Source organism: Streptomyces sp. LHD-70 (assembly GCF_031157275.1).
GTDB lineage: Bacteria > Actinomycetota > Actinomycetes > Streptomycetales > Streptomycetaceae > Streptomyces.
In genome coordinates this window covers 54,876-110,716 of sequence record NZ_JAVIFW010000023.1, presented here as the reverse complement: position 1 = coordinate 110,716, position 55,841 = coordinate 54,876, and the positions used below count along the sequence as shown (strand labels likewise).

Annotated in this window: 53 protein-coding genes (2 of these 53 cut by a window edge); 21 read left to right on the top strand and 32 right to left on the bottom strand. The window is 72.1% G+C overall.

All coding sequences use genetic code 11. The features are described from left to right. The 8 genes from cutA to ispH form a co-directional block, all read right to left on the bottom strand. Positions 1–64 carry the 5' portion of a divalent-cation tolerance protein CutA gene (gene cutA, locus RCO28_RS33185; RefSeq protein ID WP_308945049.1) on the bottom strand. It extends 263 nt beyond the left edge of the window, so only the first 64 of its 327 coding nucleotides appear in the window; the start codon lies at positions 62–64; its stop codon lies beyond the left edge, outside the window. A gap of 101 nt (positions 65–165) precedes the next feature. Next, positions 166–705, bottom strand: a complete 540-nt coding sequence (locus tag RCO28_RS33180) for a GNAT family N-acetyltransferase (RefSeq protein ID WP_308945048.1) — start codon at positions 703–705, stop codon at positions 166–168. Continuing rightward, complete coding sequence (locus RCO28_RS33175) at positions 702–1,085, bottom strand: hypothetical protein (protein WP_308945047.1); 384 nt, start codon at positions 1,083–1,085, stop codon at positions 702–704. The genes RCO28_RS33180 and RCO28_RS33175 overlap by 4 nt, the downstream gene beginning before the upstream one ends. 218 nt (positions 1,086–1,303) lie before the next feature. Beyond that, a complete protein-coding gene (locus tag RCO28_RS33170) occupies positions 1,304–3,646 on the bottom strand; it encodes a LuxR C-terminal-related transcriptional regulator (protein ID WP_308945046.1) in 2,343 nt (780 codons plus the stop codon). Positions 3,647–3,955: 309 nt separating this feature from the next. Beyond that, complete coding sequence (gene ispG / locus RCO28_RS33165; protein ID WP_308945045.1) at positions 3,956–5,125, bottom strand: flavodoxin-dependent (E)-4-hydroxy-3-methylbut-2-enyl-diphosphate synthase; 1,170 nt, start codon at positions 5,123–5,125, stop codon at positions 3,956–3,958. Continuing rightward, the gene (locus RCO28_RS33160; protein ID WP_308945044.1) at positions 5,122–6,978 is read right to left on the bottom strand and encodes a 1-deoxy-D-xylulose-5-phosphate synthase; all 1,857 of its coding nucleotides are present in this window, start codon (positions 6,976–6,978) and stop codon (positions 5,122–5,124) included. The genes ispG and RCO28_RS33160 overlap by 4 nt, the downstream gene beginning before the upstream one ends. Positions 6,979–6,982: 4 nt before the next feature. Continuing rightward, positions 6,983–8,026 carry a polyprenyl synthetase family protein gene (locus tag RCO28_RS33155; RefSeq protein WP_308945043.1) on the bottom strand — a complete coding sequence of 348 codons (1,044 nt, stop codon included), beginning with the start codon at positions 8,024–8,026 and terminating at the stop codon, positions 6,983–6,985. A 25-nt stretch (positions 8,027–8,051) separates the two neighbouring features. Beyond that, positions 8,052–9,002: a 4-hydroxy-3-methylbut-2-enyl diphosphate reductase gene (gene ispH, locus RCO28_RS33150; RefSeq protein WP_308945042.1), complete on the bottom strand. Its 951-nt coding sequence runs from the start codon at positions 9,000–9,002 to the stop codon at positions 8,052–8,054. Between the two features lie 244 nt (positions 9,003–9,246). Between ispH and RCO28_RS33145 the strand changes: the two genes are divergently transcribed. Continuing rightward, positions 9,247–10,383 carry a transposase gene (locus RCO28_RS33145; RefSeq protein ID WP_308945041.1) on the top strand — a complete coding sequence of 379 codons (1,137 nt, stop codon included), beginning with the start codon at positions 9,247–9,249 and terminating at the stop codon, positions 10,381–10,383. 115 nt (positions 10,384–10,498) lie between these two features. Here RCO28_RS33145 and RCO28_RS33140 read toward each other — a convergent pair whose 3' ends face one another. From RCO28_RS33140 to RCO28_RS33125, 4 genes are all read right to left on the bottom strand, one after another. Beyond that, positions 10,499–10,960, bottom strand: a complete 462-nt coding sequence (locus tag RCO28_RS33140; RefSeq protein WP_308945040.1) for a GNAT family N-acetyltransferase — start codon at positions 10,958–10,960, stop codon at positions 10,499–10,501. A gap of 136 nt (positions 10,961–11,096) precedes the next feature. After that, positions 11,097–11,669, bottom strand: a complete 573-nt coding sequence (locus RCO28_RS33135; protein ID WP_308945039.1) for a dihydrofolate reductase family protein — start codon at positions 11,667–11,669, stop codon at positions 11,097–11,099. 61 nt (positions 11,670–11,730) lie between these two features. Then, positions 11,731–12,300, bottom strand: coding sequence for a flavoprotein (locus tag RCO28_RS33130; protein ID WP_308945038.1), 570 nt, complete (start codon positions 12,298–12,300; stop codon positions 11,731–11,733). Further along, complete coding sequence (locus RCO28_RS33125; RefSeq protein WP_308945037.1) at positions 12,297–13,511, bottom strand: helix-turn-helix transcriptional regulator; 1,215 nt, start codon at positions 13,509–13,511, stop codon at positions 12,297–12,299. The genes RCO28_RS33130 and RCO28_RS33125 overlap by 4 nt, the downstream gene beginning before the upstream one ends. Before the next feature lie 141 nt (positions 13,512–13,652). Here RCO28_RS33125 and RCO28_RS33120 point away from each other — a divergent pair, with 141 nt between their 5' ends. Genes RCO28_RS33120 through tgmC form a run of 5 tightly spaced genes read left to right on the top strand, consistent with a single transcriptional unit; the run spans position 13,653 to position 16,762 of the window. Continuing rightward, on the top strand, positions 13,653–14,141 hold the full coding sequence (locus tag RCO28_RS33120) for an ATP-binding protein (RefSeq protein WP_308945036.1): 489 nt from the start codon (positions 13,653–13,655) through the stop codon (positions 14,139–14,141). Next, a complete protein-coding gene (locus tag RCO28_RS33115; RefSeq protein ID WP_308945035.1) occupies positions 14,141–14,335 on the top strand; it encodes a hypothetical protein in 195 nt (64 codons plus the stop codon). The genes RCO28_RS33120 and RCO28_RS33115 overlap by 1 nt, the downstream gene beginning before the upstream one ends. A 21-nt stretch (positions 14,336–14,356) precedes the next feature. Continuing rightward, positions 14,357–14,626 (top strand): putative ATP-grasp-modified RiPP, encoded by a 270-nt coding sequence (gene tgmA / locus RCO28_RS33110; protein ID WP_308945034.1) that lies wholly within the window; start codon positions 14,357–14,359, stop codon positions 14,624–14,626. Between the two features lie 2 nt (positions 14,627–14,628). Further along, positions 14,629–15,705, top strand: coding sequence for an ATP-grasp ribosomal peptide maturase (tgmB, locus tag RCO28_RS33105; RefSeq protein ID WP_308945033.1), 1,077 nt, complete (start codon positions 14,629–14,631; stop codon positions 15,703–15,705). Beyond that, complete coding sequence (gene tgmC, locus RCO28_RS33100) at positions 15,590–16,762, top strand: ATP-grasp peptide maturase system methyltransferase (protein ID WP_308945032.1); 1,173 nt, start codon at positions 15,590–15,592, stop codon at positions 16,760–16,762. Before tgmB ends, tgmC begins: the two co-directional genes overlap by 116 nt. Positions 16,763–16,781: 19 nt before the next feature. Here tgmC and RCO28_RS33095 read toward each other — a convergent pair whose 3' ends face one another. The 10 genes from RCO28_RS33095 to wrbA form a co-directional block, all read right to left on the bottom strand. Then, positions 16,782–17,099, bottom strand: coding sequence for a type II toxin-antitoxin system PemK/MazF family toxin (locus RCO28_RS33095; RefSeq protein ID WP_308945031.1), 318 nt, complete (start codon positions 17,097–17,099; stop codon positions 16,782–16,784). Further along, the gene (locus RCO28_RS33090; RefSeq protein ID WP_308945030.1) at positions 17,096–17,488 is read right to left on the bottom strand and encodes a hypothetical protein; all 393 of its coding nucleotides are present in this window, start codon (positions 17,486–17,488) and stop codon (positions 17,096–17,098) included. The genes RCO28_RS33095 and RCO28_RS33090 overlap by 4 nt, the downstream gene beginning before the upstream one ends. 58 nt (positions 17,489–17,546) lie before the next feature. Then, positions 17,547–18,014: a HEPN domain-containing protein gene (locus tag RCO28_RS33085; protein WP_308945029.1), complete on the bottom strand. Its 468-nt coding sequence runs from the start codon at positions 18,012–18,014 to the stop codon at positions 17,547–17,549. Next, positions 18,011–18,598, bottom strand: coding sequence for a MarR family transcriptional regulator (locus RCO28_RS33080; RefSeq protein ID WP_308945028.1), 588 nt, complete (start codon positions 18,596–18,598; stop codon positions 18,011–18,013). Before RCO28_RS33080 ends, RCO28_RS33085 begins: the two co-directional genes overlap by 4 nt. A gap of 48 nt (positions 18,599–18,646) precedes the next feature. Next, positions 18,647–19,627 (bottom strand): glutathione S-transferase C-terminal domain-containing protein, encoded by a 981-nt coding sequence (locus tag RCO28_RS33075; protein ID WP_308945027.1) that lies wholly within the window; start codon positions 19,625–19,627, stop codon positions 18,647–18,649. After that, positions 19,624–20,214: a flavodoxin family protein gene (locus RCO28_RS33070; protein ID WP_308945026.1), complete on the bottom strand. Its 591-nt coding sequence runs from the start codon at positions 20,212–20,214 to the stop codon at positions 19,624–19,626. The genes RCO28_RS33075 and RCO28_RS33070 overlap by 4 nt, the downstream gene beginning before the upstream one ends. A gap of 46 nt (positions 20,215–20,260) precedes the next feature. After that, positions 20,261–21,964, bottom strand: a complete 1,704-nt coding sequence (locus RCO28_RS33065) for an FAD-dependent monooxygenase (RefSeq protein WP_308945025.1) — start codon at positions 21,962–21,964, stop codon at positions 20,261–20,263. Then, positions 21,961–22,200 (bottom strand): hypothetical protein, encoded by a 240-nt coding sequence (locus RCO28_RS33060; RefSeq protein ID WP_308945024.1) that lies wholly within the window; start codon positions 22,198–22,200, stop codon positions 21,961–21,963. The genes RCO28_RS33065 and RCO28_RS33060 overlap by 4 nt, the downstream gene beginning before the upstream one ends. Then, positions 22,197–23,963 (bottom strand): MFS transporter, encoded by a 1,767-nt coding sequence (locus tag RCO28_RS33055; protein ID WP_308945023.1) that lies wholly within the window; start codon positions 23,961–23,963, stop codon positions 22,197–22,199. Before RCO28_RS33055 ends, RCO28_RS33060 begins: the two co-directional genes overlap by 4 nt. 145 nt (positions 23,964–24,108) lie before the next feature. Next, a complete protein-coding gene (gene wrbA, locus RCO28_RS33050; protein ID WP_308945022.1) occupies positions 24,109–24,726 on the bottom strand; it encodes an NAD(P)H:quinone oxidoreductase in 618 nt (205 codons plus the stop codon). Between the two features lie 403 nt (positions 24,727–25,129). On the opposite strand from wrbA, the gene RCO28_RS33045 reads away from it, so the two are divergent. The 10 genes from RCO28_RS33045 (at position 25,130) to RCO28_RS33000 (ending at position 37,796) form a co-directional block, all read left to right on the top strand. After that, positions 25,130–27,109, top strand: coding sequence for an FAD/NAD(P)-binding protein (locus RCO28_RS33045; RefSeq protein WP_308945021.1), 1,980 nt, complete (start codon positions 25,130–25,132; stop codon positions 27,107–27,109). Beyond that, complete coding sequence (locus RCO28_RS33040; protein WP_308945020.1) at positions 27,106–28,515, top strand: lyase family protein; 1,410 nt, start codon at positions 27,106–27,108, stop codon at positions 28,513–28,515. The genes RCO28_RS33045 and RCO28_RS33040 overlap by 4 nt, the downstream gene beginning before the upstream one ends. Beyond that, a complete protein-coding gene (locus RCO28_RS33035) occupies positions 28,515–29,885 on the top strand; it encodes a nitrate/nitrite transporter (protein ID WP_308945019.1) in 1,371 nt (456 codons plus the stop codon). The genes RCO28_RS33040 and RCO28_RS33035 overlap by 1 nt, the downstream gene beginning before the upstream one ends. Before the next feature lie 2 nt (positions 29,886–29,887). Continuing rightward, positions 29,888–31,993, top strand: coding sequence for a molybdopterin oxidoreductase family protein (locus RCO28_RS33030; protein ID WP_374991293.1), 2,106 nt, complete (start codon positions 29,888–29,890; stop codon positions 31,991–31,993). A gap of 2 nt (positions 31,994–31,995) precedes the next feature. Next, entirely contained in the window at positions 31,996–33,426 is a 1,431-nt protein-coding gene (locus RCO28_RS33025; protein ID WP_308945018.1) for an FAD-dependent oxidoreductase, read from the top strand. Beyond that, complete coding sequence (locus RCO28_RS33020; protein ID WP_308945016.1) at positions 33,423–34,631, top strand: FAD-dependent oxidoreductase; 1,209 nt, start codon at positions 33,423–33,425, stop codon at positions 34,629–34,631. The genes RCO28_RS33025 and RCO28_RS33020 overlap by 4 nt, the downstream gene beginning before the upstream one ends. A 58-nt stretch (positions 34,632–34,689) precedes the next feature. Next, on the top strand, positions 34,690–34,947 hold the full coding sequence (locus RCO28_RS33015; RefSeq protein ID WP_308945015.1) for a hypothetical protein: 258 nt from the start codon (positions 34,690–34,692) through the stop codon (positions 34,945–34,947). Between the two features lie 2 nt (positions 34,948–34,949). Beyond that, complete coding sequence (locus tag RCO28_RS33010; RefSeq protein WP_308945014.1) at positions 34,950–35,327, top strand: hypothetical protein; 378 nt, start codon at positions 34,950–34,952, stop codon at positions 35,325–35,327. Between the two features lie 447 nt (positions 35,328–35,774). Continuing rightward, positions 35,775–36,029, top strand: a complete 255-nt coding sequence (locus RCO28_RS33005) for a hypothetical protein (protein ID WP_308945013.1) — start codon at positions 35,775–35,777, stop codon at positions 36,027–36,029. Positions 36,030–37,319: 1,290 nt separating this feature from the next. After that, positions 37,320–37,796: an NUDIX domain-containing protein gene (locus RCO28_RS33000; RefSeq protein ID WP_308945064.1), complete on the top strand. Its 477-nt coding sequence runs from the start codon at positions 37,320–37,322 to the stop codon at positions 37,794–37,796. 127 nt (positions 37,797–37,923) lie between these two features. Here the strand turns inward: RCO28_RS33000 and RCO28_RS32995 are convergent, their stop codons facing one another. Beyond that, on the bottom strand, positions 37,924–38,703 hold the full coding sequence (locus RCO28_RS32995) for a hypothetical protein (protein WP_308945012.1): 780 nt from the start codon (positions 38,701–38,703) through the stop codon (positions 37,924–37,926). A gap of 110 nt (positions 38,704–38,813) precedes the next feature. Between RCO28_RS32995 and RCO28_RS32990 the strand changes: the two genes are divergently transcribed. Then, positions 38,814–39,671: a hypothetical protein gene (locus RCO28_RS32990; protein WP_308945010.1), complete on the top strand. Its 858-nt coding sequence runs from the start codon at positions 38,814–38,816 to the stop codon at positions 39,669–39,671. A 110-nt stretch (positions 39,672–39,781) separates the two neighbouring features. Here the strand turns inward: RCO28_RS32990 and RCO28_RS32985 are convergent, their stop codons facing one another. Continuing rightward, positions 39,782–40,708: a dihydrodipicolinate synthase family protein gene (locus tag RCO28_RS32985; RefSeq protein ID WP_308945009.1), complete on the bottom strand. Its 927-nt coding sequence runs from the start codon at positions 40,706–40,708 to the stop codon at positions 39,782–39,784. Positions 40,709–40,779: 71 nt separating this feature from the next. Here RCO28_RS32985 and RCO28_RS32980 point away from each other — a divergent pair, with 71 nt between their 5' ends. Next, entirely contained in the window at positions 40,780–41,712 is a 933-nt protein-coding gene (locus RCO28_RS32980; RefSeq protein WP_308945008.1) for a LysR substrate-binding domain-containing protein, read from the top strand. Between the two features lie 167 nt (positions 41,713–41,879). On the opposite strand, the gene RCO28_RS32975 is transcribed toward RCO28_RS32980, so the two are convergent. The 5 genes from RCO28_RS32975 to RCO28_RS32955 all read right to left on the bottom strand — a co-directional run bounded on the left by RCO28_RS32975 (position 41,880) and on the right by RCO28_RS32955 (position 48,276). Next, a complete protein-coding gene (locus RCO28_RS32975) occupies positions 41,880–42,650 on the bottom strand; it encodes a 2,3-dihydro-2,3-dihydroxybenzoate dehydrogenase (RefSeq protein ID WP_308945007.1) in 771 nt (256 codons plus the stop codon). A 103-nt stretch (positions 42,651–42,753) separates the two neighbouring features. Continuing rightward, positions 42,754–43,923 (bottom strand): 3-deoxy-7-phosphoheptulonate synthase, encoded by a 1,170-nt coding sequence (locus RCO28_RS32970; RefSeq protein ID WP_308945006.1) that lies wholly within the window; start codon positions 43,921–43,923, stop codon positions 42,754–42,756. A 267-nt stretch (positions 43,924–44,190) separates the two neighbouring features. Beyond that, the gene (locus tag RCO28_RS32965; protein WP_308945005.1) at positions 44,191–45,375 is read right to left on the bottom strand and encodes an FAD-dependent monooxygenase; all 1,185 of its coding nucleotides are present in this window, start codon (positions 45,373–45,375) and stop codon (positions 44,191–44,193) included. 60 nt (positions 45,376–45,435) lie between these two features. Beyond that, positions 45,436–47,007, bottom strand: coding sequence for an AMP-binding protein (locus RCO28_RS32960; RefSeq protein ID WP_308945004.1), 1,572 nt, complete (start codon positions 47,005–47,007; stop codon positions 45,436–45,438). A 420-nt stretch (positions 47,008–47,427) separates the two neighbouring features. After that, entirely contained in the window at positions 47,428–48,276 is an 849-nt protein-coding gene (locus RCO28_RS32955; protein WP_308945003.1) for an isocitrate lyase/phosphoenolpyruvate mutase family protein, read from the bottom strand. 479 nt (positions 48,277–48,755) lie between these two features. Between RCO28_RS32955 and RCO28_RS32950 the strand changes: the two genes are divergently transcribed. After that, on the top strand, positions 48,756–49,622 hold the full coding sequence (locus RCO28_RS32950) for an arylamine N-acetyltransferase (protein ID WP_308945002.1): 867 nt from the start codon (positions 48,756–48,758) through the stop codon (positions 49,620–49,622). Between the two features lie 11 nt (positions 49,623–49,633). Further along, positions 49,634–50,578: an NAD(P)-dependent oxidoreductase gene (locus RCO28_RS32945; RefSeq protein ID WP_308945001.1), complete on the top strand. Its 945-nt coding sequence runs from the start codon at positions 49,634–49,636 to the stop codon at positions 50,576–50,578. A 106-nt stretch (positions 50,579–50,684) separates the two neighbouring features. Here RCO28_RS32945 and RCO28_RS32940 read toward each other — a convergent pair whose 3' ends face one another. Continuing rightward, on the bottom strand, positions 50,685–51,476 hold the full coding sequence (locus tag RCO28_RS32940; protein WP_308945000.1) for an aminotransferase class IV: 792 nt from the start codon (positions 51,474–51,476) through the stop codon (positions 50,685–50,687). Between the two features lie 13 nt (positions 51,477–51,489). Beyond that, positions 51,490–52,293, bottom strand: a complete 804-nt coding sequence (locus RCO28_RS32935; RefSeq protein WP_308944999.1) for an SGNH/GDSL hydrolase family protein — start codon at positions 52,291–52,293, stop codon at positions 51,490–51,492. 391 nt (positions 52,294–52,684) lie between these two features. Here RCO28_RS32935 and RCO28_RS32930 point away from each other — a divergent pair, with 391 nt between their 5' ends. Continuing rightward, the gene (locus tag RCO28_RS32930) at positions 52,685–53,929 is read left to right on the top strand and encodes a transposase (RefSeq protein WP_308944998.1); all 1,245 of its coding nucleotides are present in this window, start codon (positions 52,685–52,687) and stop codon (positions 53,927–53,929) included. A gap of 129 nt (positions 53,930–54,058) precedes the next feature. Here the strand turns inward: RCO28_RS32930 and RCO28_RS32925 are convergent, their stop codons facing one another. Continuing rightward, positions 54,059–55,841: the 3' portion of a helix-turn-helix domain-containing protein gene (locus RCO28_RS32925; RefSeq protein WP_308944997.1), read on the bottom strand. 197 nt of this gene lie beyond the right edge of the window; only the last 1,783 of its 1,980 coding nucleotides appear in the window; its start codon lies off the right edge, out of view — the gene reads right to left on this strand; its stop codon occupies positions 54,059–54,061.

Here is a 55,841-nt window from a genome sequence, read left to right as displayed (position 1 = left end):
ATGCATCGGCCTGGTCACGCGTCTCAGTGGCGGTGGCGACCTCGATGTACTGGTTCCTGTCCATGACGTACTCCCTCGCTCAAGTGACCTGGGAGCACCGTAGTGGGGCAACCTTCGGGACATCAGGCAAGTTGTGCCGTCCGTGGGTGCGCAGTTCGATGTTCGTCACTTGTCGTTGCCGGAGTCGAGTGGACGGAGCATGACGGTGAGCGGCGGCGAGTCCGGCGAGGGCTGGGAGCGGCCGAGGACCTGGTACCCCCACCGTGCGTAGAGGGCTTGTACGCGGCCGTTCTGGTTCGCGGGCGACACCATGAGTGTCACGGCTGTCTCGTCGCGGTCGGTGAGGAGACGGTCGTGGATGAGCTTGGCGATGCCCCGGCGGCGGAACCGGTCGACGACCATCATTTCCTTGACCGCGACCGTCGGTGTACCCGTCACGTCGGGGGCGGGAGCGGGGGTGATGCGCTTCCACCATCTGTCGTCGGGCGTGAGGCTGTTGACGTACCCATAGCCGACCGGCTCACCGTCTTCGTAGGCGATCACGGTCTCCCAGCCGGCCTCTTTCGCATGCCGGGCGAGGCGTTCTGCGTAGCGCTCCACCGAGTAGTGCGGATCGTGCAACTGATCCTTGCGGACCTCGGCGTAGACGTCGATCAGTACGCTCCACACGGCGTCGATGTCGCGGGCACGGCGCAGCTCGGTCAAGGTGTCCTCCGGAGTTGATCGTCGGCGTACGTCGCCCAGGTGCGAGCGGGAGCGCTGTGCGGGGCGACTTCGTTCAGAGCGCGGTTGAACGCGGTCAGCATCCCGGCCACACGCGGGTGGCCGGTGGACTCGACCGGGATGGCCATGGCGGTCTGCACTGCTGGGGAGACGTCGCCCTGCCCTAGTTGGGCACTCGCCAGCCGTGCGGTGGTGATCGCCCGCGAACGCGTCAGGCTGGGACGCAGAGCGGCGAGGCTGCGATGGGCGTGGGCTTCGGCTGTCGCGAAGTCCCGTGCCGACAGGTGCGCGGCGGTGGCGAGGCTGTGGAGTTCGGCCCGGTCGAAGAAGGCCCGCATCCATAGCGGGCGCGGCTCGTCCACGCCGTGGTCGTGGGCCCGGTCGAAGGCGTCCTCGGCGAGGGCGAGGCAGCGGCGGATCGCGGCCGTGGCTCGACGTTCCCGGAAGACGCGTTCTCACCTTCTGACCGCTGGGCCGCGCGCTGCGGGTACGGATGCCCAACTCGTGGGTGGGGGCGGGTGGGTGGGAAAGGGGGTGCAGCGGAACGTGCCGGGTGAGCGGCTTCGACGTAGGGAGACCCTCACGCCGCCCGCGTAGGCCCGTCGGCTCTGCGGGCGGCCGTCCAGCTGGCCACCTGGACGCGGGAGGTGCAGGCCAGCTTGCGCATGATCTTGCGTACGTGGTTCACGGCCGTCCACTCGGCGATGCCCAGCCTGCGGGCGATCTCGCGGTTGGTGAGCCCGCTCGCCACCAGTTCGGCCACCTCACGTTCCCGCGGGGTGAGGGGGTGGGCGGTGCCCGGGTCGCGGTCCGTTCCGGCGCACTGGGGGGTCAGGACGGCGAGGACGGCCGCCTCCGGTGCCGCGTTGCTGCCCTCGGCGGCCAGGGTCTCGGCGTCCTCGTCGCCCAGGCGGACCCGGGTGAGGGCGGCGACGGCCTCCATCTCCATCCGCAGGCGGGCGGGTGCGACGCAGCCGGTGGCGGACCGGACGGCGGCGGCGGCGCCGACGGCCCGTGCCACCCGGCGCCAGGTCTCCGTGGAGCGGCCGCGGGCGCGGGCCAGCAGGATCGTGAACTTCTCCAGGCCGAGCGGGCAGAGCGTCAGGTGCTTCAGCGCGGCGATGTCCGGCAGGGCCGACCGGTACAGGTCGACGGCACCGTCCTGGTCCCCGAGGGCGAAGGCCGCGTCGGCCAGGACGAGGCGGGTGAGCGCGACATTGCGTATGTCCTGCTGCTGCTCGAAGATCGCCAGCGCCTCCAGGGCGATCCGGCGGGCCCCGTGTGCGTCGCCCTCGGCGCGGCGGGCGTCCGCGAGGTTGCGCAGCACCTCGGCGTGTTCGCCCTCGCGGTCCACCCAGGCCACGGCCGCGCACTCCTCCAGGCGGCGGTCGGCCTCGACGAGGTCGCCGCGGTGCAGGGCGATGAGTCCTGAGCGGCGCATGCAGGACGCCACGCCGACGTGGTCGCCGAGCTCCTCGAAGGCGCCCCTGGCCATCGCGAGGCAGTCCTCGGCGGTGGTCAACTCGCCGGTGCACAGCAGGAGTTCACCGAGTGCGAGGTGGGCCTTGGCCTGCTGGGCGAGGGTGAGGCCCACGCCGCGCAGGGCGGTGCGCAGCCAGCCGATGCCCTCGTGGACGGCGCCGCGCGCCTGCCAGTACAGGTGCAGGCTCGCGGCGATCCGGACCACGCCCGCGAGGTCGCCGGTGCCGCTCAGGAACCGCAGCGCGCCGCTCAGGTCCTCGCGCCAGTGGTCGAGTCGGTCGAGCAGCCGGGCCTGGCCGGGTCCGCGCAGGCCGCTCTCCGCGCTCTCGGCGAGCCGGATGCAGAACGCGGCGTGCTCCGCGCCGAGCAGGTCGGCCTCGCCCAGGGCGTGGGCCTCGTCGAGGAGGAACTGCCGGGTCAGGCCGAGCATGGCGAGGGCGAGTTCGCCGTCGGAGCGCTCCTCGGTGTGCAGCAGGCTCTTGTCGACGAGGGCTTCGAGCAGCCGCCGGAAGTCGGCCGGCTCGCCGGGCCACACGGACTCGGCGGTGGGTACGTCGAAGGGCCGGTGGAAGACGGCGAGGCGCCGCAGCAGTCCGCGCTCGGCCGGGTCGAGCACGTCGAGGCCGCGGGCGAGGGCGGTGCGCATGCCGCGGTGCCGGGAGAGGGTGTCGAACTCGGTGCCGGACAGCGCGTCGAGGCCGTCCGCCAGTTCGTCGAGGAGCCGCTGCGGCGAGAGCATCTTCATGCGGGCGGCGGCGAACTCGATCGCGATGGGAAGTCCGTCGGTACGCCGGCAGAGCCGTACGACGGCCTCCCGGTTCTCGTCGGTCAGGGTGAAGCGGGGCCGGCTGACGGCGGTGCGGTCCACGAAGAGGCGGACCGAGGCGACCTCCCGCAGGGCCGCGAGGTCCGACTCCGTACCGTCCTCGGGGGGCAGGGCGAGCGGGCTGAGCCGCAGCAGCGCCTCGCCGTACACGCCGAGCCGTTCGAGGCCGGTCGCGAGGACGGTGAGCCGGGGGCAGTCGTTGATCAGCCGGGCGACGACCGGTGCGAGGGCGGGGCGCAGCCGGTCGCAGCCGTCCAGGACGAGCAGGCTGTGGCGGGGCTCGAAGCACCGGCGCAGGGCGGTGCGCGCGGGGCGGGCGGCGTCGGGTTCGAGGCCGAGGGCCTCGGCGAGCGCGGTCTCGGGGTCCTGGCCGGGGCGGAACTCGCCGACGTCGACGACGCGTCCGCCGTCCTCGAAGGTGCGGGACATCTCGGCGAACGCGGCCACGGCGAGCCTGCTCTTGCCCACTCCGGCCGGGCCGGTGACGGTCGTGACGCGCACCGCCGGGTTGCCGAGGCTGCCGCAGAGCTCGGCGAGCTCCTGCTCCCGTCCCACGAGGCAGCGGGCGGCGATGGAGAGGACGCCCACTCCGGCGGCGCCGAGCTCGTCTCTCATGGTGCTGGTTCTGATCGGGTGCATGGGCCGTCCCTCAGGTCTTCATCGGTTACCGCGGGCCTGGCTCGGTTACGCAACGCTAGATCGCTCCGACGTTTGAGCGAACAGATCCAGCCGTACGAGGAGGGGGCGCGAGCTGGGTGGCTGGGCGGAACCGATCGGTCTCGGGTCAACTTCTTCGCGTAAGCGCCTGGTTGAGGATGCCTGGAGACCGACTCCGATGGCCAAAAATCCCCTATCTTTTTGCATAGAATGTCAAGACGCGACGGCCCGCCGGGAGTTCCCGGCGGGCCGTCGCGTACTGCGGGATCACGAGGTCGGTGTGACCACCACCTCGCCCGCCTCGTCCCCGAGTTCGCCCCGCTCCTCGGCGATCCGCATCGCCTCCTCGACCAGCGTCTCCACGATCTGCGACTCCGGTACGGTCTTGATCACCTCGCCCTTGACGAAGATCTGCCCCTTGCCGTTGCCGGACGCCACGCCCAGGTCGGCCTCCCGCGCCTCGCCGGGCCCGTTCACCACACAGCCCATGACGGCGACCCGCAGGGCGGCGGGGAAGCCCTCCAGGGCGGCGGAGACCTTCTCCGCCAGGGTGTGCACGTCCACTTGGGCCCGCCCGCACCCGGGGCAGGAGACGATGTCGAGGCCGCGCTCGCGCAGCGCGAGCGCCCCCAGGATCTGCGTGCCGACCTTGACCTCCTCGACGGGCGGCGCCGACAGGGAGACCCGGATGGTGTCGCCGATGCCCTCCGACAGCAACGCCCCGAACGCCGCGGCCGACTTGACCGTGCCCTGGAACGCCGGGCCCGCCTCGGTCACGCCGAGGTGCAGCGGATAGTCGCAGCGCTGGGCGAGCAGCCGGTACGCGGCGATCATGACGACCGGGTCGTTGTGCTTGACCGAGATCTTGATGTCGCGGAAGCCGTGCTCCTCGAACAGCGAGCACTCCCACAGCGCCGACTCGACCAGCGCCTCCGGCGTGGCCCGCCCGTACTTCTCCAGGAGCCTGCGGTCCAGGGAGCCCGCGTTGACGCCGATACGGATCGGGATGCCCGCGTTGGACGCCTCCTTGGCGATCTCCCCGACCTTGTCGTCGAACTTCTTGATGTTGCCCGGGTTGACGCGGACGGCGGCACAGCCCGCGTCGATGGCCGCGAAGACGTACCGGGGCTGGAAGTGGATGTCGGCGATCACGGGGATCGGCGACTTCTTCGCGATGACGGGCAGCGCCTCCACGTCGTCCGTCGAGGGCACCGCGACCCGTACGATCTGGCAGCCGGACGCGGTGAGTTCGGCGATCTGCTGCAGTGTGGCGTTGACGTCCGCCGTCACCGTCGTCGTCATCGACTGCACCGACACGGGCGCGTCACCGCCCACCGGCACCGAACCCACCATGATCTGCCGGGACTTGCGCCGCTCGGCCAGCGGTGGCAGCTGCGCCTCCGGGCGCAGTGTGGGTATCCCGAGACCAACCGTCACCGTGTCTCCCCTCCCCGTTCGCCCCGCTCCTCGTCCATGAGGCGGGCCATCTCGCTCTCGAAATCGGTTACCAGGCCGTTCATCCGGGCCTCCTCCGGGCCGCTGATCTCCTCCACCACGCTCCGTGCGATGTGCTGGGCGGTCAGTCCGCAGGCCGACAGGACGTCGGCCCGGCTGCCGTGGTCGAGGAAGCGCCGCGGGATGCCGAACTCGCGCAGCGGCGTCCGCACTCCCTCGTCGCGCAGGAACTGCCCGATGGCCGAACCCACGCCGCTGGTACGGCTGTTGTCCTCGACGGTGACGGCGAAGCGGTGCCGGCGCGCCATGTCGGCGAGCGTGGTGTTGACCGGCGTCACCCAGCGCGGGTCGACGACCGTCGCCCCGATGCCCTGCGCCCACAGCACCTCGGCCACCTGCAGCGCGACCCGCGCCATCACGCCCACCGAGACGATCAGTACGTCGAGCGGTCCCGCCCGGTGCAGGACGTCGGTTCCGGCGAACGTGGCCTTGGCGGGGATGTCCTCGCCCGTCGCGCCCTTGGGGAAGCGCACCAGGGTCGGGCCCTCCCGCCACTCGACTGCCTCCTGAAGGAGTTCGGCGAGGCGGGCGCCGTCACGCGGGGCGGCCATCCGCAGCCCCGGCACGACTTGAAGGACGGACAGGTCCCACATGCCGTTGTGGCTGGGCCCGTCGTCACCGGTGACGCCGGAGCGGTCCAGGACGAAGGTGACGGGCCTGCGGTGCAGCGCCACGTCCATCAGGAGCTGGTCGAAGGCGCGGTTGACGAAGGTCGAGTAGATCGCGACGACCGGGTGGGTGCCGCCGAGGGACATGCCCGCAGCCATGGTGACCGCGTGCTGTTCGGCGATGCCCACGTCGACGACGCGGTCCGGGAAGCGCTGCTGCATCGGCAGCAGCCCGGTCGGCTCCAGCATGGCCGCCGTCACCGCCACGACGTCGGGGCGGCGCTCCGCGATCCGGACCAGCTCCTGCCCGAACACGGACGTGAACGACGGTCCGCCCGAGGAGGCGAGCGGCTCGCCCGTCTCGGGGTCCATGGGCTTGACGGCGTGGCCGCGGTCGAGTTCGTTCTGCTCGGTGGGCGCGAAGCCGCGGCCCTTCTCCGTGACCACGTGCACGACCACGGGCCGGCCCAGGCCCCGCGCCTCGCGCAGCACCCGCTGCAGCGCGGCCACGTCGTGCCCGTCCACCGGGCCGAGGTAGGCCAGGCCGAGCTGCTCGAACAGGTTGGGGCCCGGTGCCTCGGCGCGCAGCTCCCCGAGGTGGTCGGCGAACCCGCCGCGGGTGGGCGCGTACGAGCGCTGGTTGTCGTTGAGCACGATGACCAGCGGCCGTTCGGGACCGCCGGCGATGTTGTTCAGCCCCTCCCAGGCCATGCCGCCGGTCATCGCCCCGTCACCGATGACGGCGACCACGGCGCGGTCGGTGCGACCCTGGTGGGTGTTGGCGCGGGCCAGGCCGTCGGCGTACGAGAGGGCCGTCGAGGCGTGCGAGTTCTCGACCAGGTCGTGCTCGGACTCCGCCGGGTTCGGGTAGCCCGACAGGCCACCGCGCTTGCGCAGCCGGTCGAAGCCGGCGGCCCGGCCGGTCACGATCTTGTGGACGTACGCCTGGTGGCCCGTGTCCCACACCAGGCGGTCGCGGGGCGAGTCGAAGACGCTGTGCAGGGCGAGGGTCAGCTCCACGACGCCCAGATTGGGGCCGAGGTGGCCGCCGCTCGCGCACACCCGGTCGACGAGGAACGCTCTGATCTCCTCGGCGAGGGCGTCGAGTTGGTCCGGTTCAAGGCCCCGCAGGCTCTCCGGGCCGTGAACGGTCTCAAGGAGTGTCATCCGATCACCGGTTCCGGTATGCGACTTCGAGGGCCATCTCATTGAGCTCGTCCCGCCACACCGCGTCGATCGCGGCCGTGTCGAGGGCGGCCCGGGCGCGTTCCACGAGGGCGTCGATGCGCGCCTCGATCCGGGTCCGGCTCTCGCCGAGCAGTCCGTGCAGCGCCTCGGTGTCCCACTCGGGGCCGTTCACCAGGCGGCGCACCTCGGGGTCCCGCTCGGCGGCCTCGGCGAGCAGCAGCGTCATCTTGTGCTGCTCCAGGTCGCCGACGGGCTTGCCCGCCACCGTGCTGTCGCCGAAGGTGCCGATGACATCGTCGCGCAGCTGGAAGGCGAGGCCGAGGGCCTCCCCGTACTCCTCGAACGCCGGGGTCAGATCGGGGCGTTCGGCGAGGGCGGCGCCGAGCAGCAGCGGGCGGGTGATGCTGTAGCGGCCGGACTTGCAGATCGCGATCCAGCGGGACAGCTCCGGCGCGATCACGCCCTCCGCGGCCACGGCGACGTCCAGGTACTGGCCGATCTGGACCTCGGTGACCATCTCGCCCCACACGTCACGGGCCGCGGGCGGCAGTCCGCGGGTGAGGCGGTCGGCGTAGAGGGTGGCGAGCACCCCGGAGATCAGGGCCACGCCCTCGCCGTAGCGGCGCGCCTCGCCGCGCCAGCCGCGCTGCTCGTGCACGGCGGCGTGCTTCACGTGTGCGGTCACCGCGCCGCGCCGCAGTTCGGAGGCGTCGAGCACGTCGTCGTGCAGGAGCGCCCCGGTGTGGATCAGTTCGATGCCGGAGGCGGCGTCCGCCACGAGCGGGCCGTCCGGATCGCCGCCCGCGGCCAGATAGCCGCTGACGCAGAAGGCGGGCCGCAGCCGCTTGCCGCCCGCGTCGACCAGGGACGTCACCGTGTCCACGGGGACCGCTCCCCGTTCGTCCACGCCGCTCCAGCGGGCGCGCTCGTCGGCCAGGAGTTCGCCGAGTCGCCGCTCGGCCCGGCGCAGCACCTCCGTACGGGTCTGCCGCACCGTGTCCCGGCCCGTCACCGCGGTCGTCATCATGTGCCTCCCCTCTCTGTCCGGCCGGTCAGCCGGCGTTCGCCCCTTGGATGAGCCGCGCCGGCGGATGGAAGACCACGTCCTCCTGCGCCACCTGCTCGATCTCGATATCGCTGTAACCGAAGTCCGCGAGCCTTTCGATGAGTTGGTCCACGAGAATTTCCGGGGCACTCGCACCCGCACTCACGCCGACCACGGAAACACCTTCGAGCCAGCTCTCGTCGAATTCCGTGACATCCGGAACCAGATAGGACGTGACTCCGAGACGCTCGGCCACCTCGACCATGCGCAGCGAATTGCTGGAATTCCGGGACCCGACCACGAGGAACAGATCGGATTCCGGCACGACCGCCTTCACGGCGTCCTGCCTGTTCTGGCTCGCGAAGCAGATGTCATCGGTTCCCGGACCCTGCAGATCCGTGAACTTGCTCCGCAGGACGTCGATGATGTCGCGGGTCTCGTCCACCGAGAGCGTGGTCTGCGTGAGATAGCCGACCGGTGTGTCGGCGGGCAGGTCGAGCAGCTCGGCGTCCGCCACCGTCTCCACGATCAGCGTCCGGTCGGGGGCGTGCCCGAAGGTGCCCTCGACCTCCTCGTGCCCGGCGTGCCCGACGAGCAGCAGCGTGCGCTCCTCCCGGGCGAACCGCCTGGCCTGCTGGTGCACCTTGGAGACCAGCGGGCAGGTCGCGTCGATGACGTCGAGCTGGCGGGCCTGCGCGTTGCTGCGCACCTGGGGCGAGACGCCGTGCGCGGAGAACACGCACACCGCGCCCTCGGGCACCTCGTCCTCGGAGTCCACGAAGATCACTCCGCGCCGCTCCAACTGCCGCACCACGTAGTGGTTGTGCACGATCTCCTTGCGTACGTAGAGCGGGGTGCCGTGGCGCTCGAGTGCGAGCTCGATGATCGATATGGCACGGCGCACACCGGCGCAGAAGCTGCGCGGTTCGGCGAGAATCACTTTCTTTTTGCGTCCCATTTCCACCCGTCTCGGCTGCGAGGTCAACTCCCGGCATCGACTGTGCTGTTCAGATGCGCCCGCGGTCAACCAATGGAATACGCACGGACTCGAACCAGTCACGCCTGACAAGCACCCCAACCGCTGAACCTTGCCATGGCCTTGTCATTCAGCAAGGCGCCTTCCGATTCCTAATGTGGAGCGGTCAGCACGGCGTGAATCGAGCGACCGCACGGCGTGGAAACAGAACGGACCGAGGAGGCACATGAGTACTGCTCTCATTCACCCCGAAGCGGTGCTCCACGACGCGCTCCAGGACCTGTGCACCCCGCTGTTCGCCTCCCTGCGCCGCAGCGACCAGCGCCGTCGGGGCACGGAGTACATCCACGGGCTGCTCTCCACCCACGGCCGCAAGTCCATACGGAACATGGCGGCGCTGATCGGCGGCAGCAGCACCGGCCAGAGCCTGCACCACTTCATCTGCAGCTCCACCTGGGACTGGATCCCGGTGCGCCGGGCCATGGCCGAGTACCTGATGCGCTCCGCACCGCCGCAGGCCTATGTCGCCCGGCCCATGACGATCCCGAAGGTGGGACGGCACTCGGTGGGGGTGAGCCGGTACTTCTCCGCCGACGAGGGCCAGGCCCTCAACGCCCAGCGCGCCATCGGCGTCTGGGGCGTCGCGGACACCGTCACGGCACCGCTGAACTGGCGGCTCTTCCTGCCCCAGGTGTGGATCAAGGACGGCCTGCGCCGCAACCAGGCGTCCATCCCGTACGCGGCGGAGCCGGAGACGATCAGCGACGGCGTCCTGACGGCCTGCCGCGAGAGCCTCGTCGACTGGGAGCTGCCGCCGCTACCGGTGGTCGTCGACATCGACGAGGCCGACCCGGTCGCCACCGTCCTGGGCTTGCACGCGCAGGGCCTGCCCTCGATGGTGCGGGTGCACGGCGAACTGCCGCTCTGCGTCAACGACCCGGCGCTGACCGGGCACAGCGCCCGCCGGATGACCGCACCGGAGATCATGCAGGCGGCCCGCGCCCTGTTCCGCCCGGTGGCCCGCACCGCGCTCGTCGCGTCGGTCGGCGTACGCGTCCCGGGTACGGGGCCGGGCGGGGCGCCGCTCTCACTCGTCGGCATCACCGCACCCGGCCGGCGCGAGCCCGCCGAGCTGTGGCTGACCGACCTGCCCCACCCGACGGCGGCGGCCCTGCGCCTGACCGGCTTCGCCCGGCGGGTCGACCAGGACTTCGACGGGGTCACCGCGCAGGTCGGCATCCGCGACTACGTCGGCCGCTCGTACAGCGGCTGGCACCGCCACACGACACTGGCGTCGGCGGCGCATGCGGTGTCGGTGCTGTCCGGGGTGGGTGCCGCCCCGCAGCTGCGGCAGGCGTCTTGAGGGGCTGACGCAGCCCTCAGGCGCGTCAGACGCTTCTGGCGCTTCTGGCGCTTCTGGCGCTTCTGGCGCTTCTGGCGCTTCTGGCGCGTCAGGCGCTTCTGGCGCTTCTGGCGCGTCAGGCGTGCACGTCGAGCCGGAAGTGCAGCGCCCCGATGCTCATCCGGCGCGCGTGGTAGAAGCGGTGCGCCGCCACGTTGGTGACACCGGAGTCGAGTTCGACCCCGTCACACCCGGCAGCCCGCGCCCGCCCGACGAGGACGTCGAACAGCCGCGCACCGACCCCGCCCGACCTGCGCCCCGCATCCGTGACGAGATCGTCGACGTGCAGGATCCGCCCCCGGCTGGTGGCCAGCGTGCGGTGGGTCGCGACGGCGAGACAGGCTCCCCCGTCCGTGCCGGAACTCCCGTACGCGGCGGTGAACACCAGCCCCTGCCCGTACGCCTCGACGGCGAACCGTTCGAAGGCCTCGTCGGTCAGAGCGGGCCGCAACGCACGGAACAGCGGCCGCACTTCGGCGCGCATGCGCGGGCTGTCGGGGGTGATGTCGAGGGTCTGGAGATGCTCGGGGCAGCGCATCCCGCCACCTTCGAAGGGAGCGCGGCCCCGGCCAACACCGGCGGCCCTTCTCCGTCAGGTAACCCAGCCGGAAACGGCACCGGCACCGGCACCGGCACCGGCACCGGCACCGGCACCGGGAGCGTGGCGCGGGTGTTCAGCGCACAACGTCGAACACGTTCAGCTGCATCCCGTTGGCGTAGGCCTCGTGCTCGACGAGCTTCAGCTCCTGTGCGTCCTTGTCCGTGTCGCTGAAGAGGCGCTTGCCCGCGCCGAGCAGGAGCGGGAAGACGAGCAGGTGGTAGCGGTCGATCAGGCCGGCGTCCGACAGGGCGCGGTTCAGGGTGGCGCTGCCGTGCACGATGATCGGGCCGCCCTCGGTCTCCTTGAGCGCGGCGACCTCGTCGAGCGAGCGCAGGATCGTCGTCTCGGCCCAGTCGGTCACCAGCTTGTCCTCGGTGAGGGTGGAGGAGACGACGTACTTCGGCATCACCTTGTAGTCGGCGAACTCCTCCATGCCGGGCCACACGGGGCTGAACGCCTCGTAGCTGACGCGGCCCATCATGAGCGCGGTGGCCTCTTTCTGCTCCCGGCCCTTGATCTCGTACGCCTCGGGCAGGAACTCGACGTTCTTGAAGGTCCAGCCGGAGTTGCGGTACCCGGGCTCGCCGCCCGGGGCCTCCACAACGCCGTCGAGCGAGACGAAAGCGGTGCTGATCAGGGTACGCATCTGGGGTTCCTCTGCTTCAGGTCCGGGTTATGCGATCTATGACCGGCGCCGCGGACAGAACTCATCGCTGCCGCATGTCTCTCTTTGCCTCGGTCTCCCGCAGGCGCCGGATTCCATCCAAAGCCATCCTCCAGGGGAACGCCTCCGGGTTCCCCTGCTTCGGCGGGTGTGATGCGTACCCGTCCGGCCCGTCGAGGACGAGGACGCCCTGGCTGCGGAGCGCCGCGATCGACCGGGCGACCGCGGGCTGTGCCCCCTGGGCCTGGTTGAAGTACGGCATGGCCGCGACCGGCACCTTCATGTGGACCGCCTCGGACGGCAGGCCGATCGCGAGGGTGTCGCTGATGCCCGCGCCCCACTTGTTCAGCGTCGTGCAGGACATCGGCGCGACGAGCATCGCCGTCGCCTTCGGCAGCGCGTCGGACTCCCACGGCAACTTGTACTGGGAGCGCACCGGGTGCCCGGTCAACTCGACCAGTTCGCACATGCGTTGCTCCCACCAGCGGGCTGCCGACGGGGAGAGCACCAGGCACACGTCCCATCCGTCGCCCTGCGCGGCGCGCACGCCGTCGTCGATGAACTGCGTGGGACCTGCGGCACAGGCGATCAGGTACAGAACCGGCTTCGTCATGCCCGGAGTCCACAGCGTTGCGCCAACGCCCGCAACTGGCCGTCGGGGTTCGGGGTCGCGCCTACGACGTCCTTGACGAGGGCCACCGCGTCCGGTCGCCCTTCGACTTCCTCGGGTGCGAGCCTGGCAGCCGCGAGCAGTTCGGCAGCGGCGATCTGCCTGCGGCGCGTCAAAAGTGCGGCGCGCGCCACGGAGACGTGATGGCCGGCCCGCCGCTCTCGCGTCATGTCGGCCAATGCCACCTCGTCCACTTCGTCGGCGGCTTCTAGCGCGGACCACCCATCCTCGAACCGGGCCAACATGTCGACGCGGTGCAGGCTCACGTTGGTCGGGCCGAACATCGTCCAGTCCTCGTTCAGATCCGCACCCTGCCGATCCGCGACGTCTTTCGCCTCATCCACGAAGCCCGTTGCTCCCTTCACGCGGGCAGGGGTGCGCTCCTGAGCGGACGCGGCCAATGCCGCGGAGAGGTACAGCATGCCGAGCGTCGACAGGCCCAGAGCGCCTCGCTCGGTCAGCCCATCAGCCAGGCGGCGGGCCGTGGACGTCGCGAACGCCACGGCAGCCTCAGGGCGCTCCTGGTACACAAGGCTTTTCGCGACGCGTCGGGACGAGGCACCGATCTGCACCGGGTCACCCGACCGTTCGGCAGCGGCCAAAGCGCGGTCGGCGGCGAGCGCGGCCTGGATCGCGGTGGCGCTCCCGTACTTGTGCAGATACGACGTCACCAACTGGTACACACGGGACAGCACCGCCTGCACCTCCGTCTGACGGCCCACCGGCGCACTGTGCGCTGCCTGCATCGCGCCGACGACGAGCATGGGCAACTCGCGGGCGAGCGTGGCGTAGTGGCAGGCCTGGAACGCCTCACAGCAGTAGCCGAGCTTCCGTTGCAGAAGGGCGGGCGCCGGCGGGGCTGCCGATTCCGGGCTGGCGTAGAGAGCGTCCACGACGCTCAGTACGTCGGCCGGCGCGGTGCTGCCCGGGGATGGCTCGGGCGTGCGGTCGGACAACAGTTGCTCCAGGGGGATGCGCAGGGCTTCGGCCGCACGCACCAGTACCGACAGACGCGGGTCTTGTTGCCGCTTCCCGCCCTCGATGTCCTGCACCCATCGCTTGGTCTGCCCCATGAGGTGACCGAAGTCGGACTGGGTGAAGCCGCGCCGCTCCCGCCAGTAGGCGATGCGGCGGCCGATGCCGGAAGTTTCCACGAGTTGGCCCCCAGACAGGGCACGCACTTTGCGTGCCCACCTCTGTTGTAGCGCGTTCTACGGTCCCGTCAGAGCCGATCACGGGAAGCAGGGTGCCCCATGAGCACAGCGAACGCGGTCCCACGGACAAGGAGCACTCTGATGACTGACACGGCGGAGCAGGGAACGTTCTCCCAGTGTCCGGTTCGGATGACGACCAGCCTCGCCACACCGGCTCCCATCCGTACGGAGCTGACTCTGCGCGTCGAGCGAGTGTTCCGCCGCAGCCGCAGGGCGGTCCCTCAAGCACGCGGGTTCGTACGCGAGACGGTCGCCGGTCGCGTCCCGGACCACCGGTCCATGGACATCCTTGTCTGCACGTCAGAACTGGCCACTAACGCACTCCAACACACGTCAGCCGGACGGATGTTCAGCGTCCGCGTCGTCATTACGCGCGACACGCTGCGCATCGAGGTACACGACACGGGCGACGGGCAGCCCCAGCTACGCGAGGCCACCGAGGACGACGATCGGGGCCGTGGGCTGCTGCTCGTCGCGGCGCTCGCCGACGACTGGGGTACCTCGCGGCGCGACGGCCCTGGAAAGTCCGTCTGGGCCGCCTTCCAGATCGCCGAAGCAAGGGGGCACTGATGACCCGAGCGACGGCCCCCGAGCGCGGAGCGGACAAACCCGCCCGGCACACGGCACTCGGCCGACGACGACACAGTGTGCCGTCGTGCTGGCGGGATGGCGAACTCATGGGCGCCGTCTTGCTGTTCGTCCTCTGGTTCTCGCTGATCACCTTCGTGTTCGCCGTGGTCTCCCAAGAACTCCCAGCCCACTGATTTCGATCTCCAAGGAGCAACATGACCCCCGTTTCCACGTCAGCGCCCTGGGGCGTACGGCGACTCGCGCTGTACCCCGACATCACCCAAGTGCCGTACGCACTAACCGAGTTGCACTCGAAAACGCAGACGACCCGCTACCTCGACACGAACGGCAACCGCCTCGTCATGGGCGGGCACGGCACCGGAACCTCCACCGCCAACCAGACCGCAACATCGGCCGACGGCGGCGGGCCCAACCCGCCCCCGCCCGCCGACCAGGACCTCACCCCGGACAGCGACTCGGACTGACCATGACCGAAGCACCGGTTCTCGTCGTCACCGCGCTCGGCGACGTCACGGCAGATCTGGTGGTGGAGGAGCTGTACGGCCGGGGCGTGCCGGTCGTACGGCTCGACCCCTCCGCCGACTTCTCCTGTACCGCCGAGCTGAGTGCCCGTATCGAACGAGGCGCTTTCGCGGGGGCCGTCACCACCGAGACTAGACACCTCGACCTTTCCCGCGTCCGCTCCGTCTACTGGCGCCGTCCTACCCCCTTCGCCCACCCGCAGGAGGCGGAGACTCCCGAGCAACGGTTCGCGGTCGAGCAGTCACGCCACGGGTACTTGGGAGTGCTGCACGCGCTGCCGGGCGCCCGGTACGTCAACCACCCCGCGCGGAACCGCGTCGCCGAGAACAAGGTGCTCCAGCTCGCCACCGCGGCCCGCTCGGGGTTCACGCTCCCCGACACGTTGGTCACGAACGTGCCGGAAGACGCCGTGCGGTTCGCGGCGGAGCGCGAGGCTGTGATCTACAAGCCCGTACACCGCGTGCACCTCGCGTGCGAGGACGGCCGGAACCGCACGGTCTGGGTGCGCACGGTCCGTGCGGACGAGCTCGACGACTCGATCGCGCTCTGTCCTCACCTCTTCCAGGCCTGCGTGCCGAAGGTCGCCGACATCCGCCTCGCGGTGGTCGGAGCTGAGGCGTTCGCGAGCCGTATCGACATAGCGGGCGAGCACCTCGACTGGCGTCAGGACCAGAGCCTGATCACCTGTTCTCCCGTCCCCGTTCCCGGCCCCGTTCGCGACGCGGCCCGCAGCTTCCTTCACGCCTTCGGGCTCCGTTTCGGCGCTTTCGACTTCGCGCTCGACGCGGACGGCCGATGGTGGTTCCTCGAGTGCAACCCCAACGGCCAATGGGCGTTCGTCGACGAGGCCACCACTCGCGCCATCACCCACGCACTCGCCGACACCCTGCAGAAGGGCACCCCTCATGACCCAGGAGACCACCGCCGGACTGCTCCGCCGCCGGCTCGTCGAACAACTCGTCGCCGACAGCGTGCTGCACAACCCGGAGGTTCGTCGGGCCGCTCAGACCGTTCCCCGTGAGGTGTTCCTGGGCAGCGCGATCTACCGGCCGAGCAGCGCACCAGGCGTCACCGTCTGGACACCCACCCGCCGCGACGGCATGACCACCGACGAGTGGCTGCGTCTCACGTACGAGAACCAGACGTGGGTGACCCAGATCGACGGCGTACTCGCAGAGGACGCCGTCGGCCCCGTGACCGGAGGCACCCCGACCTCGTCCTCGACCCTGCCCGGCGTGGTCCTGTGGATGCTCGAGCAGGCCGGGATCGCCCACGGCCAACGCGTACTCGTCCTCGGCACCGGGACAGGTCTCTCGACCGCGTACGTCTGCGAGGTCGCCGGCGAGGAGAACGTGACCTCGGTCGAGACCGACCCCGAGGCAGCAGAGCGCGCCCGTAAAGCGCTCGGCGAGGCGGGCTACTCACCGGCACTCGTCACCGCCGACGGCCTGCGCGGCCACCCCGACCGCGCTCCGTACGACGTCGTGATCGCGTTCTGCTCGATGCGGCACGTCCCGTACGGACTACTGCAACAGATCACCCCCGGTGGGACGTTGCTCGTCACGCTCTCCGGCTGGGGTGCCGCGTACGGGCTCGTGCGCCTCATCGTCGAGAGGGGTAACGCCGCGCGGGGCCAATTCCTGCCCGGCTACACCTCGTTCATGATGGCCCGCCAGCACGGTCACCCGCCGCACGGGCCGTTCGAGCTGCTCCCCGGCCAGGAGCGGCCGAGCCGGATCGACCCGGCCCGACTCGACGACTGGACCGGCCGGTTCGTCGCGCAGCTCGCCGCTCCCTCGGCCGAACGCTTCGGCGCGGGTGCGGAACAGGTGCTGCTCGACGTCGCCACGGGGTCGCAAGCCCGGGTCCGTGCCGCCGAGAACGGCGAAGGGTGGACCGTGAGCCGACGCGGGCCGATCGACCTCTGGAGCAGCATCGAGGACGCGGTCACCACCTGGCAACGCCACAGCTCACCGCACCTGTCCGAGTTCGCGATGACCATCACCCCCGACGCCCAGAGGATCTGGCTCGACGCACCGGCAGTACCGCACGGGCCGAGCTGGGCACTGCCCGTCTAGCACGCCGCGCGCGAGTGCCCTAGTCCAGCCCCAGGAACAGCCCGAGGAGCTCCTCGACCCGCTCCATCTCGTGGCGCGGCAGATAGTGCTCCAGCTCTCCCGCGTACCGGGTGTCGATGGTGCGGATCTGGTCGATGAGCAGACGCGTGGTCCGTCCGCCGAATTCGATCTCGGGTCGGAACGATGCCGCTCGGGCGCTGGTCGAGGTCGGGATGACGGTGACGACGGACCAGGCGTCGCGCTGAATGCTGATGACGAGTCCGTAGCGCTTGCCGCGTTGTTCGTGGCCGCGCTTGGTGTCGCCGAGATCCACCGGATAGATGCCGCCCCTGATCACCGCCCGGGCTTCCTGTCCGGGTCGAACTCCTGGTGGGCAGCGCTGCCCCGCAAGTCGACGACGCCACCGCCCTCAGCAACGCCCCAGTCGTCCGGCTCGTCACTGAGGTCCTCGTGGGCGAGGCGCGCCATGTCGGCGTACATGGCCTCGCGCCTGGCCTCGCGTTCCAATTGCTTGAGGGCGCGGCGCAGCAGGTCGGAGGCGGATTCGCCCTCGCGTTTGAGTTCGGCGATGACCCGCCTGTCCTCGTCGTTGGGGCGGAAGGCCACCGTGTTGGCGATGGCCTCGGTCCGCTTGGAGGCATTGGCGGGCTTCGCGCTGCGCGTCGCCGGGCTGCGGTTCTCGGTCTTCTTGGCCGGCTTGGATCGTTTGTCCCTGGTGGTGGCCATGACGCAAGCCTACGGCCAGGTTAAACAAACGTCAAACAGCGAGCACGCCTTCGCTGCCTCAGTAACGCCCCATGCGAGGAATCACCTTCTCGGCGAGCTCAATGATCTTTTCGACCTTCGGGCACACCTCGCCGACCTCTCCGGCATCGACGCTCGGTGCCTCGGACGAGCTGTACTCAACCTCATTACGACGCGCGCGCATGCGGTTGTACGGGCGCAGCAGAGGGCCGAGCGGCGGGTCGAGCTGGGCCAACAGAGCTTCGTACACGGCGATGTGACCGCCCCGGCTCGTAGCGCGCAGCCCCTGGTTCTGCAGTACTGCGGCCAGCGACTTGCGGGCGGCGTCGTAGGCCAGAGTGTAGGCACCTGCCGGATCACTGTCGGCCAGCAGCCGCGCCGAGCGGAGGTGTCGTCTGGCCTGTTCCAGTTCGGCGTACGCCGCCTCCTGCGAGGCGGGCACCTTCTCGATCTCCCGTCGCTGAATGAGCCCGTCCACGGCCGCTCGACCCTGCTGCCAAGTCGTCATCGTTCCCTCGTCAGTTCGATCGCCACCAGCGGACGCTCACGTACCGACACGAGGAACGGGTCCGAGCTCCCGGAATGCCACTGGTCCGGCGAGATCCGGCGAATGTTCACCGGGCGGTGCAGCTTGCGTGTGGCTTCCTCTCCCACGTCGAAGAGCACATCGGGGTCCGGCTCCCCGACGACCAGCACGTCCACATCGGCGGGGGGATCACCGCGCTCCCCCCGATATCGGGCGGACCAGGAGCCGTAGATGTACGCCTCCTCGATGCGGGCCACCCCGGACAGGGCTCTGGACAGGTAAGGAAGCGGTCCGTACGTGAGGGCGATCAGCTCGGCGAGGGGCGGGTAGAGCGGCGTGTCCGTCCGGGCCCGGATCAGCCGGCTGCGCCCCACCCGCTCCCCGCTGAGCAGTCCGGCCTCGATGAGCCGGTCGGCCTCTCGCATCACGCTGGTCGGCGTGACGCCCAGCTCCTGCGCCAGCGCACCGAGGGTGAATTCCTCGGCCGGATTCAGGTACAGCAGGGCAAGGAGTTCGCCCTGCACATGGGAGCGCAGGATCGGGAGAAGCGGAGGCGAAGTTTTCATTGGGCGCAGCATATGCTGCGCCCAATGAAAATAACAATCTGAATCCGCTCAGGCACCCACCGTGCTCACGCTGCTTCGGGGGCCGAGCAACTCCCGCCCATGCGCCCCGCCCAGCTCCCCCAGATCAGGACCCGTCGGCACGATGCGGGTCGGGTTGATGCCCGTCATGCCGTAGTAGTAGTGGCGTTTGATCTGGTCGAAGTCGACCGTTTCCGCGAAGCCGGGGGTCTGGTAGAGGTCGCGGGTGTACGCCCACAGCGCCGGGTAGTCCTTGATGCGGCGCGCGTTGCACTTGAACAGGCCGTGGTAGACCGCGTCGAAGCGGATCAGGGTGGGCCAGAGGCGGAGGTCGGCGACGGTGAGGCGGTCGCCGACGAGGTAGCGGCGGTCGGTCAGGCGCTGTTCCAGGCGGTCGAGGTAGGCGAACAGGCGGGTCACCGCGCGCTCGTAGCTCTCCTGTGAGGGGGCGAAACCCGCGCGGTACACGCCGTCGTTGAGGTCGGTGTGCATCTCCTGCGAGACCGCCTCGATCTCCTCGCGCAGCCCCGCCGGGTACAGGTCGGGTGCGCCCGGGCGGTGCTCCGCGCGCCACTCCGTGGCGAAGTCGACGAGCAGCTGGTCGAAGTCGTTGCTGACCAGCTTGCCCGAGGGGATGTCGACCAGGGCGGGCACGGTGACCCGGCCGGTGTAGTCGGGCTCGGCCGCCAGGTAGGCCTCGCGCAGGGCGTGGATGCCGAGGACCGGGTCGATGCCGCCGGGGCTGCCGGTCTCCTCGCTGAACACCCAGTGGTGATCGCCGGCGACGAGTTCCCGTACCGGGTCCGTCAGGGCCAGCTGCACGGCCGGGTCGAGGCCGAGGAGCGTGCGGGCCAGGACGACCCGGTGGGCCCAGGGGCAGGCCCGGTTGATGACCAGGCGGTAGCGGTCGGCCTGCACCGGCCAGCCGTCGGCGCCGTCGGCCCGCACGCGGGCCGTGAAGTGCTGGGGCGCGCGGACGTGTTCGCGGGTGGGGGCCTCGTCGGTCTTCATGCGTGCTCCTGCGCGGTGGTGAGGGCGGCGGCCACCCGGGCCACTCGGGCCCCGAGGTGGAAGGCGGTCTGTGCGTCGGCCTTGGAGACGTCCTCGGCGCCGCGGTCGGTGTCCGTCTGGGCGCCGGCGCCGAGGGTGATGCCGAGGCGGTTGAGGTCGTGCTCGGACGCGGTGCTGGCGCTCCAGCCGGGCAGCAGGTCGAGGTTGACCCAGTGCATGCCGTGCTGCGCGGCGAAGAGGGAGAAGTACTGCAGGGTGTGCAGCTTGTCGCCGCTCATCGACCCGGAGATGGTGAACCCGGCCGCCACCTTGTCCGTCCAGACCCGGTCCGCCCAGCGCCGCGAGGTCGACTCGGCGAAGGTGTGGAACGCGCCGGACGCGGTGCCCAGGTAGGTGGGGGCGCCGAAGACGATGGCGTCTGCGGCGTCCAGCGCCTCCCACTGCTCGGGCGTCACGCTCTCCACGGGCACCGGCACGGCCGTGGCCCCCGCGTCGGCCACTCCGTCCGCCACGGCCTCGGCGAGGACGGCGGTGTGGCCGTAGCCGGAGTGGTAGGCGATGGCCACGGTCGTGTCGGCGGTGTTCATGCACTCTCCTTGCAGCACAAGCGATGGATACGTCGTCCCTCGTTCCTCAGGGACTGCGGACGAGCAGCACCTCGTCCAACTCGGCCTCCAGGTGGGCCAGGTCCCGCTCATGGCCGTGCGCGGCGATGTGCCCGTCCGGCCTGACCAGGTAGTAGTGGGTCTCGCGGCAGGCGCCGAAGGCGGTGAGCTCGCTGCGGCGCAGCGGCAGCAGCCGCAGCTGCCCGCGGCGCTCGGCGATCCGGTGCAGGTCGTCGAGCCAGGCACCGCGGCCGTCGGGGGTGACGGCCACCAGCGTCCACCGGGACGGGTCCGCCTCCGGACCGCTCATCTCGTGGGCGAGGGCGACCTGCCGGGGGAAGACGGAGCCGACCCGCAGCCCGCCGGGGAGCCGGCCGCGCAGGGCGCAGTGGGAGCGGCGCGAGGGCAGTTGGGTGGCGCGGACCACTTCGTAGGCGAGCCGGCGGCCCGCCATGACGGGGGCGTAGAAGCGGGTGGCCGCGCCGGTGCGCTCGGCCAGGCGGAACAGGGCGTCGCGGGTGACGACCTTGGCTCGGCTGCCCGCCATCCAGGCGCGTGTCTGCATGTCCGTGTCGCGCACGATTCTCCGGGTGATGTGGGCGCGTTCGGCGCCGTAGTCGTGCAGCAGCGAGGACGGCGAGTCGCCGTGGATGACCGCCGCGAGTTTCCAGGCCAGGTTGTGCGCGTCCTGCAGGCCGTTGTTCATGCCCTGGCCGCCGGCGGGGCTGTGCACATGGGCGGCGTCGCCCATGAGGAAGACGCGGCCGCGCTGGAAGTCGGTGGCGTGCCGGGCGTGTACGCGGAAGACGGTCTGCCAGACCGGGTCGGTGAGCGTGATGCCGCGCGGGCCGCGCTCGTCGACGAGTTTCTGCATCATCTCGACGCTGACGTCCGGGCCGCCGCTCGGCAGCACGCACAGGAAGCGGAAGACGCCGTCGGGCATCGGCACGATGACGAGTGTGCCCGTCGACGCCTGGTAGAAGCGGATCTCGTCGGCCGGCAGGTCGCCCTCGACGTGCGTGTCGACCAGGGCGAACGCCATCTCGTAGGTGCTGCCCTCGAAGCCGGTGCCGAGCTGGCCGCGCACCGCGCTGCCCGCTCCGTCGGCGCCGATCAGGAAGGGGACGCGGACGCGCTCGACGACCCCGTCGTGGTGCTCCAGGACGGCGGTGACGCCGTCGGTGGCGTCGATCCGGCCGGAGTAGTCGATGTCGTCGACGGCGAGCAGCCGCACACCGCGTTCGGTCTTGCCGCCGAGTGCATGGAAGCGCTCGGTGAGCAGCCGCTCCGTCTCGTACTGGGGCAGGCTGCGGGACGCGTACTCGGCGGGCATCTGGAAGGAGGCGAGGGGGCGGCGCTCGGAGAAGTAGCTCCACGCGTTGACCCGGACGGACGCCTTGCGCAGCCCGTCGCCCAGGCCCAGGTCGTCGAGTACGTCGATGGCCCGGGGCCACAGCGACAGCGCCTTGGGGACGTGCATCGGCTCAGTGTCGCGGTCGATGACCCGCACCCGGACGCCGCGGCGCAGGAGTTCGGTCGCGGCGAGCAGGCCGGTGGGTCCGGAGCCGACGACGAGAACGTCCACGTCGCCGCCGGAACGGCCGGGGTGGCCGGGGTGGCCGGAGTGGCCGGGGTGGCCGGTGTGCTCGGGCCCCGCGCTCGGGTCGGTGTGATCGGTGGTCTTCGCGTCGTCGGCGCCGGGCGCGGACGAGGCGGTGGTGTGGTCCGTCATGCGGGGTGCTCCAACTGGTCGCGGAGCCGGGCGGGTTCGCCGCGCTGCGCCTTCGTGCTGGCGGTACGCGGCGGCTCACCCGGCGGCATCGGTACGGGGTCGGCAAGCTGCGGGAGTACGGCGATGGCGCGGCGCCGGCGCTCCGGGTGCGGCGGCTTGTGCGCGGAGGTCTCCCCGGCGGCGGCGCGGGCGCGCAGCTCGGGCGGTTCGTGGTGGTGCGGGCGGTCACCGTTCACGGGCGTGCTCCGGTGCGGGCGCGCGGCGGGGCTTGCTGGGGGTGCGCCGGTCCGGGGTGCGCCGGTCCGCGGTATGCCGGTTCCGGGTACGTGGCGTCGGCGTGCGGCGTGCCCGGGTGGCTCGGGACGGGGTACGCGAAGTCGGAGTCGGCCTGGTCCGTCGCGTACGCGGGCGCCGAACGGCCGTCGTCGTAGCGGCCGGTGCCGGGTGCGGAGCGCGAGAAGTAGTCGAAGCCGTCGCCGGGGGCGGCGTTCTCCGGCCCCAGGTACTCCGGGCCGGAGTACGCGGGCACCGGGTAGGCGGGCCAGGCGTATCCGCGCTCGGCGTGACCGGGCACGGCGTAGCCGGAGTCTGCGTGGCCGGGTACGTGGCCCGTGTCCGCGTACCAGGGATCACCGGGCACGTCGTATCCGTAGCCGTCGTACGGGAAGTCGCCCTGGTCGGGGCCGGGTTGCTGCGGGCCGGACCGCGGTTCGACGGGGGTCGCCCCGGTGCGGCGGCGGCCGCTCGCGTGCCGGCCCGCCGGGCGGCCGGCCGGGTGGCGCACACCGGTGTGCCGGGCGCCCGCGTGCCGCCCGCGGCGCCGCTTCGCGGACCGGTGGGCGAAGGTGACCAGGAGGACGCAGACCGCGAGGAAGCCCGCGGTGATCAGCGCGACGGACCCCAAGTCCTCTATGGCCAGCGGGAGTTGGGCGCCGATGCCGGAGCCGAGGTTGAGGACGAAGCCGTACACGGCGATGGCGATGCCGCGGGCCGCCCCGGCGCTCGCGCCGATCGCCTGGACGACGGCCGGGCCGACCGTGGATATCGCCAGGACGAAGACGAACAGGGCCGCGCCGAGCGCCAGGGTGCTGTCACCGGTCGAGGCGGTGGCGGCGAGACCGCCGGCCGCGACGACGAGGGAGAGCGCCGCCCGCGGCAGTGCGGGGATCCGGCCGAGCAGCGGGGCCAGCAGCACGGCCACGACCATGGCGGGCAGGGCACTGGCGCGCAGGCTCAGCATCGCACCGGAATCGCCCACCAGTTCGGCGGGACCGTACAGCTGGACCGCGGTGTAGATGGTGGTGAGGCTGCCGACCAGGGGCAGCGTCACGACGTACAGCGGCAGCAGCCGGGACGAGACGAGGACGCGGGCGCCGCCGCCCGCCGCCGTGGCGCTCGTCCGGGGCGCGCGCGGTGGGTCGGGCAGCATGACCTTGCGCACGGCGAGCGCGCCGACGGCGAGCAGCGGCGCGCAGACCAGGAACACCGCGCGCCAGCCCAGGGCGGACCCGACGACCTGCCCCAGGAGCTGGCCGGTGACGACGGTGGAGGAAGCGGCGCAGTTGACGGTGGTCAGCGCCAGCGGCAGCCGGTGCTGCGGCACGCGCTCGCCCAGGTAGGCGTACGACATGGGCACGAACGAGCCGGCCACCACGCCCTGGAGGGCGCGCAGCGCGGAGGCCCAGGTGAGGTCGGGAGCGAGCGGGACGAGGGCCGTTGCGACGGCGAGCGCGGCGACGCAGCCGGTCAGTACGGCGCGGGTGCCGTAGCGCTGGGAGAGGGGGCCGCTGGCGAGGGAGCCGCAGGCGTAGGCGATGGCGAAGGCGGAGGTGGTCCAGGCCACCGATCCCTGCGGTACGCCCCAGGCCCCGGCGAGTTCGGGCATGAGCGGGATCGTGACGAAGGTCTGTCCGACGACCAGGGCGGCGACGACGGACATCATGACGACGGTGGCGGCGAACGGAGCGGGTGTGGCCTGCTTCTCGTGGTCTGCGGTCATGACGACCCCTCGCCTCTCTCCTCACGTGCGCGGGGCACGTCGATCCTCACGTGCGCGGGGCACGTCGCTGCGGTGGGTGGGGCGGCGCTCGGGCCGCGGCGGCGCTCCGGCCACGGCGGTGGCCGGAGCGCCGGGCACGCGGCGGTCAGGCCTGCGCGAGCCCGCGCTGCAGGGCGGTCGCGATGGCGGTGGCGCGGCGGGCCTGGAACTCGATCGAGGCCAGGTTGTCCGGGTGGACGTTGTCGCCCTGGTTGTCCGAGACGCTGCTGGCGCCGTACGGGTTGCCGTTGGCCTGCTCGAACTGGATCGGGTCGGCGAAGCCGGGCGGGACGATGATCGCGCCCCAGTGGTAGAAGGTGTTGTTCAGGGCGAGGATCGTGCTCTCCTGGCCACCGTGGGTGCTGGAGGTGGAGGCGAACGACGAGACCACCTTGTTGACCAGCTTGCCCTGGAACCACAGGCCGCCGGTGGTGTCGATGAACTGCTTGAGCTGGGCGGCCGGGAGGCCGAAGCGGGTCGGGGTGCCGAAGAGGATGACGTCGGCCCACTCGACGTCGGCGAGGGTGGCCTCGGGGATGTCGCGGGTGGCGGCGACATGCGCGGCCCAGCCCTCGTTCGACGCGATGGCCGACTCCGGCGCCAGCTCGACGACCTTGCGGAGCCGCACGTCAGCGCCGGCCTTCTCGGCGGACGCGGCAGCGGCCTCGGCGAGACGGTGCACGTTGCCGGTGGACGAGTAGTAGATAACGGCGACGTTGGTCATGGTGAGCGAGCTCCCTCGGTGGTGGACGACGGCCGCGCGGGGCACAACTCCCCCTGCGGCAGATGGCCTCATCCTGAGGACGGCGCGGACGCCCGACAAAGCCCGTTTCCTGAGTCCGTCAGGTCGTGGCGGGCGCGCTCGCGGGCCCGGATCCGTTGCGCCCGTTGCGCTGTGCCGGGGTGCGACGCCGCGGTGGGCCGGGCGACTTGACGGACGCTCCGGCGCAGCTTTGACCGGCGCACCGGCCCCTCCGCAGGCTCTCCACTGAAGCCCCTCCCACCAGTCCGCCCTGCAGCGCGGCCCGCACCTGCGGCCTGAAGGCGCCGCGGCCCGGTCAGTGCCGACCGGAGCCGGAGACACGGGATCCAGGAGGCGCACACCGGATACGAAACGGAGAGTCCGCGTGAGTGGTAGTCATGTCGAACTGTGCATAGTCGGAGCCGGTCCGCGTGGACTCTCCGTCCTCGAAAGGCTGTTGGCCAACGAGCGCGAGGGGCGGCGGCACGAGGCGGTAACAGTGCATGTGGTCGACCCCCATGCGCCGGGTGCGGGTGCGGTGTGGCGCGCCGACCAGTCACGGCAGCTCCTGATGAACACCGTCGCCTCCCAGATCACCGTCTTCACCGACGACTCGTCGCGCATCGACGGGCCGGTCGAGGGCGGCCCGAGCCTGTACGAGTGGGCCCAGTCCCTGGCGCTGCTCGCCTCCTTCGGCGACTACGGCCCGGCGACGCTGCGCGAGGCCCGCGCCCTCGGCCCCGACTCGTACCCCACGCGGGCCCTCTACGGCGAGTACCTGCACGACTGCTTCCAGCGTCTGGTCGAGCGCGCGCCCGAGCATGTGACGGTTCGGGTGCACAGGTCGCGGGCGGTGGCGATGTCCGACGTGCACGGCGTGCCCGGCGGGCCGCAGGGCGTGCGCCTGGAGGACGGCACCCGGCTCAACCGGCTCGACGGTGTGGTCCTGGCGTTGGGGCATGTGCCGGCCCGGCTCTCGGCGCGCGAGGAGCGCGCGGCCGCCCTGGCCCGCATCCACCACCTGACGTACATCACGCCGGTCAACCCCGCCGACGTGGACCTCGCCGGGATCCTGCCGGGCCAGAACGTGCTGCTTCGCGGGCTCGGCCTCAACTTCTTCGACTACATGGCCCTGTTCACGGCGGGCCGCGGCGGCACCTTCGTACGCGAGGGCGGAAAGCTGACGTACCGCGCGTCGGGGCAGGAGCCGAAGCTGTACGCGTTCTCCCGGCGCGGCATCCCGTACCACGCGCGCGGCGACAACGAGAAGGGCCCGCACGGGCGTTACTTCCCGAGGCTGCTCACGCCCGGCTTCATCCGGCGGCTGCGGCGCCGCGGCCCGCAGGGCGGCGGGGTGTCGTTCACCCAGGACCTGTGGCCGCTGATCTCGCGCGAGGTGGAGAGCGTCTACTACGGCGCGCTGCTCGTCCAGCGCGGCCAGGACCACGCCCGCGAGGAGTTCACCGAGCGCTATCTGGCCCTGGAGCCGGACGGTGACCTCGCGGGTCTCCTCGCCGAGTTCGGCTTCGAGGACGAGGTCCGCTGGGACTGGGAGAAGCTGTCGCGGCCTTACGGGGAGCGGGAGTTCACCGACCGCGACGACTTCGCGCGGTGGCTGCTCGGCCATCTCGCCGACGATGTGCGGGCCGCCCGGCAGGGCAATGTCAGCGGCCCGCTGAAGGCGGCCCTCGACGTGCTGCGGGACCTGCGCAACGAGATCCGGCTCGCCGTCGACCACGGCGGCCTCGACGGCGACTCGCACCGCGACGACCTGGAGGGCTGGTACACGCCGCTCAACGCGTTCCTGTCGATCGGCCCGCCCGCCTCCCGGATCGAGGAGATGGCCGCGCTGATCGAGGCCGGGGTGCTCACGCTGACCGGCCCCGGCACGCAGGTGCGGGTCGACCCGACGGCACCGCGGTTCGTCGCCGAGTCGCCGTCCGTGCCGGGCGAGCCGGTGCCGGCGACGGTCCTGATCGAGGCGCGGCTGCCCGAGCCCGACCTGCGCCGCACCGCCGACCCGCTGCTCCAGCACCTCCTCAACACCGACCAGGCGGCCCCGTACCGCATCGACGGTGCCCTCGGCACGACGTACGAGACGGGTGGGCTCGCCGTCACGGAGCGGCCGTACCGGCTGGTGGACGGGAAGGGGCAGGCGCATCCGCGGCGGTTCGCGTACGGCGTGCCGACCGAGTCGGTGCACTGGGTCACGGCCGCCGGGATCCGGCCGGGCGTGGACTCGGTGACGCTCGGCGACTCCGACGCGATCGCCCGCGCGGCGCTGTCCCTGCCGCCGGTGGCGCAGGTGCCGGCCGGGGTGCGGCCGACGGTATCGGACGCGGAGCTGCCCGGGGTGATCGTATGAGCGGGCCCTCGGATTCGGGACTCCTGGCTCCCGTGCGGGCCGGGACTCCGGTCGAGGCGGCCGTGTCCGACGAGGCGTGGCTGCAGGGCATGTTGGACGCCGAGGCCGCTCTGGCCCGCGCGCAGGCGCGGCTCGGCACGGTGCCGAAGGACGTCGCGGACCTGATCACCGAGGTGGCGCGGGCCGAGGACTTCGCCGTACGGGAGCTCGCGCTCGACTCGCGGGAGACCGCCAACCCCGTGGTGGGCCTGGTGCGGGCGCTGACGGCCCGGGTCGCGCAGTCCGACCCGGCGGCGGCCGAGTATGTGCACCGGGGCTCCACCAGCCAGGACGTGTTCGACACGGGCGCGATGCTGGTCGCCGCCCGCGCCCTGCGGATCGTCCGCGCCGACCTGGCCCAAGTGGCCGACGCGCTCGGCGAGTTGGCCCGCACCCACCGCGACACGCCGGCGGCCGGGCGGACCCTGGCCCTGCACGCGGTGCCGACGACGTTCGGGCTCAAGGCGGCGGGCTGGCGGTCGCTGGTCCTGGACGCCGCCGAGCGCATCGACCGGCTCGTCGAGGGCGGTCTGCCGGTGTCGATCGGCGGCGCCGCCGGGACGCTCGCCGGGTATCTGGAGTACGCGGCGCTCGACACGCCCGTCGACGACGACGGCGTGCTCGACGGGGAGGCTTATCTGGACCAGCTCGTCGACGCGTTCGCCCTCGAGACGGGCCTGGCCAGGCCGGTGCTGCCGTGGCACGCGCTGCGCACCCCGATGGCGGACCTCGCGGCGGCCCTGGCGTTCACGGCCGGGGCGCTCGGCAAGATCGCCGTCGACGTGCAGTCGCTGACCCGGACCGAGGTCGGCGAGGTCGCTGAGCCGACGGCCGCCGGGCGGGGCAGCTCCTCCGCGATGCCGCACAAGCGCAACCCGGTACTCGCCACCCTGATGCGCGCCGCTGCCCTTCAAGTACCGGCCCTCGCGGGAGCGTTGACGCAGTGCCTGACCACCGAGGACGAGCGGTCCGGCGGGGTGTGGCACGCCGAGTGGCTGCTCCTTCGCGAGTGCCTGCGCCTCGCGGGCGGCGCCGCGCACACCGCCGTCGAGCTGGCCCAGGGCCTGGTCGTACGGCCGGAGCGGATGCGGGCCAACCTGGAGCTGACCGGCAGTCAGCTCGTGTCGGAGCGGATCGCCGCCGTCCTCACGCCGGAGCTCGGCAAGGCGGCCGCGAAGCAGCTGCTCACCGAGGCCACACGGGAGGCACAGGGCACCGGGCAGCCCCTCGCGGTCGTGCTCGCCGCATCGCCCGGGATCCAAGAACGGTTCAAGGCAAGGGAGTTGGTGGAGCTGTGCGACCCGGTGCGCTACACCGGCGGGGCACACCACCTGGTCGACCGGGCCCTGGAACGCGGGGCGGCGTGATGGGACGGAGCAAGCACGTACTCACGCACTGGGACCCCGAGGACGAGGTCTTCTGGCAGCGCGAGGGACGGTTCACGGCCCGCCGCAACCTGGTCCTGTCGGTGTTCTCGGAGCACGTCGGGTTCTCGGTGTGGAGCCTCTGGTCGGTCCTGGTGCTCTTCATGTCGCCGGACATCGGCTTCACCTTCACGCCGTCCGAGAAGTTCCTGCTCGTAGTGGTGCCGACGCTGGTCGGCGCGCTGCTCAGACTGCCGTACAGCGCCGCCGTCGCACGGTTCGGCGGCCGCAACTGGACGGTGTTCGCCTCGGCGGTGCTGCTCGTGCCGGCCGGGCTCGCGACGTACTTCGTGCAGCGGCCCCAGACGCCGCTGTGGGTGTTCCTCCTGATCGGGGCCCTCGCGGGCGTCGGCGGCGGCAACTTCGCCTCGTCGATGACGAACATCACCGCCTTCTATCCGCAGCGCCACCAGGGCTGGGCGCTCGGCATCAACGCGGGCGGCGGCAACCTCGGTGTGGCCGTGGTGCAGCTGCTCGGCCTGCTCGTGATCACCACGGCGGGCGACAGCCATCCCTCGTACGTGGCGGCCGTGTACCTGCCGCTGATCGTGCTCGTCTCCCTGGGCGCGGCGCTGCGCATGGACAACCTGCCGGCGCTGCCCAGGGAGCCGGGGGCGCTGCGGGAGGCCGCCCGGCACCGGCACACCTGGTGGATCTCGCTGCTCTACATCGGCACGTTCGGCTCGTTCATCGGGTACGGCTTCGCCTTCGGCCTGGTGCTGCAGAGCGAGTTCGGGGCGAGCGCGCTGCAGGCGGCCTCGTACACGTTCCTCGGCCCGCTGCTCGGTTCGCTGTCCCGTCCGGTGGGCGGCAAGCTGGCCGACCGGTGGGGCGGGGCGCGGGTCACGTTCGTCAACTTCGTGGCCATGGCGGCCGGTACGGCGGGACTGCTCGCCGCGTCGGTCACGGGCTCGTTCCCGTGGTTCGTGGCGGCGTTCACGGTCCTCTTCGTGCTCGGCGGCATCGGCAACGGGTCGACCTACAAGATGATCCCCGCCGTGCACACCCGGGAGGCGGAGCGCGCGATCTCCTCGGGCGAGGACGCCGCCGCGGCGTTCGCCCGCTCGCGCAGGCTCTCCGGGGCGCTGATCGGGATCGCGGGCGCGGTCGGCGCGCTCGGCGGTGTCGCCATCAACCTGGCGTTCCGCACGGCGTACGGGTCCTCCGGATCGGGCACCGTCGCGTTCGCCGTGTTCCTCGGCTACTACGCGGTGTGCCTGGCCGTCACCTGGGCCGTGTATCTGCGCCGCCGCGAGGAGCCCGCCGTGACCGGTGTGGAGCCGGTGCGGCCGAAGACGGCGGGACGGGTGTGACCGTGGCCGAGACCTCCCGTGCGGGCACGGATGTGACCGTGTCCGAGACCTCCCCTGCGGGCACGAGGACGCACTGCCCGTACTGCGCCCTGCAGTGCGGCACGCTCCTCGGCGGCGCCCGCGGTGCCGTATCCGTATCCCCCGACCCGGACTTCCCCGTGAACCAGGGCGGCCTGTGCCAGAAGGGGTGGACCGCGCCGGCCGTGCTCGACGTGCCGGACCGGCTCACCACCCCGCTGGTGCGCGGCGCCGACGGACAGCTCGCCCCGGCGGGCTGGGACGAGGCGCTCGACCTGGTCGCGCGGCGGCTCGGAGAGATCCGCGACGAGCACGGCCCCGAGGCCCTCGCGGTGTTCGGCGGCGGCGGGCTCACCAACGAGAAGGCGTACGCGCTCGGCAAGTTCGCCCGCCTCGCGCTCGGCACGAGCCAGATCGACTACAACGGCCGCTTCTGCATGTCCTCGGCGGCCGCCGCCCAGAACGCCGCGTTCGGCGTGGACCGGGGGCTGCCGTTCCCGGTCACCGACCTGGGCGACGCGGACGTGGTGCTGCTCGCCGGCGCCAACCCGGCCGAGACCATGCCGCCGCTCCTGCGCCACCTCGACCGGGCCGACCTGATCGTCATCGACCCCCGGCGCACCCGCACCGCCGCGCGCGCCGCGCTGCACCTGCAGCCGACGCCGGGCACGGACCTCGCGCTCGCCCTCGGCCTGCTGCACCTCGCGGTCACCGACGGGCACGTGGACAAGACGTATCTGGGCGAGCGCACCGAGGGCTTCGACGAGACCTGGGCGCGCGCCGTCACCTGGTGGCCGGAACGCGTCGAGGCCGTCACCGGGGTGGCGGTGTCCGAACTCCGTTCCGCCGTACGGATGTTGGCCGAGGCGGAGCGGGCGTATGTGCTCACCGGGCGCGGCGCCGAGCAGCACAGCAAGGGCAGCGACACGGTCGCGGCGTTCATCAACCTCTCCCTCGCCCTGGGGCTGCCCGGCCGCGAGGGCAGCGGATTCGGCACCCTCACCGGGCAGGGCAACGGTCAGGGCGGGCGCGAGCTGGGCCAGAAGGCCGACCAGCTGCCCGGCTACCGCTCCCTGACCGACCCGGCGGCCCGCGCGCACGTGGCGCGGGTGTGGGGCGTGGACCCGGAGCGGCTGCCGGGTCCGGGGCGCAGCGCGTACGAGCTCCTCGACGCGCTCGGCACCGACGGCGGGCCGCGGGCGCTGCTCGTCCTCGGCTCCAATCCGGTGGTGTCGGCGCCGGACGCGGGCCGGATCGCGCGGCGGCTCGGCGCGCTCGATCTGCTGGTGGTGGCCGACTTCGTGCCGTCCGAGACGGCCCGGATGGCCGATGTGGTGCTGCCGGTGGCGCAGTGGGCCGAGGAGGAGGGCACGCTCACCAACCTGGAGGGCCGGGTGCTTCGACGGCGCAGGCTGCTCGACCCGCCGCCCGGCGTCCGCGGCGACCTCGATGTGCTGCACGGCCTCGCGGTCCGGCTCGGCGAGCCCGCCGCACGCTATCCGCGCCGCCCGCGCGAGGTGTTCGAGGAGCTGCGCGCGGCCACCGCGGGCGGCCCGGCCGACTACTCGGGCGTCAGCTACGAGCGCCTGGACCGCGGCGAGGAGCTGTACTGGCCCTGCCCCGAAGGGAGTTCGGGCACGCCGCGGCTGTTCCTCGACGGCTTCGCGCACCCCGGCGGCCGGGCCCGCTTCCAGGCGGTGGAGCACCGGGACGCGGCGGAGCTGCCGAGCCCGGACTTCCCGCTGTACGCGACGACGGGCCGGGTGCTCGCCCAGTACCAGTCGGGCGCGCAGACCCGCCGCGTCGCCGAGCTGACCGAGGCCGCGCCGGAGCCGTACGTCGAGGTGCATCCGGACACCGCGGCGCGCGCCTCTCTCGCCGACGGGCAGCTCGCACGGGTGAGTTCGGCCCGTGGCGCCGTCCTCGCGAAAGTGCGGTACGAGGCGAGCCTGCGCACGGACACCGTGTTCGTGCCGTTCCACTTTCCTGGCGAGGGGCGCGCCAACCTGTTCACGCACGCCGCCCTGGACCCGCGCAGCAGGATGCCGGAGTTCAAGGTGTGCGCGGTACGGATCGAGGCGGCGCGGTGAGCATGTCGGATGCGGATGCGGATGCGGATGTGGATGTGGATACGGCTGAGCGGATCGTGGTCGCCGGGTACGGACCCGCCGCGCACCGGCTCGTGGAACGCCTGGCCCAACGCGGCCACGGGGGCGCGGTCACCGTCCTCGGCGCCGAGCCCGAACCGGCCTACCAGCGGCCCCTGTTGACGTCGGTCGTCGACGGGACACTGCCGTCCGGGGCGCTGCGGCTGCCCGCCGCGCCCGAGGGCGTCCGGCTGCTGCTCGGCGTAACGGCCACGGCGGTGGACCGCGAGCGGCGCCTGGTGCACTCCGACGACGGGCGGAGCCATCCGTACGACCGTCTGGTCCTCGCCACCGGCGCCGCGCCGCGCCTCCCCGACCTGCCCTGGCTCCGCGGCGGCTCGAACCGTCAACTCCCCTCAGGAATACGGGTGTTGCGCACCCTCGACGACACCGCGGCGCTCGCCGGGACCGACCCGGTGACCGTCGTCGGCGGCGGGCCGCTCGCCGTCGAGGCGGTGCTCGCGCTGCGCCGCCTCGGCCGGGACGCGACCTTGGTGCACCGCGGCCCGTACCCCCTCGACCGGCATCTCGACCCGCGCGCGGGCGAGCTGCTCTCCGCGCGCCTGCGCGCCCTGGACGTCGACCTGTGCCTCGGCCGCACGGCCCAGGCGTACGCGGACGGCAAGCTGCGCCTGGACGACGGCCGGTGGGTGGCCGCGTACGACCTGCTGCTGTGCACGGGCGTGACGCCGCGCGACGGGCTCGCCCGGTCGGCGGGGCTCGCGGTGGACGGCGGCGTCCTCGTCGACGACGCGCTGCGCACCGGCGACCCGCGCGTGCACGCCATCGGCGACTGCGCGCGGCCCGCCGGACCCTCCGGCTCGTACGGCGGCCATAGGACGGCCTGGGAGCAGGCCGAGACCCTTGCCCTGCTCCTGACCGGCGACGACTCCCCACCCGCCCGGTCCCGGCCCGTACTGCGCCTGCGCGCCCGGGAGTTGGACCTCGTACGGCTCGGCGCCCCGGACGGCGCGGACGAGACGGTGGTACTCGCGGACGCGGCGCGCGGCCGGTACGCCCGGCTCTCGCTGCGCGACAACCGGGTGTGCGGCGCGGTGCTGCTCGGCCTGGACCGGGCCATCGCGGCGGTGGCGCGGCTCTACCAGCGCGGCGAGCCGGTGCCCGCCGACCGGCTCGCGCTGCTGCTCGGCGCGGCGCCCGAGTACGCGGGCGAGGAGCTGCCCGGCGATGTCGTGGTGTGCCACTGCAGCAACGTCACCGGCACCGATCTGGAGGCCGCGTGGCGGTCCGGCGCCCGCACCCCGGCCGCACTGACCGCCGCCACCCGCGCGAGCACCGGATGCGGCAGCTGCGGCGACGAACTGCGCCGCTGGTGCACGGAGTTCGGACGGCGAGAGGAAGCGGTCACCGCATGAGCAAGGTCCTGGTCGTGATCGGCCACGGCATGGTCGGCCACCGGTTCGTACGGGAGCTGCGCGCCCGCGACCGTAACGGCTCCTGGCGGGTGATCGTCCTCGCCGAGGAACCGGTACCGGCGTACGACCGGCTGCATCTGTCGGAGCGGGCCCGCGGCGCCCCGGAGGCCCAACTGTCGCTGCCCGGCGCGGACTTCGCGTCCGACGACGGCGTGGAGCTGCGCCTCGCGACGCGCGCGGCGCGCATCGACCGCGAGGCGCGGGAGGTGCTCTGCGCGGACGGTGCGCGGGTGCGGTACGACGCCCTGGTCCTGGCCACCGGCTCCCGGCCCTTCGTACCGCCGGTACCCGGCCACGACCTGCCGGGCTGCCACGTCTACCGCACCCTCGCCGACGTGGCCGCGATCCGCGCGGCGGCCCGCCCCGGACATACGGGTGTGGTCGTCGGCGGCGGCCTGCTCGGCCTGGAGGCCGCGGGCGCGCTGCAGGCCCTCGGCATGCGCCCGCACGTCGTGGAGGGCGCGCCGTGGCTGATGCCGCTGCAGCTGGACGAGGGCGGCGGCGCGGTCCTGGCGCGCCTGGTCACGGAACTCGGGGTGGCGCCGCACTGCGGGGTGGGGCTCAAGTCGGTGGACGCGGGCCCGGACGGCACGGTCCGCTCGGCGACCCTGGCCGACGGCACGGTCCTGGACACCTCGCTCGTCGTGTTCTCCACGGGCGTCCGCCCCCGCGACGAACTCGCCGCGGACGCGGGCCTGCGCACGGGCGAGCGCGGCGGCTTCCACGTGGACGGGCACTGCCGTACGGCGGACGACCGGATCTGGGCGGTCGGCGAGTGCGCGGCGGTCGACGGCCGCTGCTTCGGCCTGGTCACACCGGGCTACCGGATGGCGGAATCAGTCGCGTCGACCCTGACCGGCGACTCCCCCGCCCCGCTCTCGGACCCCGACCTGTCGACCGAGCTCAAGCTCCTCGGCGTGGCGGTGGCGAGCTTCGGCGACGCCCACGCGCGGACGGCGGGCGCGGTGGAGTACGCCCACACCTCCGGCGACGGCGACCGCTACGCGAAGCTGGTCCTGGACGCGACGGGCGGCACACTCCTGGGCGGAGTCCTGGCCGGCGACTCTTCCTCGTACGGACGGCTGCGGTCGCTGCTCGGGCATCGGTTGCCGGGGGCGCCGGAGGGGTTGCTCTGGGTGTCCTGAAAAGGGTACGGGTACGGGTGCGTACCCGTACCCTGGGGGTATGGAAAGGAGCGCCACCATGGCCGACGCCAACATCCGTATCCCCACCGAGGCCCGTGACCGTCTCGCCGAGGTCGCCGAGGCCGAGGGCCTGTCCCTGCGCGCCTACCTGTCCCGCCTCGCCGACGACGTGCGCACCCCCGCCGAGCGCGCCGAGCGGGCCGAGAAGGCCAGGGCGGTGCTGCACGAGTGGACCGGCTACAACCCCACCGGCGCCGAGACCGAGGCCCTCGACGCCGAACTCGACCGCCGCCTGAACGCCGCGAGGGCCGCCTGATCATGCCCGAACCCGTCCACGTCGTCCTCGACACCTCAGGGCTCGCGGCCATCGGCGGCAACCTGCTCGCCTCCCGCCTCATCCACCGGGCCCACGCCGAGGCGGACTGGTACCTCTACACCACCGCCTGCGCCCTCGTCGAAGCCGACCGCGACCGCCCCGGCACCGGCACCCACATCGCCCAGCTCCCCGGCATCACCGTCCTGGAACTCGACCTGCCCGCGGCGCTCGCCGTCGCCGAGGACACCACCTGGGGCACCGCCCACACCCTGCACGCGGTCCAGCCCAGCCCCGACCGACCCACCGGCGCCTACGTCGCCACGACCGCTCTCCAGAACTGGCTGGGCAAACCGGTCCGGGTGATCGACCTCAATCCCTGACCGACGCGGGCGTCGAGCGCGCTCGCGAGAAGTCGCACCGTGCTTGCCCGGAACGGGGATCGGTCGTGGTCCACCCCCACCAACTCACTACTCTCCGTGTGCGCCGACGGACTCTTCGTCAACGGGGTCCAAGGTCGAGGAGATCCACCACGGACACCTGTGGGGGTGGCTGATCTGCTGCACCTGCGGCGACCGAGAACGGATCTCCAGCACCCCTCGCGACTCAGACGTCGCCGCCAAACGACTCAAGGAATTCGTGACCAAGCACAAGAAGATGCACACGTGAGGAGGCAGCAGTGCGCACCTGGGAGTTCACGCTGATCATGAACCGGGGCTGACGGACGAGGGAGAGCGCGCTTGGAACTACTGGCCCGGGGCCGATGACCTGCTCGTGGACGGCAGCAACGGCCAGACCAAAGGCCTCCCGGGACCAGCAGGATGGAATCGATGTGCCACATCGAAGCGTCCACGCTCCTGGAAGCCGTCTCCATCGCCACCCGGGAGATCCGCAAGGTGGCAGACGTCCATCCCGTACGTATCGAGGTGGACGAGGAACACCGCGGCGACCTCGAAGGGCTCGCCGCGTCGCCTGACACCTGGCCGACCAGCCATCCAGCTCACTGGCTGGGTGGCTGTGGCTGCCTCGGTCGCCCGTCGAAGGGGCCCCGCAGCACCAACTCATGCCGTTGCCCTGAGATTTGAGGTATCCGCCCCCAAGCGGGCGGAGTGGGGGCCTTTGCCGCGCGGCGGGCTTCCTCGGCGTACTGACGGACGGTTTCGGGGCGAAGGGCTGGGGTGTGTTGGGGCTGGCGATCACCTCGGCAGGCGGCGCATTCGCCGCCGCGTAGCGCCTCGGCTCTCCCGGGGACGCGGCAGATGGTGCATTCCAGCATGCGGATGGTGGGCCGTCGTGGTGGGAGGACGGGTGGCAGCTTGTCGGTCAGCCGGATCTCGGCGATGCGCCGGGGTGAGTGGACTACCGGAGGTAAGCCGGCCGTGAGGGCATGGATGATCAGGTCTCTGGTCGACCCGCGCCGCAGCCATTCCGCGGCGAGCGGAGCCAGAGCCGTGCAGTCGGCGGCGGAGAGGCTCATCCGGCTGTCGGCGAGGCCGAGTTCGGCAAGCAGGGCGTAGGCCTCGCTCGGTGCTGGCGGGGCGGTTGGGGCGGCCGGAGCGGTTGGGGCGACTGGATCTTCCGAAACCGGGTCGTCGGGAACTGGGTCTTCGGGAGCTGGGTCTTCGGGAGCTGGGTCTTCGGGAGCTGGGTCTTCGGGAGCCGCCGGCTCCCCGGAGTCGGCTTCCTCGCCCCGGGGCTCCTGCGGGCACGCGTTCACGTCCCGCCCCTCGACGTACGCGGTCCACCACTCGTCATCGTGAGCCGTACGGGAGAAGTGAGTGTGGGTCACCCAACGGCTCGCCCCCTCGGTGGCCACCCGCTCGCGGATGCGCCGCAGGTGTCCGGCCCGCGACAACTCCCGCAGTGCGGTCCCGATCGAGGCCTGGCCCCGGGGGAGTTGGGCGGACAGGCCCTTGATGGAGACGTCAGCGCCGTCGGGCATTCGGTCGATATACGCGGCGACGGCGGCGGCGACTGGGGGCAGCGCCTCGAAGTCGGTCGTACGTCGCGGCCCCTGACCTGGCACGGAACGTTTTCCGAAGCCGGATACGGCCATGGGGTAGTCAGAGGAGGGGGCCACATAGATAAGCTTGGCAACAGCCATGGATCGTCCAGTGTTCGATCTGCTGGTCAGACCCCCGGAGGTGTTCTCAGCACCGATCGGGGGTCATTTAGTTCTGCGCACGTTACACACCTACATGGCATATGCGCAGCCAATCGCACATTAGTCATATTCCTTGCCCTGCAAGGCAGTTGAACCCGTAACCGGTGTCGGAACGGACGAGCCAACGGCATGGAGGGAGGGTGGGTAAAACCTCCCTCCCCTTCCACACAAGAGCGCTCGCCACCCACCCCCGAAGCCCCTAGATCCGAGCATCGGGGCACAGGCCGGTTCCGCGGCCCGACCGGCTGACGGCGTCCGGTCCAACAGCCTTGCCGTGGCGGCCTCCGCCGTCGTGACGGACGACCAGGGCCGCATCCTGCTCCAGCGGCGGGCCGACTCGGGGAGGTGGGCTCTGCCGGGCGGCGGCATGGAGATGACCGACAGCCTCCCCGGAACTGCCGTACGGGAGGTGCGGGAGGAGACCGGTCTCGACATCGAAGTGACGGGCCTGGTGGGGATCTACACCGATCCCCGTCACGTCATCGCGTACAGCGACGGGGAGGTACGCCGACAGTTCAACGTGTGCTTCCGCGCCCGTCTCGCCGGCGGAACACTGGCCGTCTCGGACGAGTCCCTGGAGCTCCGCTGGGTCGCGCCCGACGAGCTGGACGGCCTGGACCTCCACCACACCCAGCGGCTGCGCCTTCGGCATTTCCTGGAGGACCGCCCGGCGCCGTACCTGGGGTGACCGCCGCCGGACGGATTGCTCGGGGGCTCCGCCCCTCTTCGTTGTGATGTCTCACTGAGCCATCACAACGGTCGAGGCCACCACCCCCGTACGGGATGGTGGCCTCTCGGGTCTTCGTGCGGTCGGCTCAGCTTCCCCGCTGAAGGGTGTCGGCGTGGGGCGGACCATCAGCCGGTTCGCGGCCTGCGATCTGAGGCGGCACACGTCCCGACAGCATCGGGCCCGGCACGTCGGCGTCGGGCTCCGGCCCCGGGACCTCGGGTAATCCCTCGAGGAGCGTGATGAGGGCGGTGAGGGAGTTGGGGATGCGTTCCGGGAGGTACAGAACGGCACTCTCCAGGTTCATGAGCGCGGACTCCAACTCGCTGTCCCCCACTCTGTTCGCGCTCTCGATCAGGCGCTTCAGGTGCTGCTCGACTCGCTCGATGTCCTGCAGCGGCTCCAACTTGGCTTCGCGTGCCCTGATCGCCGTGACGATGCTCATCAGCTGGAAGATGCCGTCGCCCGTACCTCTGCGGATCTGGCCGTCGCTCCACATGACGTAGTGGATGAGCCACATCGGCATGGTCGCGAGCCAGGCACGGGCCTGCCGACGCGCCGCCGCCATCGGCTCCGTCAGGCTGCTGAAGGCACCGGTCGTGACCTCGTGCACCGCCGCCGAGGCGATTGCCGCGCCGCCCACGGTGAGCGAGTTGGCCAGATCCTGGTCGAATCCGACGTGGAGCACGAAGGTCGACGCGATTCCGGCCGTCGCCGTGCGCGCGAGCGCGACCACCTTCCGGTGGGTGTCGACCGCTTCCCCTCGGGTCTGTCCGCGGTGGACTTCTCTCGACATCCTGTCGCGGACATCGTTCAGCCCGTCGTCCGGCAACGCGTGGCTCAGCAGCAGGGCCGAAGTCTTGGCCATCACCCGCTGGGCGAAGACGTGGGCCCGGTCATCGGCGTCCGGGAAGCGGGCATGGTCCAGCGCTTCCTTGCCCTCGTTCGTTTCGGCGGCGGCCCTGCACGGTCGCCCGTATGACGCACCCGCCAGCACCAAATCGTGTCGTCGACCTGCGAGTTGAACCCGTGAACGAGGTTCTGGATCGTGTGGAGATGTCGCTCCGGACGCACCTGGAGCGAGGCTTGGTCGTACGGAAGCGGCGATCGGTCGGGGCGCGGACGGACCGAGGCACGTGGGTGCGTATCGAGAGGCGCGGGTTCGACAGGATCGGCCCTCAGGGGTGGAACGGCACCGAGTGCGCCGCGTTCCTGGACGGTGTCGTCCAGCCCGGGTGGCACGGCTGTGTGGCCTGGCGGGACGCGGACGAGCCGGTGATGTGGCGGGCCGACGAGACCGACCTCCTGCCCGCACCTCCGATCGGCACGGCCGTACTGGCCGAGGACCCGGTCCTGCCCGACGGCTGGTGGCCGCAGCTCAACGCCTCGCTCGACGCGCTCATGGGGCAGACCACCTGGCGTATCGCTACGCCGGACACCATCACCATCACGCAGGCCGTCGTCACCGAGTCCATCCGCAGCGTCTTCGCCGATGACTTCGATACGACCGTCGAGTGCTGGGTTCCCGCGCACGCGGACCTGAACTGGGCCAACCTGACCGCGCCTGCGTTCTGCCTCTTCGACTGGGAGGACTGGGGCAACGCGCCACGCGGCCTCGACTCGGCCTCGCTGTGGGCGAGTTCGCTCGCCGTCCCGGCCCTGGCCGATCGCGTACGACGGGAACGGCACCGCGACTTCGAGAGCCGGGACGGCAAGCTGATGACGCTGTTCGCCGCATCGAAGATCCTCGGTCCACATGCGCATCGCGAGGACCCTCGAGTCGCGCCCGCTCGAAGCGTTGCAGGGCAGATCGTCGCGGAGCTCCTTGACGGCTGAGCGCTGCCCCTGCAGGGGGACTTCACCAGAAGGTGCGCCCCAGTGCGGCGGCCGGCGCGTTCTGCCGGGAGGCCCACGGGGAACAGAGACGCGGGGACCACGGGCTCGTCTCAGGCCGCGGCCTCTTGGTGGGCTTGGTGGGTTCGGGCGGTGGCCAGGTCCGCCGCCCGCCGGACCGAATCGGCGGAGGCGGCCAGCAGCGGCAGCCGGACTGCCGGGCTGGGGATGCGGCCCTGGGCGTGCAACACCCCCTTGATCACGGTCGGGTTCGGCTCGGCGAAGAGCGCGGCGGACAGCCGGGCCAGCTCGGCCCCTAGCCTGCGGGCCGGTCCGGCAGCGTCGCCCTGCCACAGCGAGATCAGCTCGGCGAAGTCAGCGGTGCGGACATTGGCCGACGCCAGGATGCCGCCGCGGGCGCCCGCCGCGAGCAGCGGCGAGATGACGGCGTCATCGCCGCCGAGCACCGCGAAGCCTGGTGCCGACGAGCCGAGCAGTTCCATCGCGGCTGCGTCGATCGCACCGGTCGCGTACTTGACCCCGACGACCTCCGGTAGATGCCCGAGCGCGTTCAGAGCGCCGGTGCTGAGTGGCTGACCGGTGCGGTACGGGATGTCGTAGACGACCAGCGGCAAGCCCCCATGTTCGGCGAGTGCCGTGAAGTGCGCCAGCGTTCCCGCCTCACCGGGTCGGGTGTAGGGCGGCGCGGGAACCAGCGCCGCGGCGACGTCGCCGCTCTGAGCGAGCTCCCGCAGTGTCGTGATGGCGGCGGCGGTGTCGTTGGTGCCGACGCCGACGATCAGCGGAGCTCCGTGTGCCCGGCAGACGGCAGAGCAGATGCGGACCACGGCACGCTTCTCCTCGGTCGTCAGCGTGGCCGCCTCCGCGGTGGTGCCCAGGGCAACGAGTCCGCGAGCGCCGCCGGCCGACAGCGCTTCGTTGGCGAGGCAGGCGAGCGCGTCCGGCGCGAGGTGCAGGTCGTCGGTGAACGGAGTCACCAAGGGGACAAACAGGCCGGTGAGGTTCGCTTCGGGCTTCATGCGCCCAGCCTGACCGACACCAACCCAGTAGTTCCAGTTCATGTTTCTTCGCTTATGCATAAGCTCACCTTATGCTCGATCTCCGACGTCTCCACCTGCTGCGCGAACTGGACCGGCGCGGCACCATCGCGGCCGTCGCCGAGGCGCTGACCTTCACCGCCTCGGCTGTCTCCCAGCAGCTGAGCGTGCTTGAGCGCGAGGCGGGCGTGCCCCTGCTGGAACGAAGCGGCAGACGGGTGGTGCTCACGCCTGCAGGCCGCACCCTCGTCACCCACGCCGACGCCGTCCTCGAACGCCTCGAACTGGCGGTCTCCGAGCTGGCCGGGGCACGCGAGGGCATCGGCGGGCCGCTGCGGATCGGGACGTTTCCCTCTGGCGGCCCTGCGATCGTGCCCACCACGCTGGCCGAACTGGCCCTGCGGCATCCCGCCCTGGAACCGATGGTGCAGGAGATCGACTCGGCGCGAGTCTCCGACGGTCTACGCGCAGGCGAACTCGATGTGGCCCTCGTCCACGACTACGATTTCGTGCCCGCATCCCCGGACACCACGGTCGAGCAGGTGCCCCTGCTGGAGGAGTCGATGTACCTGGCCACGGGCGGCGCCACCGACAGCGATCCCGCTACCGGTCCTGCCGCCCGCGGCGACACGCTGGAGGAGTTGCTCGGACCGTGGGCCACGTCCCCATGGATCACGGCCCGGGACGGTACGACCGGTCACGCGATGGCCGTACGCGCCTGTCAGGCGGCCGGTTTCCAGCCGCGCATCCGCCATCAGGTCAACGACTTCCGTACGGTCCTGGCACTGGCCGCGATCGGGCAAGGTGCCGGATTCGTACCGGAGATGGCCACCGCACACGCCCCCGAGGGCGTGGTCCTGACCCGGCTGCCCCTCTTCCGTCGCTCGAAGGTCGCCTTCCGCGCGGGCGGCGGCACGCACCCGGCGATCGCCGCATTCGTGGCGGCGGCGCGCACAGCAATGGGCGTCACGGGCGGTGCCGCCTAATCGGAGACTTCTGTTCCTGCGCCCCGACGGAGAGCTGATGCTGCGAGCCGCCCCAGTGCGGGCCGTATGCCGGGGCGCGGGCCGACGTACGAGCGCACACGCGCAGCCGCCGCCGGCCCCCGTGGGTGACCGGGGACCGGCGGCGGTCTGCTGGACGGGGGCCGGGGTCAGGAGCCCAGCGAAGCCCCCCCGTCCACCGTCAGCACATGCAGAGTGATCTGCTTCGCCTCGTCCGACAGCAGGAACGCCACCGCCGCCGCGACGTCCGTCGGGAGGGCGAGGCGGCCCGTGGGGATGCCTACGCGGTACTTGCCGGGGTTGCCCTCGAGCGTTCCCTGGGCGCTCGACTCGTCGGACCACATGGAGCGCAGCATCGGGGTGTCGGTGGAGCCGGGGGCGACGACGTTGCAGCGGACGCCGTGGCGGGCGACCTCCAGGCCGAGTGACTTGGTGAACATCGTCGCCGCCGCCTTGGACGCCGCGTACGCGGCCATGTCGGCGCGCGGGGTGGCGGCCGCGTTGGAGGCGACCGTCACGACGGCGCCCCGGGTGCGGGACACCATGCGGCCGACCACGGCACGGGAGAGGTAGAAGACGCCGTTGACGTTGACGTCGAAGGTCACCCGCCAGTCGGCCTCCGCGTACGAGACGACCTCGCCGAGGCGCAGTACCCCGGCCGCGTTGACGAGCATCTCGACCGGGCCGAGCTGTTCCTCGACCCGGATCACGGTCTTCTCGACCTGGTCGCTGTCGGTGACGTCGGTGACGTACGCCGTCACGTCCAGGCCGTCGGCCGCCAACTTGCCGACGGTTTCGGTGAGTTGCTCCTCATCCCGGTCGACGGCCGCGACGACGGCGCCGCGGCCGGCCAGTTCCCTGGCGACCGCCTCCCCGATGCCGCCGGCGGCGCCGGTGACGAGGGCGACTTGTCCTTGCATTTCCACGACCTCTTCTCGTCGCTCGGACCCGGGCGTCCCCGGGAGGTGCCCCGACGACCCGGGAGGAGCCCCGGCGTCCCCGGGAGGTGCAGCCGCGTACGGCTCATCCCGCCCACGCGGTCACGACGGACATCGCCTGGGCGGGCGTCAGACGCGGGTCACAGTGGCTCGTGTAGCGCTCCCCGACCCGGTCGAGGTGGGCCTCGGTGCGTACGCACTCGGTGACGTCGTCGGGGGTGGTCTCCAGGTGCAGTCCGCCCGCGACGCCACCCTCCGACTCGACGGCGTACTTGAACGCCCGCACCTCGCGCTCGACGACCGGCACCAGGCGGGTCTTGTGGCCCGACGGGGTGCTGATGGTGTTGCCGTGCATCGGGTCGGTGAGCCAGGCGACCGGGTGTCCGGCGGCCCGGACCGCGGCGACCAGGGATGGCAGCCGGTCGGCGACCGCGTCGGCGCCCATCCGCGCGATGAGCGTGAGGCGGCCGGGCTCGCGCTGCGGGTCGAGGCGCTCGCACAGGGCGAGCAGCTCGTCCGGGGTCATCTTCGGGCCGACCTTGCAGGCGACCGGGTTGACGACCTTGGCGAGCAGGGCGACATGGGCGCCGTCGACCTGCCGGGTGCGCTCGCCGATCCACGGGAAGTGCGTGGAGGCCAGCAGGAGTTCACCGGTCTCCTGCTCGCGGACCATGGGGACCTCGTAGTCGAGCAGCAGCGCCTCGTGGCTGGTCCACACGGTCGACTCGGCGTGCCGGCGGCAGGCGCCGGCCCAGCCGAGGTTGCGGGTGATCTCGCTGGCCGCCATGTAGCCGGTGAGCATCCGCAGCGGGTCGGGCCTGCGGCTCTCGGCGTCCGGGTCGGGCAGGTTGACCATGTGCCCCCGGTAGACGGGCAGTTCGACGCCGTCGACGGACTCGGTGTCGTTGGAGCGGGGCTTGCCGAACTGGCCCGCCATGCGGCCGATCCGCACCACGGGCTTACGGGTGATCAGCTTGAGGGCGCCGGCGAGCAGGTCGAGCACGGCGGCCTTGCGGTGCACGTGTTCCGAGGTGCTCTCGTCGGGGTCCTCGGAGCAGTCGCCGGACTGCACCACATGGGCCCGGCCCGCGGCGACGCGGGCGAGCTGTTCGCGCAGGGCGCGCACGTCGGTGGCTTGCACCAGCGGCGCTCGCAGCGACAGCTCCTTGCGGACCAGCCGGGTCTGCTCGTAGTCGTTCCAGTCGGGCTGTTGCAGGGCGGTCTTGAGCGGTATGCCGAGCATGGTGTCGTCCACTGAATGTCTCCGAAAGGTACGGCGGCGGGTGCCGGTCGGCCGGATGTCTCAGGGCACGGATCGGGGCCGTCACGGCCCCGGCCCATGGCCGGGGAGCGGGTCCAGGGAGGCAGGACCCGATGGGGGATCGATCGATCGTTAGCCGGAAATTTCAGGATGGCCAGAAGGGAGAGCGGACGCCGTCAACTCCCGCTCCACTGCGTCAAGTCGGCCGCTTACGACAGGGAGGACCCCGCGGCCACTGACGGCAGGGAGGACCCCGGCCGCTTACGGCAGGGAGGACCCCCCGTCGTGCAGCCACGCGACCTTGTCGTGGAGCTCGTCCACGGACAGGGCGGACAGCATGGCGTTGCGTTCCGCGGCGGCCGGGCCGGTGAGGTGGTAGAGCCTGCGCGCCAGCTCCCGGGCGACGAGCTGCGTCCTGGCCGTGCGCTCACGCCGCATCGCGTTGTACTTCTCCAGGCGCTGCGGAACGTTCTCAGGAGTCATGTCCTGCAGCACGGATCCGAGGACGACGGCGTCCTCAAGGGCCATGCAGGCGCCCTGCGCGGCGTACTGCAGCATCGGGTGCGCGGCGTCCCCGAGCAGCGCCACCCGGTCGTCGGTCCAGTCGGCCACGGGGTCCCGGTCGCACAGCACCCAGGCCCGCCACTCGTCGCCCCCGAGTTCGAGCAGGGACCGGGCGGTGGTGCTCAACTCCGGGAACTGGCCGAGGACATGGGACCGGGACACCGGCTCGGCGACCAGGGCGCGGGTCGCGCCGTCGTCGCGGGTGGCCGCCAGGTTCAGGTACTTGCCGCCCCCGATGGCGTAGTGGACGAAGTGCCACTTGGGCCCCGCCCACAGCGTCACCGTGTTCCAGCGCAGCTCCTCGGGGACCAGCTCCATCGGGATCACGGACCGGTAGATGGTGTGACCCGAGACCCTGGGCGGGCCGTCGCCGACCAGCTGGCCGCGGAGCGCGGAGCGGATGCCGTCGGCGGCGATCAGGGCCGAGCCGGAGAAGCGCTCCCCGGTGCGGGTGACCGCGGTGGCCCGGGTGCCGTCCTGCTCGTACGCCACGACGTCCTGGCCGGCGACCAGCTCGATCCGGTCCGAGGCGCGGCAGGCCTCGACGAGCGGCTGGAACAGGTCGCAGCGGTGCACGACGGCGTACGGGTTCCCGAACCGCTCCTGGTAGGCCTCGGTCAGCGGCATCTCGGCGACGCGTTCACCGCTCGTGCCGTCCATGAACCGCAACGCGTCGATGAACACGGCGCGTTCACGCACCGCGGCGCCGATGCCGAGCCGGTCGAGGGCGTGGAAGCCGTTCGGTCCCAGCTGGATTCCGGCCCCGTACTCGGTGAAGCAATCCCTGCGTTCCAGGACGGTCACCTCGTGACCGTGTCGGGCCAGGCTCAGGGCCGCGGCCAGTCCTCCGATGCCGCCGCCGGCGACGACTGTCTTCGACATCGCTCTGTTGTCTCCTCGGTCTGTGTCCGGGTTGCTCACGTGCGGCGCGCGGCGGTCCTGCTAGGCCGCTTCTCCGGCCTGGAGGCGGGCGGCCAGCTCGCGGCGCTTGATCTTCGATGTGGCGGTGCGCGGCAGCTCGTCGAGCTTCATCTGCACCGGCGGCGCCAGGGCGGCGGGCAGGTCGCGTACGGCGGCGCGCCAACGCCCGGGATCCAGGGGCCGGTTGCCGGCGGTGCAGACGACGGGTACGGGCTCCTGCCGCGCCCCGGCCACGAAGACGAGCTCGGTGAGTTCCGGCAGCCGGGCGAGGACGGTGTCCTCGGCCTCCAGGGTGGAGCGCAGCGCGGGGATCAGGTCGACCTCGCGGTCGAGCAGGTGGACGCAGCCCTGCTCGGTGAGGTAGCCGACGTCGCCCATGCGCCACCAGCCGTCGGTGACCTGCTCCTGGTACCGCTCGTCCTCGCCGTAGTACGTCAACGCCCGCCCGGGGGTGCGTACTTCGATGTGTCCGGGGGTGTCGGGGCCCGGCTCCTCGCCGCCGCGGCTGACGACCCGGATCTCGGAGGTGCCGGGCATCGGGTGGCCGAGGCAGCGGCCGTCGATGTTCTCGGCGCCGTGCCGGGTGTAGGCGCGGCCGGCGAGCGGGCCGCACTCGCTCTGCCCGTAGATCTGGTAGAAGAGCGGCATCCGGCGGTCCGAGGCGGCGAGCAGGTGCTGGATGGTGCCGGGGTGGATGGCGTCGAAGGTGCTGCTGAAGTACTTGACGCCGGCGAAGGGCCTGCGCGGGTCGGAGGCCAGCGGCTCCCACTCCATGAAGCTGTTGGGGTGCGTCTCGATCAGGCCGGGCCGCAGCTCGGCGCAGATCTGCGCCACGTGCTCGGCGTCGCCCTCGCGCACCACGATCGCGGGCATGCCGCGCGGCAGCAGCACCGCGAGCGCGAGGAACAGCCGGGAGTGCACGAACGAGACGTGGATCAGGGTGCGTTCGGGCTCCCGGAACGCCCTCGCCAGGCGCTCCTGCGGGCGCAGCCGGCCGAGCAGCGAACGCGCCGTGTGCACCACGAGCTTGGGCGTTCCGGTGGTGCCGGAGGTGTGCGTCATCAGCGCCGCGCCGTCGGGTGCGGTGCGTACGGCGGGTACGGCGGGGGCGTCGGCGAGGTCCGCGAGGGACACGGCGCCCGGGTGCGTGCCGGCCGTGACGAGGACGCGGTCGGCGAGCTCGTCGAGCGGCAGCCCGGCCAGTTCGCCGGTGAGCTTGCCGGTGTCGGTCAGCAGGTGCGGGCGGCCGAGGCGGGCAAGGAGGCGCTGGACGGTGTCGGCGTCGAGGGCCGGGGAGAGCATCGCCGGGACCGCGCCGATCCGGGCGGCGGCGCAGGCGAGCAGGTACAGGTCGAAGTTGGCGCTCTTGTGCAGCGCGACGTGGTCGCCGGCCCGCACCCCCGCCGCCCACAGCCGGGCCGACAGGTCGGCGATGTGCCCGGCGAGCTCCGCCACGGTGAACGCGCGCGGTGCGTCGGGCAGGGCGTCGAGGCCGTGGTCGACGACGAGGAGGCCGTCGGGGTGTGCGGCCGCGGCCTCCTCGACCATGCTGCCGAGCCAGAGACCGGTCCTGTCGTCGGGGTCCGTGGGCATGGGGCTCCTTCTCAACGGATGGGTTCGTGGCGGGACTTCTCAGGCGTGGCGGGACTTCTCAGACGTGGCGGGACTTCTCCGCCGGGTGCGGCGGCCGAGGTCGGCATGCGGGCCCGGGCGACCGGTATCAGCCAAGGTCCGGCGGCCCCGCCTTCACCGCGGGTGGCTCAGAGGCTGGTGAAGACGGTTCCATGCTGTGGATTCACGCCAATCGCGGCAACGAACGCATGTCCAGTAAGTCAGGTCGTACGGACCGCCTGCTCAGGTCGTACGGACCGCCGCGCACGTCGTCCGTAGTCCGGTGGCGCACGTCGTACGGACCGCCCGCGCACGCCGTCCGGGTGTGCCAGAACGCGGCGCGCCCCCTCGACCGGACGGTCGAGGGGGCGTGGGAACCCGCGGAGGGTGGGGGCGGAAAGGTCAGGCCTGCTCGGCCTGTTGGGCCTCCTGGGCCGCCTGGTGCCGGGCCAGGAACTCGGCGTACGGGTCCTCGCCGCTGCGGATCTTGCCCGCGAGCCCTTCGAGGACCATCAGCGTCGCCATGTGCAGCCCGGGCCCGAACGACACCCGGGCGACGCCGAGTTCGGCCAGGCGGTCCAGGGACGGGGTCTGCGGCAGGTACATGATGTTGACCGGCCCGGGGATGCGCTCCACGAGGGCGGCGATGGTCTCCTCCTCGGCCACGAAGATGGGGAACACCGAGTCGGCGCCCGCCTCCAGATACGCGCGGCCGCGCCGCACCGCCTCGTCGGTCATCTCCTGCGCGGGCGTGTCCTTCGGGTACGCGCCGGGCTCCCACACGTCGACGCGCGCGTTGATCCAGAGCGGTACACCGGCCTCGTCGGCGGCCGCGCGCATCTCGGCGATCAGGGCGGCCTGGGTGGCGACGTCGACCAGGTCGGTCGAGGGGTACGCGGTGTCCTCGACGTTGCAGCCCGCAGCGCCCAGGTCGAGCAGCCGGGCCACGATGTCCTTGCCCGACATCCCGTAGCCCGCCTCCATGTCCACGGTCACGGGGACGTCGACGGCCTTGATGATCCGCCCGGCGGCGGCCAGCATCTCCTCGGCCGGGGCGGCCTGGAGGTCGGCGTGGCCGAGGCTGTCGGCCACGGCCTTGCTGCCCGTGGCGATCGCCGGGAAGCCGGCCTTGGCCAGCACCTGGGCGCTCGCCGCGTCCCAGGCGTTGGGCAGCACGAACGGCCGGTCGCCGTGGAGCGCCCGCAGGCGCTCCGCCTTCGCGGTCAGCGCCGCCACGTCCACCGTTGCCATGAGGTCTCCTCGCTGCTTTCGCTGCTGCTTTTGCTGCTGCTTTTGCTGCTGCTTTTGCTGCTGCTGTCGATCGGCTGCTGTCGATCGGCTGGTGTCCGGCCGTGGAAGAGGGGACCCCCAAGGACCCCCCACACGACCGGCGCTCCCACGGCCGGTCAGCCTCACCGCGCCACCCCGGCGGCCACCAGCGCCGCGCGCCGAGTCCGTCAGGTCACGCCGGGCCGTGTCCGTAAAGTCTCACGCCAGGCCGTGTCCGTAAGGTCCCGTCAAGCCGTGTCCGTAAGCCCACGCCGCTCATCTCCCCCTTCACGGCGAGGAGTTGACAGACTCCCGCCCCGCACGGGCGCCGTGCACGAGCCCGCTGCCACACTCCAGCACCGTGCGACGGCCGGTCACCGACAAGCACCAGGCCCCTTCGCACCGAGGCCCGGACCTCCCCTGTCATCGCCGGGCCTCCTTTCTTGGGAAAGGGCAGTGCCGTGACTATCACGAGCGTGGACGACGCCGGTACGGATCCGATCTGGGGCAGTGACGAGCTGGACCTGGACGCGTACCTTCGCCGGATCGACTATGACGGGCCGCGCTCCGCGACCCTGGACACCCTGCGGGCGGTGCACCGCGGCCACCTGGCCACCATCGGGTTCATCGCGGACGGCATCGACCGCGACCAGCTGCCGATCGACGTCAAGTCCGTGCAGGACAAGCTGGTGCACGGGGCGGAGGGCGGCTCCTGCTACGAGCACAACCTGCTGTTCGCCGCCGTGCTGACCCGGCTCGGCTTCACCGTGACCCGGCACCTGGCCCGGGTGCGGCGCGGCAACACCACCGATATCCGCTTCCGTTCGCACACGGCTCTCCTGGTCGAGGCCGAGGGCGAGCGCTACCTCGCCGACGTGGGCTTCGGCGACGAGGGCCCGCTGGAGCCGATCCCGTACCGGCACGGCGCCACGCTCGAAGTGGGCGGCTGGCGCTGGCGCCTGGACGACGACGGCGAGGAGTGGGTGCTGCGCTCGATGCACGCGGACGGCTGGTTCGACGTGTACTCGTTCACCACCGAGGCGCAGTACCCGATCGACTTCGAGGTGGCCGCGCACTTCTCCATGACGAGCCCGCGCTCGGTGTTCATCGGCCATGTCGTCGCGATGCGGGTCGGCCCCGATGAGCGAGTGGTGCTTCGGGATCGCATCCTGGAGACCCGCCGGCCCGACTTCGACGACGAGCGCCGCCTCATCGCCGTCGACGAGATCGTCCCCACCCTGCGTGATGTGCTGGGGTTGACGATCCCCGACGACCAGGCGGCCAAGATCACGGCCCACCTGCACCGCGACCGCTCCGCCCGACAGTAAGAGGATTGACCATGAGGATTCTGATTGCCGGCGCCACCGGGGCGATCGGCCGGCAGCTGACGCAGCAGCTGCTCACCGCGGGCCACGAAGTCGTGGGCCTGGCCCGGTCCAAGGGCCGCGCCGCCGATCTGGAGAGCCAGGGCGTTCGGATGGTGTACGGCGACGCCCTGGACCGCGCCTGGGTCATGGAGGCGGTCCGCGAGACGGCGCCGGACGCGCTCGTGCACCTGCTGACCGCGATCCCCGCGAGCCCCAACCCCAAGCGCGTCGACCAGGAGTTCGCGCTCACCAACCGGCTGCGCACCGAGGGCACCCGCAACCTCGTGGACGCGGCCGCGGAGGCGGGCGTGAAGCGGGTCGTCACGCAGAGCATCGCGTTCGTCAACGAGCCCGGCCAGGGCCCCGCCGACGAGGACGCGCCGTTCCTGAGCAACCCGCCCAAGCCGTACCGCCCGGTCCTTCAGGCGGTCGTGGACCTGGAGCAGATCACCAAGGAGGCCGGCGGCCTGGTGCTGCGCTTCGGCCACCTCTACGGGCCCGGCACCGGCTTCGCCGAGGACGGTTCCTTCGTGTCGCAGGTACGGGCCGGGAAGGTGCCCGTGATCAGCGGCGGCAACTCGGTGTTCTCCTTCACCCACGTCGCCGACGCGGCCTCCGCGATCGTGACGTCCCTGACGGCGGAGACGAACGCACCGGTCCTGAACGTCGTCGACGACGACCCGGCGCCGGTCCACGTCTGGCTCCCCGAACTGGCCCGCATCCTCGGCGCCGCCAAGCCCAAGGCGGCCCCCGCGGCCCTCGCCCGCCTCGCCATCGGCGGCTGGGGCGTCCTCTACATGACGGGCCTGCGCGGCGCGAGCAACAGCCGCGCCCGCTCCGCCCTGGCCTGGCAGCCCAGCCACACCTCGTGGCGCGAGGGCTTCGCGGCGGAGCTGAGCGGCACGGCACCCGCGTAACACCCGGGCACACCCTCCGAAGGGGCCCGACAGGCTTGCACGGCGAGCTTGTCGGGCCCCTCGCGCGCGTGCGCGACACGGGCCGCAAAGATCGGAGAGACGGGCCCTACGGCCGCTCCCCCACCACCCCCAGATAAGCCGCGCGCAGCGCGTCGAGCACCGGGTGGTCCGTGGCGAACTCTGCCTCGTCGATGCGGGACAGCGCCCGTACGCCGACCGAGGCGTTCGTGGCGAAGGCGGCGTCCATGGTCTTCGCCTGCGTGAGCGTCAGCGGGGTCTGGGTGTGGGTGTGGGTGTGGGTTCCGTGGGTGCGGAGCAGTGCCATCGTCACCCCGGGCAGCACGTCCGCCTGTGGCCAGAGCACCTCGCCGTCCCGGACGAAGCCGACGTTCCAGGTGCCGCCCTCGGTGACCCGGCGCTCGGCGTCGACGAAGAGGGCGTCGTCGTACCCGGCCGTCTGGGCCTCGCGGCGGGCGCGGAGGGTGCCGAACAGGCCGACGTGTTTGACCGCGGGCAGGTCACGGTCGTGGCGTACGGCGGTGACGCTCAGCGGCGGGGCCGTGAGGGAGCCGGCCGGGCGGCGGGTGAGCAGCAGCCGGGGCCGGGCGGGCGCGGCCGGGCGGCCGAGGTCGAGGCCGGGGTCGTAGACGGTCACGCGCACCACGCACGGCCCGTCCTGCCCGGCCAGTTCCCGCCGCAGCAGCTCCCGCACCCGCTCGGGGTCGAGCTCCGCTCCCCACACGGTCCGGCAGTCCCGTACGAGACGCTCCAGGTGCAGCGCGAGCCCGCGGACGCGGCCCTCGGCGTCGCACCGCATGGACGTGAAGTGGCCGTAGTTGAGCAGGGCGAGGCCGAGCAGCTCGTCGGGCTGCACCGGCTCTCCGTCGAGTGTCGCCATGCGGCCCAGGATCTCAGGGCCGCAGTTCGTCCCCGCGGCGAGGGGCCGCCCGGGGCGCGGCCCGGGGTCCCGTCCGCGGCCCCCGCGGGCGGTCCAGCCACGGGGTGAGGTAGTCGCGCAGCCAGGCGGTGTCGGGGTGACGCACCTCGGTGCGGGAACCGTCGGCCGTCGTACGCACCAACTCGCCGTCGGAGACCGTGTGGTGCAGGCCGAGTGCCCTGGCCGCCTCGGCGGCGATCTGGCGGTGGCCGAGATCCGAGAGCCGCAGCCCGCCCTCGTCCCAGGCCCGGCTCTCGCGCAGCGCGCGCAGCGACCACAGATCGGCGACCGGGCAGCCGTGCCGGTCCGCGATGGCCCGCAGATGCGCCGTGTACGTGGCGGCCTTGGCGCGCGCGTGGCGCAGCACCGGCAGCGGGCGCGGGTCGATGCCGGTGAACAGCAGGACCGTACGGGCGGGTGCGCACAGCTCGGCGACCGCGGTCTCCAGGCGTTCGGCGAGCGCGTCGGGGTCGGCGTCGGGGCGCAGCAGGTCGTGGCCGCCCGCGCGCAGGGCGACCAGGTCGGGGGCGAACTCCCGTACGGCGGTGAGCTGTTCGGCGACGATGTGGTCCAGGGACCGTCCGGGGGCCGCCTTGCGGTAGCGCAGCACGCCGTCAGGCCGTTCCTCGGCGAGCAGCACGGCGAGCCGGTCCGCCCAGTCGGGGAACGGGGCGTCGCGGCCGGGGCCTTCACGGTGCGCGGCGAGGCAGTCGCCGAGCGCCGCGTACGACTCGACGGGGTGCCCGACCGCCCTTCTCGATGCTGTGGTCGTCGGCACTTCTCAACTCCGGGTCCGGTCGGCGGTGCTCGCCGCCAAGGCGGCCGGGGTACCGGTGTCGCGCGAGGCGCCATGGGCGGCCGGCTTTCCTGCACCCTTGCCCTGGTGCGGTGATGGTGGGCCATGGGCCTGCAGGGGTCAAAGTTCCTGGTCGGAGTGTGTCACCTAGGCCGTGTCATCACCCTTGCACCGCCGCATGGTGGCCCGGCCACACCCCCGCGTCCCCGTTCCCCCCGGCGGGCGCCGCCCCCGGGCTCTGCGGCAGGCCTCCTGGTGGTCCGGGCACCGGAGCGCGGCTCAAGTGGGTGAGCGGCACACCTCGTTCAGGCACCTGCTCCCACCCGACGGTTGAGGTGCAGCTGAGGGGCTGCCCAACCGATGGGGGAACGTTGTGAACACGATTGTCCTGAGGAGAAGGAACTCTGCCGTACCAGGCCCGATACGCGATCGGGCTCCCCTGACGTCCGACACCGCCGGCTACGACGGCGTCGTCTCCGAACTCAGCACCGCCCTGTTCGCGGAGTTCCGCAGGAAGGACCAGCGGATGAAGGCCGAGCAGTATCTGCGCGGCCTCCTCTTCGCCGAGGGCCGCAAGTCGATCCGGAACATCGCGGCACACGTCGGCGGTGCCGCCGCCGAGCAGGCCCTGCACCACTTCATCTCCAGCTCGACCTGGGACTGGCAGCCCATGCGGGCCGCACTCGCCGGATATCTGGAGCGGTCCTGCACGCCGCGGGCCTGGGTGGTTCGCTCCCTGCACATCCCGAAGGCCGGAGAGCACTCGGTGGGCGTGGACCGGCTGTTCGCCCCGCAGCTGGGCCAGATGTTCCGCGGGCAGCAGGCGTTCGGGGTCTGGTTCGCCTCGGAGGAGCTGAGCGCACCGGTCAACTGGCGTCTCATGCTTCCCGATCAGTGGGTCAACGACCACGAGCGACGGGACCGGGCGGAGGTTCCGGAGGGCCTCGGGTGCGAGAGCCAGGAGGAGTGCGCCGCCTCCGTGGCGATCGAGGCCGCGCAGAACTGGGGGGTGACGCGCCGTCCCGTCCTGCTCGACCTGCGCGGCAGCAACGTACGCCCGACGCTCGCGCGGCTCGCCGCGGCGCAGGTGCCGGTGATGGGCCGGATCGGTGCGTCGTGCCGGCTCACCGTCGCCGACCGTGCCATGCCGGGCTTCGGCGCGGGCCCGCTGCCCGCCCAGCAGATCCTGGAGTCGACGAAGGGCCTGCGCCGCCCGGTGCACTGGCTCGACCCCGCCGCCGGGCGCACCTCCCGCACGTCCCTGGCCTCGGTCGTACGGGTGTCCCTGCTGAACCCGCAGACGGGCCGGCAGCGCCCGATGCTGCTGCTCGGCGAGTGGCACGACCCGCAACGCCCCCCGGTCCAGGTCTGGTTGACCGACCTGACGAACGCGCCGGTCGCGCCGCTGCTGCGGCTGACGAAGCTGACCCGCCGCGTGGAGCAGGACTTCGCCGAGGTCGGCGAGGAGGTCGGGCTACGCGACTTCGTGGGGCGGTCCTTCCGCGGCTGGCACCGCCACATCACGCTGGCCTCCGCGGCCCACGCGGCGACGGTCCTTTCGGCCACGGACGAGGGCCTCGACGTCGGCCTCGGCCTCGGCCTTCAGAACGCGGCGTAGAGCAGCGCCGACGAACGAACGCCGGAGGGGGCTGGTTCTCACCAGCCCCCTCCGGCGTGCGAGGTGGCCACCCTGCAAGGGCGCGGCGGGCGCGGCAGGCCGGCGGGCGCGTCGGGCACGGCAGCGGGCTCAGGAGGTGTCGTCCGCCGGTCCCCGCCCGCCGCTGCCGTCCCGGTCGCGCAGCACTCTCCTGGCCCGCTGCAGCCGCAGCGCCAGCTGCACCTCCAGGGCCTGGCCCGGCTTCTGCCAGTCGCTGCCGAGGAGTTCGGTGATCCGCTCCAGGCGGCGCGAGACGGTGTTGGGGTGGACGTGCAGCGCCTCGGCGGCGTTGGTGGGGCTGCTGCCCGAGGCGAAGTAGGCCTCCAGGGTGCGGGTGAGGTCGGTGAGCCGCTCCGCGTCGTACTCCAGGACCGGGCCGAGGGCCGCGCCGATGAAGCCGTCGACGTCGTAGTCGTCGGAGAGGAGCAGGCCGAGGAAGCCCAGGTCGTTCGCGGCGGCCGCGCAGCCCGTGCCGCCGAGCGCGGTGAGGGCGTCCAGGCAGCGCATCGCCTCGCGGTACATCCGCGCGACCTCGGCGGGCGACCAGTCGGGCCCGGCCGCGCCGACGGAGACCGGGTGGCCGAGCAGCGGCGCGAGTTCGTCGGCGACGGCACGGGCCGCGGCGGAGGCGTCGGTGCCGGGCAGCAGCAGCACGATGCAGCCGCTCTGCACGGTCTTGAGCCCGGACATGCGGTACGCGTACGACGACGCCCACACCACGGCCCGGCCCTGCTCCCCGCCCTCGGGCCGGGCGACGACGAGGACGTGCGGCTGCTCCAGGTCGATGTCGAGGCGGCGGGCCCGCTGGGCGATCTGGTGCGGGGACTGCGTGGAGGCCGAGGCGTCCAGGAGCTCGTCGAGGAGTTCGTCGCGTACGGGCCCTTCGGCGACGGCGGCGCTGCGCTGCATCAGCAGGTGCACGGCGAAGGCCTGCGCGGTGGTCTGCAGCAGCCAACTGTCCTGCCCCACCAGGCGGGTGACCGGTCTCAGGACGAGGACGCCGAGGTCCTCCGTACCGGCGACGACGGGGGTGACCCAGGTGCGCTCGTCGGCGAGGACGGGCATGCGCTGGGCGTGCGCGGCGAGCACGCCCTTGGCGATGGCGTCCTCGTCGAGGTCGGGTATCTCGCCGCCCGCGGCCACGACACCGCCGGCCGGGTCGCGCATCTGCAGCGTGCCGTCGAGGGCGTCGCCCGCGGCCTTGGCGACGGAGGTCAGGTCGGCGCCGGCGACGAGCAGGCCCATGATGCGGCTGTAGGACTCCCCGAGCTGTTCGAGCCGGATCAGGCTGGTGCGCGTACGGAAACCGTCGAGTTCGAGCTCGGCGACCTGGTCCTGGGCCCGTTGCAGCAGTCCGGCCTTCTCTATGGCGACGGCCGCGAGGTCGGCGAGGGAGCAGATGAGGCCGATCTCGTCGGGCGTGTAGTGGCGCACCTTGCGGTCGGCGCCGTAGAGCACGCCCACATTGGTGTCGCCGTGCCGCAGCGGTACGGCCATGATGGCGCGCAGCCCCTCGGCCTCGACGACCTCGTCGATGCCGGCGGAGTGCGGGATCGTGTCGTCGTTCAGGTAGTCCGCGGTCCACAGCGGCGCGCCGGTGGTCAGGGCCCGGTTGCCGAGGCCGCTGCCTCCCTCGACGCGAAGTCCCGTGTTGAGCGCAGTGGTCGAGCCCTCCGAGGTGCGGACGACCATCGCGCCGTCGGGGGCGCGGAGCGAGACGTACGCCATGTCGAAGTGGAGCAGCAGCCGCACCCGGCGGGTGATGACGCTGAGCAGCGTGTCCAGGTCGTAGGGGAGGGTGAGGTCGCGGGCGGTGTCGACGAGCGCGGCGAACCCGGCCTCGCGCTGCCGCCCGCGTTCGAACGAGGCGTGC

Excerpts from the sequence above, each read along its gene's own strand:
- RCO28_RS33070 (WP_308945026.1), bottom strand. The coding sequence starts at position 20,214 with ATGAACACCGCCGACACGACCGTGGCCATCGCCTACCACTCCGGCTAC.
- wrbA (WP_308945022.1), bottom strand. The coding sequence starts at position 24,726 with ATGACCAACGTCGCCGTTATCTACTACTCGTCCACCGGCAACGTGCAC.
- RCO28_RS32980 (WP_308945008.1), top strand. The coding sequence starts at position 40,780 with ATGCTCGATCTCCGACGTCTCCACCTGCTGCGCGAACTGGACCGGCGC.
- RCO28_RS33015 (WP_308945015.1), top strand. The coding sequence starts at position 34,690 with ATGGCCGACGCCAACATCCGTATCCCCACCGAGGCCCGTGACCGTCTC.
- RCO28_RS33005 (WP_308945013.1), top strand. The coding sequence starts at position 35,775 with ATGTGCCACATCGAAGCGTCCACGCTCCTGGAAGCCGTCTCCATCGCC.
- tgmB (WP_308945033.1), top strand. The coding sequence starts at position 14,629 with ATGACCGAAGCACCGGTTCTCGTCGTCACCGCGCTCGGCGACGTCACG.
- RCO28_RS33170 (WP_308945046.1), bottom strand. The coding sequence starts at position 3,646 with ATGAGAGACGAGCTCGGCGCCGCCGGAGTGGGCGTCCTCTCCATCGCC.
- RCO28_RS32965 (WP_308945005.1), bottom strand. The coding sequence starts at position 45,375 with ATGTCGAAGACAGTCGTCGCCGGCGGCGGCATCGGAGGACTGGCCGCG.
- RCO28_RS32940 (WP_308945000.1), bottom strand. The coding sequence starts at position 51,476 with ATGGCGACACTCGACGGAGAGCCGGTGCAGCCCGACGAGCTGCTCGGC.
- RCO28_RS32960 (WP_308945004.1), bottom strand. The coding sequence starts at position 47,007 with ATGCCCACGGACCCCGACGACAGGACCGGTCTCTGGCTCGGCAGCATG.
- RCO28_RS33075 (WP_308945027.1), bottom strand. The coding sequence starts at position 19,627 with ATGAAGACCGACGAGGCCCCCACCCGCGAACACGTCCGCGCGCCCCAG.
- RCO28_RS33160 (WP_308945044.1), bottom strand. The coding sequence starts at position 6,978 with ATGACACTCCTTGAGACCGTTCACGGCCCGGAGAGCCTGCGGGGCCTT.
- RCO28_RS32945 (WP_308945001.1), top strand. The coding sequence starts at position 49,634 with ATGAGGATTCTGATTGCCGGCGCCACCGGGGCGATCGGCCGGCAGCTG.
- RCO28_RS32975 (WP_308945007.1), bottom strand. The coding sequence starts at position 42,650 with ATGCAAGGACAAGTCGCCCTCGTCACCGGCGCCGCCGGCGGCATCGGG.
- RCO28_RS33065 (WP_308945025.1), bottom strand. The coding sequence starts at position 21,964 with ATGACGGACCACACCACCGCCTCGTCCGCGCCCGGCGCCGACGACGCG.
- RCO28_RS33080 (WP_308945028.1), bottom strand. The coding sequence starts at position 18,598 with ATGAAAACTTCGCCTCCGCTTCTCCCGATCCTGCGCTCCCATGTGCAG.
- RCO28_RS33115 (WP_308945035.1), top strand. The coding sequence starts at position 14,141 with ATGACCCGAGCGACGGCCCCCGAGCGCGGAGCGGACAAACCCGCCCGG.
- RCO28_RS33085 (WP_308945029.1), bottom strand. The coding sequence starts at position 18,014 with ATGACGACTTGGCAGCAGGGTCGAGCGGCCGTGGACGGGCTCATTCAG.
- RCO28_RS32985 (WP_308945009.1), bottom strand. The coding sequence starts at position 40,708 with ATGAAGCCCGAAGCGAACCTCACCGGCCTGTTTGTCCCCTTGGTGACT.
- ispH (WP_308945042.1), bottom strand. The coding sequence starts at position 9,002 with ATGGGACGCAAAAAGAAAGTGATTCTCGCCGAACCGCGCAGCTTCTGC.
- RCO28_RS32955 (WP_308945003.1), bottom strand. The coding sequence starts at position 48,276 with ATGGCAACGGTGGACGTGGCGGCGCTGACCGCGAAGGCGGAGCGCCTG.
- RCO28_RS33010 (WP_308945014.1), top strand. The coding sequence starts at position 34,950 with ATGCCCGAACCCGTCCACGTCGTCCTCGACACCTCAGGGCTCGCGGCC.
- RCO28_RS33020 (WP_308945016.1), top strand. The coding sequence starts at position 33,423 with ATGAGCAAGGTCCTGGTCGTGATCGGCCACGGCATGGTCGGCCACCGG.
- RCO28_RS32995 (WP_308945012.1), bottom strand. The coding sequence starts at position 38,703 with ATGGCCAAGACTTCGGCCCTGCTGCTGAGCCACGCGTTGCCGGACGAC.
- RCO28_RS33155 (WP_308945043.1), bottom strand. The coding sequence starts at position 8,026 with ATGATGACGACCGCGGTGACGGGCCGGGACACGGTGCGGCAGACCCGT.
- RCO28_RS32990 (WP_308945010.1), top strand. The coding sequence starts at position 38,814 with ATGACGCACCCGCCAGCACCAAATCGTGTCGTCGACCTGCGAGTTGAA.
- RCO28_RS33025 (WP_308945018.1), top strand. The coding sequence starts at position 31,996 with ATGTCGGATGCGGATGCGGATGCGGATGTGGATGTGGATACGGCTGAG.
- RCO28_RS33130 (WP_308945038.1), bottom strand. The coding sequence starts at position 12,300 with ATGACGAAGCCGGTTCTGTACCTGATCGCCTGTGCCGCAGGTCCCACG.
- RCO28_RS33040 (WP_308945020.1), top strand. The coding sequence starts at position 27,106 with ATGAGCGGGCCCTCGGATTCGGGACTCCTGGCTCCCGTGCGGGCCGGG.
- tgmA (WP_308945034.1), top strand. The coding sequence starts at position 14,357 with ATGACCCCCGTTTCCACGTCAGCGCCCTGGGGCGTACGGCGACTCGCG.
- tgmC (WP_308945032.1), top strand. The coding sequence starts at position 15,590 with ATGACCCAGGAGACCACCGCCGGACTGCTCCGCCGCCGGCTCGTCGAA.
- RCO28_RS33140 (WP_308945040.1), bottom strand. The coding sequence starts at position 10,960 with ATGCGCTGCCCCGAGCATCTCCAGACCCTCGACATCACCCCCGACAGC.
- RCO28_RS33120 (WP_308945036.1), top strand. The coding sequence starts at position 13,653 with ATGACTGACACGGCGGAGCAGGGAACGTTCTCCCAGTGTCCGGTTCGG.
- RCO28_RS33145 (WP_308945041.1), top strand. The coding sequence starts at position 9,247 with ATGAGTACTGCTCTCATTCACCCCGAAGCGGTGCTCCACGACGCGCTC.
- RCO28_RS33090 (WP_308945030.1), bottom strand. The coding sequence starts at position 17,488 with ATGGCCACCACCAGGGACAAACGATCCAAGCCGGCCAAGAAGACCGAG.
- RCO28_RS33055 (WP_308945023.1), bottom strand. The coding sequence starts at position 23,963 with ATGACCGCAGACCACGAGAAGCAGGCCACACCCGCTCCGTTCGCCGCC.
- RCO28_RS33035 (WP_308945019.1), top strand. The coding sequence starts at position 28,515 with ATGGGACGGAGCAAGCACGTACTCACGCACTGGGACCCCGAGGACGAG.
- RCO28_RS33135 (WP_308945039.1), bottom strand. The coding sequence starts at position 11,669 with ATGCGTACCCTGATCAGCACCGCTTTCGTCTCGCTCGACGGCGTTGTG.